The 57,671-nt window shown below is 45.7% G+C and carries 42 protein-coding genes (2 of these 42 cut by a window edge); 17 read left to right on the forward strand and 25 right to left on the reverse strand.

Annotated elements, in window-relative coordinates; all coding sequences use genetic code 11:
• Positions 1-1,373 carry the 5' portion of a UvrD-helicase domain-containing protein gene (locus CLV25_RS07660; RefSeq protein ID WP_131839053.1) on the reverse strand. It extends 1,870 nt beyond the left edge of the window, so only the first 1,373 of its 3,243 coding nucleotides appear in the window; the start codon lies at positions 1,371-1,373; the stop codon falls past the left edge of the window.
• A gap of 257 nt (positions 1,374-1,630) precedes the next feature.
• Between CLV25_RS07660 and CLV25_RS07665 the strand changes: the two genes are divergently transcribed.
• Positions 1,631-2,365 carry an energy transducer TonB gene (locus tag CLV25_RS07665; RefSeq protein ID WP_131839054.1) on the forward strand — a complete coding sequence of 245 codons (735 nt, stop codon included), beginning with the start codon at positions 1,631-1,633 and terminating at the stop codon, positions 2,363-2,365.
• 146 nt (positions 2,366-2,511) lie between these two features.
• On the opposite strand, the gene CLV25_RS07670 is transcribed toward CLV25_RS07665, so the two are convergent.
• Positions 2,512-3,654, reverse strand: a complete 1,143-nt coding sequence (locus CLV25_RS07670; protein WP_131839055.1) for a DEAD/DEAH box helicase — start codon at positions 3,652-3,654, stop codon at positions 2,512-2,514.
• Positions 3,655-4,149: 495 nt separating this feature from the next.
• Here CLV25_RS07670 and CLV25_RS07675 point away from each other — a divergent pair, with 495 nt between their 5' ends.
• A complete protein-coding gene (locus CLV25_RS07675; protein WP_131839056.1) occupies positions 4,150-6,789 on the forward strand; it encodes a transglutaminase domain-containing protein in 2,640 nt (879 codons plus the stop codon).
• A gap of 159 nt (positions 6,790-6,948) precedes the next feature.
• Positions 6,949-7,680, forward strand: a complete 732-nt coding sequence (locus CLV25_RS07680) for a copper homeostasis protein CutC (RefSeq protein WP_131839057.1) — start codon at positions 6,949-6,951, stop codon at positions 7,678-7,680.
• Between the two features lie 461 nt (positions 7,681-8,141).
• On the opposite strand, the gene CLV25_RS07685 is transcribed toward CLV25_RS07680, so the two are convergent.
• On the reverse strand, positions 8,142-9,731 hold the full coding sequence (locus CLV25_RS07685; RefSeq protein WP_131839058.1) for a S41 family peptidase: 1,590 nt from the start codon (positions 9,729-9,731) through the stop codon (positions 8,142-8,144).
• A gap of 410 nt (positions 9,732-10,141) precedes the next feature.
• Between CLV25_RS07685 and CLV25_RS07690 the strand changes: the two genes are divergently transcribed.
• From CLV25_RS07690 to CLV25_RS07700, 3 genes are all read left to right on the forward strand, one after another.
• On the forward strand, positions 10,142-10,645 hold the full coding sequence (locus CLV25_RS07690) for an RNA polymerase sigma factor (RefSeq protein ID WP_131839059.1): 504 nt from the start codon (positions 10,142-10,144) through the stop codon (positions 10,643-10,645).
• Positions 10,635-11,249, forward strand: a complete 615-nt coding sequence (locus CLV25_RS07695) for a hypothetical protein (RefSeq protein WP_131839060.1) — start codon at positions 10,635-10,637, stop codon at positions 11,247-11,249. The genes CLV25_RS07690 and CLV25_RS07695 overlap by 11 nt, the downstream gene beginning before the upstream one ends.
• A 101-nt stretch (positions 11,250-11,350) precedes the next feature.
• The gene (locus tag CLV25_RS07700) at positions 11,351-12,079 is read left to right on the forward strand and encodes a head GIN domain-containing protein (protein WP_165877029.1); all 729 of its coding nucleotides are present in this window, start codon (positions 11,351-11,353) and stop codon (positions 12,077-12,079) included.
• A 111-nt stretch (positions 12,080-12,190) separates the two neighbouring features.
• On the opposite strand, the gene CLV25_RS07705 is transcribed toward CLV25_RS07700, so the two are convergent.
• From CLV25_RS07705 to CLV25_RS07760, 12 genes are all read right to left on the reverse strand, one after another.
• Positions 12,191-14,863, reverse strand: coding sequence for a hypothetical protein (locus CLV25_RS07705; protein ID WP_131839062.1), 2,673 nt, complete (start codon positions 14,861-14,863; stop codon positions 12,191-12,193).
• A 404-nt stretch (positions 14,864-15,267) separates the two neighbouring features.
• Positions 15,268-15,786 carry a hypothetical protein gene (locus CLV25_RS07710; protein WP_131839063.1) on the reverse strand — a complete coding sequence of 173 codons (519 nt, stop codon included), beginning with the start codon at positions 15,784-15,786 and terminating at the stop codon, positions 15,268-15,270.
• A gap of 7 nt (positions 15,787-15,793) precedes the next feature.
• Positions 15,794-16,513, reverse strand: a complete 720-nt coding sequence (locus CLV25_RS07715; protein ID WP_207895605.1) for a hypothetical protein — start codon at positions 16,511-16,513, stop codon at positions 15,794-15,796.
• A 68-nt stretch (positions 16,514-16,581) separates the two neighbouring features.
• Positions 16,582-17,157, reverse strand: a complete 576-nt coding sequence (locus CLV25_RS07720) for a Crp/Fnr family transcriptional regulator (protein ID WP_131839064.1) — start codon at positions 17,155-17,157, stop codon at positions 16,582-16,584.
• 287 nt (positions 17,158-17,444) lie between these two features.
• Complete coding sequence (locus CLV25_RS07725) at positions 17,445-18,023, reverse strand: NAD(P)H-dependent oxidoreductase (protein WP_131839065.1); 579 nt, start codon at positions 18,021-18,023, stop codon at positions 17,445-17,447.
• A gap of 78 nt (positions 18,024-18,101) precedes the next feature.
• The gene (locus CLV25_RS07730) at positions 18,102-19,100 is read right to left on the reverse strand and encodes a hypothetical protein (RefSeq protein WP_131839066.1); all 999 of its coding nucleotides are present in this window, start codon (positions 19,098-19,100) and stop codon (positions 18,102-18,104) included.
• A gap of 87 nt (positions 19,101-19,187) precedes the next feature.
• The gene (locus CLV25_RS07735; RefSeq protein ID WP_131839067.1) at positions 19,188-20,543 is read right to left on the reverse strand and encodes a hypothetical protein; all 1,356 of its coding nucleotides are present in this window, start codon (positions 20,541-20,543) and stop codon (positions 19,188-19,190) included.
• Between the two features lie 1,061 nt (positions 20,544-21,604).
• The gene (locus tag CLV25_RS07740) at positions 21,605-22,168 is read right to left on the reverse strand and encodes an REP-associated tyrosine transposase (RefSeq protein ID WP_131839068.1); all 564 of its coding nucleotides are present in this window, start codon (positions 22,166-22,168) and stop codon (positions 21,605-21,607) included.
• A 364-nt stretch (positions 22,169-22,532) separates the two neighbouring features.
• Positions 22,533-23,216: a cold shock domain-containing protein gene (locus CLV25_RS07745; protein WP_131839069.1), complete on the reverse strand. Its 684-nt coding sequence runs from the start codon at positions 23,214-23,216 to the stop codon at positions 22,533-22,535.
• Between the two features lie 711 nt (positions 23,217-23,927).
• Positions 23,928-25,520, reverse strand: a complete 1,593-nt coding sequence (locus CLV25_RS07750; protein ID WP_394345238.1) for an ABC-F family ATP-binding cassette domain-containing protein — start codon at positions 25,518-25,520, stop codon at positions 23,928-23,930.
• Positions 25,521-25,812: 292 nt separating this feature from the next.
• On the reverse strand, positions 25,813-26,583 hold the full coding sequence (locus CLV25_RS07755) for an aminoglycoside 6-adenylyltransferase (RefSeq protein WP_088655699.1): 771 nt from the start codon (positions 26,581-26,583) through the stop codon (positions 25,813-25,815).
• Positions 26,584-27,346: 763 nt separating this feature from the next.
• Positions 27,347-28,123, reverse strand: a complete 777-nt coding sequence (locus CLV25_RS07760) for a response regulator transcription factor (protein WP_131839071.1) — start codon at positions 28,121-28,123, stop codon at positions 27,347-27,349.
• 444 nt (positions 28,124-28,567) lie between these two features.
• Here CLV25_RS07760 and CLV25_RS07765 point away from each other — a divergent pair, with 444 nt between their 5' ends.
• Positions 28,568-29,275: a hypothetical protein gene (locus tag CLV25_RS07765; protein ID WP_131839072.1), complete on the forward strand. Its 708-nt coding sequence runs from the start codon at positions 28,568-28,570 to the stop codon at positions 29,273-29,275.
• Between the two features lie 906 nt (positions 29,276-30,181).
• Here CLV25_RS07765 and CLV25_RS07770 read toward each other — a convergent pair.
• The gene (locus CLV25_RS07770) at positions 30,182-30,679 is read right to left on the reverse strand and encodes a GtrA family protein (RefSeq protein WP_131839073.1); all 498 of its coding nucleotides are present in this window, start codon (positions 30,677-30,679) and stop codon (positions 30,182-30,184) included.
• A 1,477-nt stretch (positions 30,680-32,156) separates the two neighbouring features.
• Here CLV25_RS07770 and CLV25_RS07775 point away from each other — a divergent pair.
• Entirely contained in the window at positions 32,157-32,789 is a 633-nt protein-coding gene (locus tag CLV25_RS07775) for an NAD(P)H-dependent oxidoreductase (protein ID WP_131839074.1), read from the forward strand.
• A 139-nt stretch (positions 32,790-32,928) separates the two neighbouring features.
• Here CLV25_RS07775 and CLV25_RS07780 read toward each other — a convergent pair whose 3' ends face one another.
• Positions 32,929-33,792, reverse strand: coding sequence for a patatin-like phospholipase family protein (locus CLV25_RS07780; protein WP_131839075.1), 864 nt, complete (start codon positions 33,790-33,792; stop codon positions 32,929-32,931).
• Positions 33,793-34,182: 390 nt separating this feature from the next.
• Here CLV25_RS07780 and CLV25_RS07785 point away from each other — a divergent pair, with 390 nt between their 5' ends.
• From CLV25_RS07785 to CLV25_RS07815, 7 genes are all read left to right on the forward strand, one after another.
• On the forward strand, positions 34,183-34,626 hold the full coding sequence (locus CLV25_RS07785; protein WP_131839076.1) for an Hsp20/alpha crystallin family protein: 444 nt from the start codon (positions 34,183-34,185) through the stop codon (positions 34,624-34,626).
• Positions 34,627-35,506: 880 nt separating this feature from the next.
• Positions 35,507-37,147 (forward strand): AMP-binding protein, encoded by a 1,641-nt coding sequence (locus tag CLV25_RS07790; protein ID WP_131839077.1) that lies wholly within the window; start codon positions 35,507-35,509, stop codon positions 37,145-37,147.
• 250 nt (positions 37,148-37,397) lie between these two features.
• On the forward strand, positions 37,398-37,796 hold the full coding sequence (locus CLV25_RS07795; RefSeq protein ID WP_131839078.1) for a hypothetical protein: 399 nt from the start codon (positions 37,398-37,400) through the stop codon (positions 37,794-37,796).
• 79 nt (positions 37,797-37,875) lie between these two features.
• Complete coding sequence (locus CLV25_RS07800) at positions 37,876-40,683, forward strand: outer membrane beta-barrel protein (RefSeq protein ID WP_131839079.1); 2,808 nt, start codon at positions 37,876-37,878, stop codon at positions 40,681-40,683.
• Positions 40,684-40,810: 127 nt separating this feature from the next.
• Positions 40,811-41,491 carry a uracil-DNA glycosylase family protein gene (locus CLV25_RS07805; RefSeq protein ID WP_131839080.1) on the forward strand — a complete coding sequence of 227 codons (681 nt, stop codon included), beginning with the start codon at positions 40,811-40,813 and terminating at the stop codon, positions 41,489-41,491.
• 18 nt (positions 41,492-41,509) lie between these two features.
• Complete coding sequence (locus CLV25_RS07810) at positions 41,510-42,556, forward strand: sensor histidine kinase (RefSeq protein WP_131839081.1); 1,047 nt, start codon at positions 41,510-41,512, stop codon at positions 42,554-42,556.
• Positions 42,557-42,572: 16 nt separating this feature from the next.
• Positions 42,573-43,331 (forward strand): LytR/AlgR family response regulator transcription factor, encoded by a 759-nt coding sequence (locus CLV25_RS07815; protein ID WP_131839082.1) that lies wholly within the window; start codon positions 42,573-42,575, stop codon positions 43,329-43,331.
• 314 nt (positions 43,332-43,645) lie between these two features.
• Here the strand turns inward: CLV25_RS07815 and CLV25_RS07820 are convergent, their stop codons facing one another.
• The 8 genes from CLV25_RS07820 to CLV25_RS07855 all read right to left on the reverse strand — a co-directional run bounded on the left by CLV25_RS07820 (position 43,646) and on the right by CLV25_RS07855 (position 49,914).
• A complete protein-coding gene (locus CLV25_RS07820) occupies positions 43,646-44,485 on the reverse strand; it encodes a DUF5694 domain-containing protein (protein ID WP_131839083.1) in 840 nt (279 codons plus the stop codon).
• 175 nt (positions 44,486-44,660) lie between these two features.
• Positions 44,661-44,999 (reverse strand): carboxymuconolactone decarboxylase family protein, encoded by a 339-nt coding sequence (locus CLV25_RS07825; RefSeq protein WP_131839084.1) that lies wholly within the window; start codon positions 44,997-44,999, stop codon positions 44,661-44,663.
• A 73-nt stretch (positions 45,000-45,072) separates the two neighbouring features.
• On the reverse strand, positions 45,073-45,990 hold the full coding sequence (locus tag CLV25_RS07830) for a hypothetical protein (protein ID WP_131839085.1): 918 nt from the start codon (positions 45,988-45,990) through the stop codon (positions 45,073-45,075).
• A 307-nt stretch (positions 45,991-46,297) separates the two neighbouring features.
• The gene (locus CLV25_RS07835) at positions 46,298-46,555 is read right to left on the reverse strand and encodes a hypothetical protein (protein WP_131839086.1); all 258 of its coding nucleotides are present in this window, start codon (positions 46,553-46,555) and stop codon (positions 46,298-46,300) included.
• 214 nt (positions 46,556-46,769) lie between these two features.
• Complete coding sequence (locus CLV25_RS07840; RefSeq protein WP_131839087.1) at positions 46,770-47,876, reverse strand: LPO_1073/Vpar_1526 family protein; 1,107 nt, start codon at positions 47,874-47,876, stop codon at positions 46,770-46,772.
• Positions 47,866-48,045: a hypothetical protein gene (locus tag CLV25_RS07845; protein WP_131839088.1), complete on the reverse strand. Its 180-nt coding sequence runs from the start codon at positions 48,043-48,045 to the stop codon at positions 47,866-47,868. The genes CLV25_RS07840 and CLV25_RS07845 overlap by 11 nt, the downstream gene beginning before the upstream one ends.
• Before the next feature lie 398 nt (positions 48,046-48,443).
• Positions 48,444-49,178 (reverse strand): hypothetical protein, encoded by a 735-nt coding sequence (locus tag CLV25_RS07850; protein WP_131839089.1) that lies wholly within the window; start codon positions 49,176-49,178, stop codon positions 48,444-48,446.
• A 244-nt stretch (positions 49,179-49,422) separates the two neighbouring features.
• On the reverse strand, positions 49,423-49,914 hold the full coding sequence (locus CLV25_RS07855) for a hypothetical protein (RefSeq protein ID WP_131839090.1): 492 nt from the start codon (positions 49,912-49,914) through the stop codon (positions 49,423-49,425).
• Between the two features lie 1,473 nt (positions 49,915-51,387).
• Between CLV25_RS07855 and CLV25_RS07860 the strand changes: the two genes are divergently transcribed.
• Both CLV25_RS07860 and CLV25_RS07865 read left to right on the forward strand, forming a co-directional pair.
• Positions 51,388-55,419, forward strand: a complete 4,032-nt coding sequence (locus CLV25_RS07860) for a glycoside hydrolase family 2 TIM barrel-domain containing protein (RefSeq protein WP_131839091.1) — start codon at positions 51,388-51,390, stop codon at positions 55,417-55,419.
• A gap of 243 nt (positions 55,420-55,662) precedes the next feature.
• Positions 55,663-57,671, forward strand: the 5' portion of a protein-coding gene (locus CLV25_RS07865; RefSeq protein ID WP_131839092.1) for a TonB-dependent receptor. 751 nt of this gene lie beyond the right edge of the window; only the first 2,009 of its 2,760 coding nucleotides appear in the window; the start codon lies at positions 55,663-55,665; the stop codon falls past the right edge of the window.

Here is a 57,671-nt window from a genome sequence, read left to right on the forward strand (position 1 = left end):
TCAATCACGCTAATGCCCAACGTACGCCAATCGCCGTTACGCCAGCGGTAGATGTTCTGCTTCACGTCGCCCACCACCATGGCGTACCCTCCCTCGCCAATGCTGTTCTCCAACAATGGTTTGAAGTTGGCGTACTGCTGCTTGGAGGTGTCCTGGAATTCATCAATAAGGTACGAGCCGAAACGGTTGCCCATTTTCTCGTAGATAAAGGGCGCATCGCTCCCCTCAATCAGCTTGTTGATGATATGGTTGGTGTCCGATATCAGCAATAGGTTATCCTCCGATGCCAGCTCGCGCACCTGACGATCGATGTCGGCAAGCACGCCCAGCGTTCGGAAGTTTTTGATGGCGACAGCGTAGGTGTTACGCTCGCGCTCTATATAGTCTAGTATTTTTCCTAAAAGAGGATTTAGCTGGCTGTAAACCGCGTCGGTCATCTTAGGCTTCGATTTGCCCATCCACTTGTCGGGGTTGTTAAGGGCATCGGTAGCCGATTTATAGGACGATGGCACAACACCCTCCATCGCCTTAAAGAAGATGGTGGCAAAGCTGCGGCTGCCACCGGGGATATCCTCCAGCTTTATGCCGTTGTTTTCGAGGTAGCGAACGGCACTAGCGCCTGTCTCCTTGTACTCCTGCTCGGCTTCCTTGCTCTTGGCAACCAGCTTGCGGTAGTAGCCATCGAGAAACTCCTTGTTCCCAATCTTCTCGAAGAACGATTCGGGCTGCTGGCGGAAGTCCTCGCGCATCAGCTGCTGACCGAGGTCGGTAAGGATGCCCGAAAGCTCCCAGCTATCGCCCTCGTTAAGACGTTCCTCCACCAAATCGAAAAGCCAGCGCTGCAGCTGCTCGTCCTCGTGCAGGTTCTCCAAAACCTTATCAACGGCCAACGAGAGCACCCTGTCGCTATCCAGCTCCAGCGCATAGCCCGGCTGGATGTTGAGCTCGCGAACAAAGTTGCGCACTACCTTCTGGAAGAACTTGTCGATGGTAGAGATGGCGAAGTTGGAGTAGTCGTGCAGAATGCTGGTGAGCACCAGCTGCGCCCGCCGGCTCACCTCCTTTTCGTACTCTATGCGAGCGCTATCATCATCCCAAAGCGTTTGCTGCTGCCCCTGCTCACCTTTTAGCATATCAACAAGTACGGAAAGGTAGTTGGGCTCACGGCCTTCGCCACGGCGGTACTTCGCAAGGGCGTGCAACTCCTCGATGATGCGCGTCTTCATCTCCTCGGTTGCCTTGTTGGTAAATGTTACCGCCAGTATGGCTCGGTACTCCATCGGGCGACGAATAATTTGGAGGATATACTCGCGGGCTAGGGTGTAGGTTTTTCCCGATCCTGCTGAGGCGTTGTAGACTATGAGCTTCGACATACTTGTTGGCTATAGGTTTTCGAATAGGATTTAAAGATAGCAAAATAGACTTTAGATAATCGATGTTAGATTTTAGACTCTCTAATTACAAAAGGCATAAAATATTCCTTTGCACCCTTTGTGATAACCATTAAGAGCCTAATGAAAATAATTATTTCGAGAAAAAGGTTGAAGGAGTCAACACTTTTTTCGTCCATCTATTGCACAAACCGGTAAACATCCTATATTTGCTTAAATTCTTTAAACAAATATCAATAATGAAAAACCTACTGACCTTAACCTTTGCACTTTTGTCCTTTGTATCGTATGGACAAGACACCACCTACTACGATTTGAAAAACAGAAAAGTTAAATCGCTCAATGAAGCGCATTACTATTCCGTTTCACTGAAATCAGATAATAATAGGCAACAAAACAAAAAGACTTACTTTAAATCTAGCAAAATTCGTTCAGAAAAAAGATCAGACAAAAAGGCCTCTTACTATGCCGAATGGTATGAAAATGGGCAACTTCGCAGAGCAGACACCACCAATAGCAAAGGAGATTTCAACGGACAAGTATTATCCTATTGGGAGAATGGCGTATTGAAACGTAATGATTTTTTCAAAAAAGGAAAGCTTATAAAGGGCTCTTGCTACGATAAAGAAGGCAAAGAGATAGAACACTACGACTACGAAGTTATGCCTTGTTTTCCAGGGGGGAAAGATATGTTGATGAAGTATCTGGCATCTGAGACAAAATATCCTAACATCTGTGTAGAACGAGGAATCCAAGGAACAGTATACGTTACTTTTACTATAAATACAGAAGGATATGTTTCCGATATAAAAATAGACAAATGCGTTGACCCCTCACTTGATGCTGAAGCCCTAAGGGTTGCCTACAAAATGCCGAAATGGAATCCAGGTCTATTTGAAGGCGAACCAGTAAACGTTCAATACACTATGCCAATAAAATTTTCTTTACAGAACTCTACAACCTATATGAGATAGAACTTAAAGATAGCTATTTAGATTTTAGACACCCTTAAACACAATGGGTTAAAGTATTTTCCTTACACCCTTTGTGATAACCTTTGAGAATTTTGTGATACCCCCCCTGTGATCTCTGTGCCTCGGAGTCTCTGTGTTGAAAGAGACTAAAACCCATGCAAATTAATATCGTCGGTATAGGTGAAGTTTACCCACCTGCCCATCTTCTTTTGGATTACCTTGAAGTGGTGCCTATCCTCCTCGCACACCAAGGAGATGGCGGTTCCGGGGGCTTCGGCACGTCCGGTACGCCCAATACGGTGGATGTAGTCCTTTGGCGAGCGGGGCAGCTCGTAGTTAATCACGTAGGGAAGGAATTCGATGTCGATACCGCGCGAGGCAAGGTCGGTAGCCACCAATGCGGTAATGCGTCCCGCCTTGAAGTCGGCTAAAGCCTGCGTTCGGGCGCCCTGGCTCTTCTTGCCATGCAGCGCAGCCGCCTTAATACCGTTCTGCCGTAGCTTTACAACTACCGCGTCGGCACGAATGGTTTCGGAGACGAAGATGAGCACCTGCTCCATGTTCTCTTGATCAATAAGGTAACGGAGCAGCGGTCCTTTTCGCTCGGGTGTTACGTAGTAGGCCAGCTGGGTGATGTTGTCGAGGTTTTGCTCCTCAGCCTCCACCTTTACCACAACAGGATCGTGCAGCAGAATATCGTTGAGCATGGTAACATCCTTGCTTAGCGTTGCCGAGAAGAGCAGGTTCTGACGCTTAACAGGCAACAGCTTAAAGATGTCGGCCATCTCATCACGAAAGCCAAGGTTGAGCATCTTATCTGCCTCGTCGAGCACCAACATCTGCACCTCTGATAGGCTTACCGCATTCGAATCTACCAAGTCGAGTAGACGGCCTGGTGTTGCTACCAGTATCTCCACCCCCTGCATCTTTATCATCTGCGGGTTGATGGATACACCACCGTATACAGCCAAACTCTTGATACGCTCGGGGAGTCCATCGCCAAAGAGGCGAAACACCTCCTCCACCTGAATAGCCAACTCGCGAGTAGGCACCAGCACCAGCGTACGAACATGACGGTTCTTTGATGGTGCAGTCCTTCGCATCATCTCCAGAATGGGAAGAACGAAACTGGCCGTTTTCCCTGAACCCGTTTGGGCGATACCCAGCATATCTCGTCCCTGCAGCACAACAGGGATTGCCTGTTTCTGAATGGGGTAAGTTTTTGAGTAGTTCTGCTGAGCTAGCGCTTTGAGCAATGGTTCGGATAGTCCGAGGGAGGTAAAGGGCATATATGAGCTTTTAAATGAGATTGTGCCAAACTAAACGGCTGGCAAATATAGCAATCCCATATAATAAATAAGAAGTTAAACGAAAGAGATGGAGTTAGACGAAGTTAAAGAAATGCATATCAATATCGTTTAGATATGCACATCGCTCAATCAAGGCTGTCATGCCGGGCTTGTCCTTGTCCCGGCATCTAAATTAGAATCCAATAGATTCTAAAAATTTTGGAAGATTTCTCAGATTAACTACGCTTCGCTCGGTTCCGTAACAAGCACAAGATGATACTCCGAGGGGAACTTTCACCTTATGTAAACAACATCGAAATACATATTATCAAAACACATCGTATTTTTTGTGAAGCACTTTGACACCTTTGAAGTTAAGTCATCTCAAACAGTATTTTATTTATATCTTTGGCCACAACCACTCGTAAATGCGCACTTTACTAATGGGTAAGGATACGCAGCTAACTACTAATATTACTCAAACACTTATTTCGAATGAGAAAGAGACTACTTGTTGCCTTTGGAGCACTACTGATGCTGGCAAGCGCTAGCGCAGCACCCAAAGCAAATAACGAGAGCGCCAAGTTGAATCAGCAAATTAACCAGCAGCTGATGGCTCGTCAGAAGCAGTTTAAGGGAAAGGTTCCCGAACTGCTCACCTACGTAAACGGCAAGCTACCCAAGCAGGAAGCTGAAGCAATGAAGTTCCTAGTAGCCTATATGCCGCTTAGCGACATCACCATGCACAGTGGCAAGTACGTTCATGCACAGGTAAAATCCAGCCTCGAGGCACGCAGCTTCTTCAGCTGGGGCAAAACAATTCCAGACAACATCTTCCGCCACTTCGTACTTCCCTACCGCATCAACAATGAATATACAGATACGGCTCGTCAGGTATTTTTCCATGAACTTAAGAATCGAATTAAGGGAATGAACATGCACGATGCTGCCCTCGAGGTAAACCACTGGTGCCACGAGAAGGTTACTTACCGCAGCACCGACGAGCGCACCTCTGGTCCGCTTACCGCTGTTCGCACCGCCTTTGGGCGTTGCGGCGAGGAGAGCACCTTTGCCGTTGCCGCCCTTCGCGCAGTAGGCATTCCTGCACGTCAGGTATACACCCCACGTTGGGCGCACACCGACGACAACCACGCCTGGGTAGAAGTTTGGATTGATGGACAATGGCACTTTATGGGAGCCTGCGAACCTGAGTCTGACCTCGATTTAGGATGGTTTGCTGGTCCAGCCAAACGAGCAATGATGACCCATACCGTTGCTTTTGGAAAGTATAAAGGCCCAGAAGAGGTCCTTGAGGCTGATCCGCTATTTACCCGTATCAACCTACTAAAGAACTACACCAATACCCGCAAGGTGGACGTATTGGTGGTTAACGCTGCCGGGAAACCAGAAAAGGGCGCTAAGGTGGAGTTCATGGTGTACAACTACGCCGAGTTCTACCCCATTGCCACCAAGTACAGCAGCGTACAAGGAACCAGCTCTGCCATCACCGGATATGGCGATCTTATCGTTTGGGCATCCAAGGGTGGCCGCTACGGATTTACTAAGGTTAAGGCCACCAGCAACGGTGTGCAAAAAGTAGTGATTGCTGAACCAAATAAGTCCAACCGTACCGAGCTGCTGGAGTTAACCCCTCCTATTGCGCTATCGGTACCTGCAGCTAATGCCGAGAAGGCAGCCCTCAACAACAAGCGCCTGCACATAGAGGATAGCATCCGCAACAGCTACGTTGCCACCTTTATCGATTCGGCTTCTGTGGCACGCTTGGCAACCAGCAAGGGGCTTGCTCCTGCTGATATCCACACCTTCTTTATTCAAAGCCGTGGCAACTGGCGCGAGCTTAAGCAGTTTGTAGAGGGATTAAACAGCAACAACCTACATGCAGGAATCGCCATCCTAAAATCGCTATCCGAAAAGGATTTTCACGATTTCACAGCAGCTATCCTCAACAACCACCTTGCCAGCCTAAGCAACGTTGCTCCTGCATCGGACATCGTAGAGAAGTTTGTTTGGGGCGTACGCGTAGGTCGCGAGTGGATTACCCCATGGCGCAGTTTCCTAAAGCAGCAGCTACCAGCCAGCCTTCAACAGCAAATCCGTAGCAACCCAATAGCTGCTGCCGAGTGGATTAAGAAGGAGGTAGCGCTCGATACCGTATCGAACTACTACAACGTTCCGCTTAGCCCCGAGGCTGTATTCAACCACCGCGTGGCCGACCGCTACTCGCGCAACCTACTTTTCGTTACCATCTGTAGAACGCTGGATATCCCTGCCCGCTTCGAGCCTGCTACCCGTACTCCACAGTACTACAGCAACGGTGCTTGGGTAGATGTACAGTTCGAGGCATCGCGCCCAGCAACTACTGCCAGAGGAACGCTGACGCTTACCAACCCATCGAAGGATAAGTCGTTTACACCACAATACTACCCTAACTACACCATCGCTAAGCTAGAGAACGGACAGTTTACCACACTTGACTACGAAGGATCGTCAGAGGTGGCCACCTTCCCTGCTACGCTTAGCCTGGAGCCAGGCTTCTACCGCGTGATGACCGGCAACCGCGCCAACGATGGTTCGGTATTCTGCAATATCCGCTACTTCAACATCACCGCAAATAGCAAGGAAGAATGCCCTATCGAAATTCGTCCTATCGTACTTGGCGATCAGGTATTGGGCAAGGCTAACATGGAGGCCACCTTCAGCACGTTAACCAAGCCATCGAGCAACCACAAGCTGGCCGACTTCCAATCGGACAAGGGTGTAGTGGTAGCCGTAATCGATCCCGACAAGGAGCCTACTAAGCACCTTATCGAGGATATGAAGGCTGTTAAGGATCGCCTAGACAAATGGGGAGGAACCATTATCCTTACCGTTCGAAGCGGTCGCCTAATCCCAGGATTCAACCCGGCCAACTACTTAGGTCTACCTAAGAATGTGGTTTGGGGATACGATGCTTCGGGCGATGTTGGCAATGCCATCGACCTTATGTGCGGTAACAACGGTGGTGCACAGGCCCCACAGGTATCGGTAATCAACGCCAAAGGCGAGATCGTTTACTATTCCGAAGGATACAGCATCGCCCTAGGCGAAACTATTCTGAAGAACGTAACACGATAGGCCAAAAGCCATCATGACTAATGTATCACGACACACGTATCAAGTATCACGAAACTTACGCCAACTATTCTTGGTGATAATATCACGAATTATTGTTATTCAGTATTCGTGATACGTGCGTCGTGATTCGTGATACATACTAATAAAAACACAAACAGAATGACATTAGAGATATGCTCGGGCTCGGTGCAGAGCGCCATTAACGCGCAGGCAGCCGGAGCCCAACGTGTAGAGCTATGCGAAGGTCTTGTACTAGGGGGCACTACCCCATCGTACGGAACTATTGCCCTTACTCGTAAGAACCTAAGCATCGACGTAAACGTGCTTATTCGTCCCCGTTCGGGCGACTTCCTTTATACCGATGTGGAGTTTGAAACCATTAAGGAGGACATCCGCATGGTTAAGCAGCTAGGCTGCAACGGCGTGGTGTGCGGCATACTACATGCCGATGGAAGCATCGATGTGGAGCGCACCCGCGAACTGGTGGAGCTGGCACGTCCGCTATCGTTCACCTTCCACCGCGCCTTCGATAGGGCCTCCGATCCTGTTAAGGCATTAGAGGATGTGATTGCCACCGGAGCCGACCGTATTCTAACCTCGGGACAGCAAGCCAAGGCCATCGATGGCGCACCGCTGCTTAAGCAGCTGGTGGAGCAAGCCAACGGTCGCATCATCATCATGCCAGGCAGTGGGGTAAATGCCGGCAACATCGCCGAACTGATGAAGACCGGAGCAACGGAGTTCCACTGCAGCGGTCAGCAGCCCTTTGCCAGCAAGATGGCCTTCGTTCGCGAGGAAGTACCCATGAGCTCTCCCCTACCCGACGAGAACCTCATCTTCGAGTCGAACGTACAGGTAATAAAGGAGGTTGTTCGCAACATGCAATCGTAGATACGGATTTAATATACCGCAAGCCCCATCGCCATTATTGACGATGGGGCTTGCTTGTTTTTAAAAAGATCAGTGGCTATAAAGAAATCACAAAAGGTATTATGGATATGGTTATGCCAGCCTCCAAGGTAAGTTATACCTATCTTCAACATCGGTATAACCTATCACATCTACTAGTTAAACCGACCTTTATGATGGGTTTAACCATCATCCCCTACCACCGGTTAACCTACCTCCTAGATAGGTTTAACCCATCTTCAACGTGGGTATAACCTATCACCTTCAATAGTTTCACCCACCTCAGAGATAGGTTATCCCTCTCTAGGTACTGGTTATACCCACATCTGGGATAGGTTACAGCCATCTATGACATAGGTTCTGTAGCACCAGAATAATTCATATTCCCAATAAAAACATCTGTAACACAAAGAAGAGACGGGTTTAAACCCGTTTCTTCTTTATTATTTTGCCGTTTCCCTCTCCTGCTTTACCTTGGCAATAACCCAATTCAATTCGGGATCATTTCCCTTCAAGGCATCGTCGAGGGTTGGGGTGATGGCGATATCGGGAATAATTCCACGCCCATCTGGCTCTGTTTGGTGCTCGGGGCGCATGCAGAACAGGCCAATGCGCGCCTTTAACTTGGAGTTGGGCAGTTCGAAGAGCGGCATCCTTCCGGCAACCGTTCCGTTGAAGGCTCCTCCGGTCTCCTCGCCAACGAAGGTTGCCCGCTTAGAGCCCTTAAGGTTAGAGGATATGATGCACGAGGCCGAGAAGCTTCCCCCGTTAATCAGCACGTAAACCTGCCCCCTGAAGCGTGGGTCCTTGGCTTTGTTGACCGTCTTTCCTAAGCGGAGGTAGTACTTGCCATCGGCGCCCTTACTTAAATGGGATAGCGCGTAGGTGGCATAAATAGGGTAAAATGGAAGGATGAAAAGGTCGACCAAAATCGGACTGCCCTTAAATATGGAGGTAACAAGGACGCTCTTGGGCGAGGTTACCTCCATCTTCTTGAGGAAGGCGAAGTTGGTATCGGCCAGATACGAGTACAGGTTACGAACCTCCGCCTCGCGGCCTCCTGGGTTATTCCTCAGGTCGATAATCAGGGTCTTCACCTTAAGCGAGTCGAGCGTTTTGAACGATTTACGGTAGAACTTCTCGTACTGCCCACCCGAAAAGTCGTTCAGCTTCATGATGGCGATGCTGCTATCCTTCTCGTAGAAGGAGAGGTTCTTGCTGTAGATCTTTTCGTCGCTGTTGTAGCCGAGCAGCACGCGCCGCCTCTTCTCGCTGCGGGCGCTATCGCGCTGCGCTGCCGTAAGCTTCACCTTAGGAGCCTTTACCTTGGTATTGCTCTTAGCAGTATCCTTAGGCATGGTACGCTTAAGCAGCACCGTGCGTAGGGTATCGTTGTAGCGCAGCTGGCAGGTTAGGCTATCGGTAAAGTCGAAATCGCGGTAGAAGTATCGAGCAAAGCGGTTGCCCAGCATCTTATCCCTGAAGGTGGTTACGTAGCCATCAGCCGTTAGCGTACTTCGGTACTTGTCGAGCAGCTGCTGAGCGGTAATGCCATTAACGGCCACCACTTCGGTTCCAGGTAGAATATCCTTATTCCACGAATCATTCTTGATGATGTAAAGCCGGTTGTCGAATATCCCAAACTTCAGCTTGGCGAATGGCGTAGCGCCAAACTTTTCGACATTTAGGCTATCCCAATCCTTTCTTTTAAAAGCCCTATTAAGCGGGATTAGCTGCGTATGCCCCTCCTTTATGCTCGACACCACCGGCGCCACCTTGTAGTAGAACTCCTGGCTGGTCATTGGTTCGGTGATCGAAGATTTCAGGCTATCGAACTTGTAGTCGAGCTCCTTTTTGCTGATGTACCAGTAGAGCTGGGGATGGTAAGCCTGCAGCTTACGGTATAGGTAGTCGACATCCTCCTGTAGATCCTTGGGGCTCTTTGTTTCGGCAAGCTTACGGTTGTACTGCTTTACGGAGGTGCAGCCGCCAAGAACAAGAAGGCATAGAAAGGCTAGAATTTGTTTGGTCATATCGGATTGATCAATAAGTTAGGGTAATCTGTTGCAAATGTATTTTTTTTAGGAACACCATGTAACAAATCTGGCCATATCGCTACCTACTGTATGAGTTCAACCAATAGGAAGAAGATGAACAGGACTTGCACGGCGACACTCGTAGCCCTTACAGCGATAGTCGCCACAAAGGATTCAGCAGAAGAACGGCATCCCGGTATAGAAGGAGCCAAAAGCCTAACCGAAGAGGTACTCCCTCCGTGGCGAACAGAACAGGAACACCCCCTGCGCTATCCGGCACACGAAGGTGGAAATCATCAAGGCTTACCGCGCAATATCAATAAAAATGCCGAATATTGGCTACCAGAGTTGCTCTATGCAAACCATTAGAAAACACATAAATCAACGAAGCACTAAAAACAAGCATCTTGAAGGCAAAGGAGCAGAAATTCCTAGCGCTAGTAGAACAGCATAAAGGGATAATTTACAAGATTTCCAAGACCTACGTTGCCACTCCCGACGAGCAGAAGGATCTCGTGCAGGAGATCATCATTCAGCTATGGAAATCGTACGACACCTTTAAGCAGCAAAGCCAGTTCTCTACCTGGATGTACCGTGTGGCCCTTAATACGGCCATTACCAACATCCGGCAGAACAAGAAGCGGCCCGACTGCATACGATCGCATCCCGAGATCGATATTGCCGACTGCGATCAGTCAGCCGAAAAGGAAGACCAGCTAGCCCACTTCTACCAGGCGGTGCAGGAGCTCTCGCCCATCGAGAAGGCGCTCATCTTCCTCTTCCTCGAAGGACGATCGCACAAGGAAATAGGGCAAGACCTAGGCATATCGGAGGGAAATGCCCGCGTAAGGCTAAACAGAACAAAGGAGAAGCTACAACTAATTATTAAAAAGAACGGCTATGAATTTTGACGAGATTAAATCGGCATGGGACAACGAATCGGGAAACGAAATGGAAATTCCCCAAAGCGTTAAACTGCTACGAAAGGCTCAGCACCCAATTGAGCAAATACGCCGCAACATGCGAAACGAGTTCTACTCGCAGCTCGCAGCAATGGCCTTTTTCGGCTTCATCCCCCAAATCTTTCAGATGAACGAAAACCTCTACCTTGCCTTCTACCTGCTCTATGCGGTTATGGTTGCCATATCCATTTACTACCTAGCAAAGTTTTACAACTTCTTCCGGCATACAAGTAATATAGAACTGAACACCAAGGACAGCCTCTACGAGCTGTACTACGAGTTAAGGCTTAATATGGAAATGTACAAATCGTTCACCTTTATTATAACCCCATTTGCCATAGCCATAATGCTTATGGCCAGCTACCAGAGCAGCTACGTCGCCCATAACATCAGCAAATTCGGAGTAAGCTCTACGACGATTCTTCCCCTGGCCACCCTCCTAATTCTGATAATGTTCTTTATTGGTTATGGTGCTCACTGGTGGGTAAACCACTTCTACGGCGCCTACGGCAAAGTTCTTAAAGCACTAATCGACGAGATGAAGGAGGAGTAGCCTACCGAGCAAGCAAATGGAGAACTATTTTTTTTAGGGTTTGCTGTAACTTATCCCAAGGCAGTACGTCTTATATGAAAACTTACACAAATATTACCCCTATGAAAATAGTTAAACTTGCAGCAGTTATAGCCCTTACCGCTGCTACACTTTTTGCCAATGCTCAAATCTTCTCGAGAGGAATTGTTGGAAACGGCGAAATGGGCAAGCGAGTTTTTAAGCTCTCCAGCTTCAAGAACGTTTCAGTATCGTCAGGCATCGATCTTTACCTCGATCCATCGGGTAAAAACCAGGCCGAACTGGTAACCGACAAGAATGTTATCAGCGCAGTAGAGGTTATACAGGAGGGCAACACCCTTATCTTCAAGTTAAAAGAAGGCATTCGCAAAACAACCAAGGGCATCAAGATATACCTTTCATACAAGACGCTTGAGGGAATTAAAGCATCTGGTGGTAGCGATGTTTACACGAAAGATAATACCGCCATCAAGGGCCAATCGCTAAGCATTGAGGCTAGCGGTGGAGCAGATATTCGTCTCACCATCGACGTTGAATCGCTTAAGTGCGAAACATCAGGAGGTAGCGATACCTACCTAAAAGGATCGGCAAACTTTGCCACCTTCGACTGCAGCGGTGGTAGCGACGTAAAAGCAAAAGAGCTGGCGACCCAAACATGCAGCATCGAATCGTCGGGTGGTTCGGATGCCATAGTTACTGCAACCAAATCAGTTAAAATAGACGCTTCCGGAGCCTCGGATGTAACCTACTACGGAAACCCTAAAAGCATTTCGGTTTCGAAATCGGGAGCCTCTGACGTGTACAGGAAATAAAAGAATTAGCCAACCCTCATAATCAGCAGAAAAAAGGCCACCAACCTGATAGAACAGGAAGGTGGCCTTTTTGTATTGCCATTTCAAAGACTCCAAACGATGCTAAATACTCTACACCATTTCCTCTTCGGGAATTGGGACACCCTCCTTTTCGCATATTGCCTTTAACCTATTCACCGACCAATCCTGGCGGTAATCGTAGAAGCAACCAAAGGAGCGCTTAAGCAACCCCACAAGGTAAAGCGTATCGGCATCGTAGTCTTCTTTAGCAAGCGCCTCAACCCTATCCCAATCCTTAAACACCAGCTTAAGGGTTACAAATACCGATGGGTCGATGTGGCCAAGAGCCACGCTGCTAATCCCATCGTTAAGGATAATCTTTCGGGCGCGGTTGATATGGCGCTCTCCCACATCGTTCAAAACCTGCAGATACTTCTCGAAGAGGATGTATTCGTCGAGCAGAAAGACAACCTCTTCGGCACTCATCTCGCGCCAAAAGCTGGTAGGATGCTGTAACCGTATAAACCGACCAAGCATAAACGATCCGGCCAAGTACCCGCTTAGCTGCCGATCCTGGCATACCCTAATAACCTTTTTAAAGAAGCGCACCTTTCTATCGGTGGTATACAAGTCGTAAATCATGTACTGATCCTGATGGGTTCCCAGCTCGCTTTTCAGAATCTGCTCAACATAAAGATCCTCGTTCGCATCGAACCAGCAGCAAACCAGCGGAGAGGCCTTCTCGTGGTTCTTCTGCAAGTCGATGCGGATAATCTTTGTCAGATCGCTTAACGTGGTGATCTCGTTATGGTCGAGCGAACGAACTATCGATTGGTACTTACGGTAGGCCACCTCCATATTAACAAAAACGCGCTCCTCCTTTGCTTGCATATCCAAATGATTCCCCTCCAAAAACTTCTGAAAACGCGCCGGAGCATAGCTTGCCTTGCCAATAAGAATCATCTGGTGCTTGCTCGAAAGGGTTATCCAGTCGCCCTCGTTTAGGGCTACCCCGTCCTTATTTACTAGCGACTGGCTTAGCAGCGTTACGTTGTACTTGTTGAGGTTGATAAAGGCCGGAACGCCGTATCCCAGGCACGAAGTTACCACATGTACCGCTGCCGGGGTAAGGCTTATTATGGCATCGAGCTCGCAAAGTATAATGGTATCCGAAGGAACGTAGGTCTCCTTGCACAGGCAAACCCTTTCGCCGTTCCGCTTTGCCTCCAGCGCCTTTGCCGTAGAGAAGAATATGCGAGCGGTAACGGCCGATCGAGGGAGAACGGAGATACCGCCACAAAAGAAGGTAAGCTCGTTTATCGATTTATCATCAATGCGCTCCGAGAAGATCTGCTTCAGATGGTAGGGCTGCACCAGCTTAATTGCCCGTTCGCCCGATATCACCCGCTTCTCGTACATATCGATGGCCGAAAGCAGCGTCGAACGCCCCGTAAGCTCCGAAGCATTCAGCTGTAGTATGGCAAAAAGGTGCGCATTCTTACGCGTCTCGGCAGCAAACTCGATGGTAACGGGCGACTCCAGCAGCTTCTCAAGGTTAGGAAGGCAAGGCTCAAAGTGGTAGATTGCCGGAAAGGTATCCTTAACCTCCGCCCTATCGAAGAACTCGGTGTCGTTACGGTCGATGGTGCCGGTCATGATATCATCGCCAAACATGTTACGAACGCTCTCGATCTGCCGTCCGAGACCAGTACGCGAGTGGCGGCTGTAGAGCACCCCTGGGTACGAATCGTCGTTACGGATGGTCCACACCATCTTTTGCATGATGATGGAAGGATAGGAAATATCGCCCTTCTTAAGCGTGTACACCAGGTCCTGATTCTTGATAAAGAAGTCGTACATGCTATCAACAAAGAAGCAGATCTGGGCAAAGGCATCGGTAAGAATTTCCTGGTTAACCCTCCCTATCTCATCAACCAGAATGGCGATTCGCTCCTCGATATCGGCAACCGAAACAAACGTTGTAATAGGCTGACAGATCTCACTACCAGCATCCTCAGGAAACAGAATGCGGTAAATAGTTTGCAGGTTGTTGATGTATATTTTCCCAGCAACCTTTGCCCCATACTTCACCTTAAGGGCTCCATAAGCCGTAGCATTTATTCCGGCATTCAGGTAGGTGGGCAAAAAGCCCGGTATGTAGAACGATGTTGCCGAGCGCATGGCAAAAACCAGCGGGTTGTTGCTGTCGCCAAGGCGCGTTTGCGTCATCTTCTCTAGATTATCGATGGCGCTCCTTATGTGGACTTTCTTTTCGTCTTCGTTTAAGAAGAAAGCGCTCGACGTAAGCACACAGAAGTCGGGAACCGGATAAAGCTGCTGTATTAGGTCGAGAAGAATTGCCCCCTTTTGGCTGATATGATTGTCGGTATACCTATTTGCGGTAGACGATGGAACCACGTAGCCGTTTTCGACAAATGTAATCCGGCTAATCTGCTCCTGCTTTTCGCGCAGATACCGCAAGCGCGATGCGTAAACAATTACCCTAGATTCCTCGTTGCCTTCGTTAGAACGAAGGAGATGCCACAGGTGCTCGCGTCCCTTGTCCTTATCCTTTTGGCAAAGAAAGGTAAGATCGAAAAAGTGGGCCGCAATTGTTTTAGGCTTCGAGTCGGCCTCTTCGATGTACTCTATTTCGGGTTGCAGGTAGCCGCTATTCGATATTGTATTCCCCGTACAATCGCCATCCTGAACGAAATGTCGAATGGTGTTAAAGTTGGAGTAGCTCGATCGTACAATGTAGTCGTGTATACAGCTAAAGCTCATGACAGCAGGTTTAGTTATGGTTTAACATCGTCTGCTGCTCTCTTCTTGTAATAAAATGGTTATATCCTGAAGATAATACTTACCGAACAAATCAGAGCCTTCGACACCTAACGCTCTGAACTTCGACCCAAAGATCACACTTTTCGCCCAATTGCCGATCAAGCGCTACGTTAAAAGGAATGGGAACAAACAGATTCTGCTACATATCCTACTTTCTACCTTTAGACGTTATGCTAGAAAAACCAGCGTTAAGGTGCATAACGAATACCAGCCCAAGGCGTTGCCTTGGGCTGGTATTCGAACAAATGATCTGCGCCATGTAAGGGCAATAAGCATGCACGAACGCTATTGCGTGGTTTTGACATGCTGCCACCTCGTGGCGAAAGGAAAAGGTTAGTCCTTAACTAAAAGTTAAACCCATACCCTACCGAAAAGTATAGTGGTGCCACTTTAAAAACGCCTATAGTTTCAACCTGTAGTGCCTCAGAGTGGTACTCCTGCTTGTACTCGCGTTTGCCGTACTGGTAACCTGCGCTTATAAGTACGCTATGCCTATTTTGCCTACCAATAAATCGAACATACCTGATGCCTCCCCCAAGTAAAGGTGCGGCAGCATTGTAGTAGCTATTATTTGGAATGTAAACACCAGCTACTGCATTAAGGGCTACGACGTTTTTCTCGGTTGAAAAAGCGGACACCCCCACCCTTACGCCTGCCAAAAAATCATCAAAACGGCTGTTGATGTCCTGATTTCCTATGCCTACAAACGCCTCGCCCCACATGTTATGGAATAGCAGATTACGCTGATAGCCCAGCTCTAGCTGGTTATATGAGAATTGAAGCGAGAGCTGATTCATCTTTTGGGCCTTTGCCCCAAATGCTAATAGTAGCATAAATACTAGTCCGAATACCCTTCTTTTCATCTAATTCTTAGTTTATAGTTAGCGTGATTCTTTTGACAATAGATTTTGCGGAGGTTAGCTTCTCCATATCTTCATAAATCTTACCATCTGTACCATCCGGACTACTATGCCCTACAAGCGTTAGCTCCACTTGTTTTGTTTCGGGGTAAACGGTAGCAGCGTAAACCACTGCAGGTTGTCCGCTTCCCATCTTACCCCCCGAATAGCCATCCGTCCCATTCTTTGCATTTTCGGGAAAGAAGCTATTAAAATCAACCGAGTGGTTGAACTCGGCTTTTACAACAAATGGTTTTTCGAGATTTAAAGGATGTACCCTAATTGTTTTACTAGCCTTAGGAGTTGCCCCGGTTATTCCATCTACTAGAGGATTCTCCTTTGTAGGCAACAGCAACCCATCTTCATAAACGCATCCTCGTTGGTAACACCAGTAAGGAAGAGCCTCTTTTCGTCGGTTGCCATTATTCGACAGCCAGCCTTCGGTAGCAATCTTATAGGTTACAAATACAGTAGAGAGGTAGCGACCTTCCGTATCTTCGATCCATACGGCAAACTGTGGCGGATTCTTTTTGGTTAAGCCAAGGAATAGAGGAAAGTCGTGCAACCAGCCATCTCCGGCTTCAATATCAATTTTAACATCCCCCTGTGTAAAGGAGAGCTCCTCTTTTTGGCACGAGCTAAGCAGTAAAACGCAAGCAAAAGCCCAAAAATTCAGTGAAATCATTCTCATTTCGCATTTACTTTTGTTGCAAAGTACCGCAGAACAAAAACGATTTCTTTTGACAAATATCAAAAAAGCTACTTTATGGCCTTCCGCATTCGGCTTAGGGTTTCCTTGGTGATTCCGAGATACGAAGCGATATACTGTAAGGGTATTGTATTCACATAGTCGGGATTCCTCTCCATAAGCCGCTTATACCGCATCTCGGCCGATTGATTTAGCAGCAGGAACAGGTGCTCTTCGGATGCTATTGCAACGGCTTCGGCCACCATGCGACCTAACCGCTCGATGGAGGGATAGCTAAGGTAGAGACCGTAAAGGTCGTCCCTAGAAAATTCCAAAACTTCCATATCAACCATTGCCTGCACATTCACAAACGATGGTTTTGCAGTAATGAAGCTGGTGTACGAGGTTATAAAGCATGGGCCAAAGTAGAAATCGCTGGTAATCTCATTCCCATTTAGGTCGAGGTGGTAAAAGCGGAAATAGCCACGATTAACGAATAGCGCCTTTGTACATACCTTCCCGACTTCGGCAAAGCACTCCTTTTTGGAGAGCACTCTAACGGACGAGATGCCCTCCAATGCTCTTGCCTCTTCATCAGTAAGCTCAATAAATTGGCCTACGTATTCGGTTAACGCCTTTCTTAACATACTTCCTTACTCTTTACGGCTCCCATATAACTTTTTGACTTATTAGCCCCCACTTATCGGGTTTTATCCAGGGTTTCGCTTTTAAAATAGATGAAGTTAGACGAAGCTACAGGACGTTACATGGAATTAAAAGAATGGCTTGCACCAACCTTAGAACCCAGTATTTCGATTATAATATGGCAAAAATTGAGCGTAAGCCCTTCTTTTAACTTCGTCCATCTTCATCTAACTTCGTTTAGCTTCTACTCGAGGCAACCTCGAAAGTTAAAGGCGAAATCTCTGAGGTTTTATCTTTGTTTTTGTCCCAACTTCTCAACTTTGTTTATCCAGGCTTGTCGCTTTTCGTCATTCGACATTTTTATTGGACCTAATGCCGTAATCTTAACGGGTTTGATTCCGCAGAACTCCAATATCCCCTTTTTCATTGAATTGTGACCAGGGCTTTTATACATCAGCCAATAGTACCATTTGGGCGTATCCATTGTTACAATTAGCCGTGCAGATTTACCCTTCAGTAACTTATCCCAAAGCAGGGAGTTCTCGCGATATTTAAAGGCAAACTTTGGTAGAAATACTCTATCAATAAATCCCTTTAATAGCGCAGGATAGGTTCCCCACCATGTAGGATAAACAAATACCAAATGATCGGAATCTAAAATATCCTGTTGAACTTTTAGTAAATCAGGCTCTAGCTCGGTACGCTTTCTGTACCCGTAATGCAGATTCAAATCAAAATCTAAATCGATCAAGTTGACCAGCTTACAATCGGCATTAGTAAGCTCGGCTCCCCTTTTGTAGCTAGCTGCTAAATCGGCACAAAAGCTCTCACTATCGGGATGGCCGTTTACTATTAAAATCTTTTTCATCCGAACAATGCTGTTTTAATGGTTGATAGCAAACTACTTCGACAATTAGAGTATGAACGTGTAGCTTTTGCAAAGCTATTACTTAAAAATCTCCTTATACATTTTTTCGAGTGCAGCGCCATTGGCTTTATTTATCTTTTGCAGCTCCACTTTCATTTTAGCATCACTCTCCTTACGGAGAGCCATCTCTTTTTGCCAAGTACGCCCCGGTTCTATATCACGTAAAAAACGAGAGTTTACGCTATAGCTGAAATATACGTTTTGCCCTGCTTTTACTGCATTCATCTCATAATCGAATGCGGTTAGCAGATCGTTGTAACCAACAGCTCCATTGGCATCAAAGTCTGGTTTTTGAAGATTCTCCGCAACAACCTTTTCGTAGCTATGCCATACGTAGGTTGGCTTTCCACCCTCAAAAGAGAGCCTGTAGAAGCCTTTCTTCGGATTTAGCACATCGCCAATGGCAAAGTTATTGGGGTTTTGATCGGTTGGTGCAGATGGCTTTGTCTTAAAGTTGGATTGGTTAACGCTGGCATAATCGGAAAATTTTACGCCATCGTTCCAGAAACGATATAGCCGATCGAGCACAACCTCGGTTTGCTGGGGAACTCTTTCGATGAACGAAACTCCAAGAACATACTCTTCATGCGACCCCCATGCTATTGGCCCACAATTCTGCAGCTCTTGGATATAGAACCATATCCAGGATGTTTCGGTTAGCTTATACATCAAGCCTCCATTGGGTAGGCGTGTATTCTTGAACATCTTCTTGATGGCTTTTTCATCCATCTGTACCAAGCCTTTTTTGGCAGCAAGCTCCTTAACCACATCAGGTCGGTAGCCCACCCAATCGCGTATCTCGGTAAGGATGCACCTATAGCTGGTTTTGGGAACATTGCCCGGCGCATAGCAATAGTAGGTACCCGGGCCATAGTTCTTGCTCTTAAGGGTATATCCCGGAACATCGGGTGCAAAGCCGCAAACAGGAGTAGGCGCCAGATCGGGTAGCGGCTTATACAACGTAAACGTGCTCTTGCCATAGGTAACCTTCTTTTGAGCCTGTACACCTACTAGCATTAAAATACAGATTGCGGAAAATGTAATCCTTAGATAGCTTGTCATCTTTTTCTACTCCTTTTGCGGTCTTTATTATGCTCTCGACACCTACTTTACTTTACTGAAGATGAACTTGCAGTTATTCGCGTCGGCGCCTGTTCCATGTTTCCAATACCAGGAAATGATGGGTGTGCCGTCATTCGTTTTAAAACCCGAAACATTGATTACCTGATGGAAGTTATTCGGGTCTTCGATAAAACTGGTGGCCTGGCCATCTTCGGACGACCCGGTTTCAATCCACCACAGAAACTCGTTCTTTTGGGCAATAAGGCGGCTTCCGTTCATCGGGGTACCGGATATACCAAGGTATTTGCCATCGGTCGTCTGGATGGTATATAGCTGCATAACCTGTCTATCCTTGTTAAGCAAACTTTTTTTGTAGGTAATTTTAAATTGCTGCTTTTTCCTGCTGTTCAGCTCAACCTTGCCCTCTGCATTGACAAAAAGATGCGGCTGATTTGGCTTTTTCCCAAGCATCGTTTTAATGGTGTAGGCACCATTGTAAACATACGTAGTACCATCGTAATTTCCGTCTTCAAACTTTGCACCGGTAATAAATGCCATCTCATTACGCCAACAAAGGACTTTGTCGCAAAGGATTTTCGCCTGTTCCTTGGTACATTTCGCGGTTGCCGCTTTGTTGCCACCAATAGCGAACTTCGTAATATCTGCTTTGGTAAATTCGCTGCCACCTCCTTCTCGGATATATCTTTTGTCGTAAGCCATTAGCTTAACAAGGAGCTTCGTAAATTCATCGTAGGTAATGCTGCCAGCAGGGTTAAACTTCCCTGTAGGAACAATCCCCCAATAGGCCAGACGCCCCTCTTGAAAATCTTTGGAATCGGTAAAATAATTCCCACCATTAGATTTTATGGCACCCGGCAATGTCGCTTTTAAAGCCCAACTACCATACATACTCCCCATTATATCATTAACAAGCATATCAGCCATTTCCGCACGGGTGATTGGTTTTGACCAGTCGTCTGCCACGCCTTTCCACTCTCCTGTAGTGCCCCGGTATATTCCGTCGTACGACAGCCATTCTTTTGCCCAGGCCGAACATACCATATCCGGTGCCTCTACCTTCATTAGCAGCTCCTTCTTTATATAGTATTCGCCGCCTTTGTACTTAACCTTTGCCCAGTCCCCTTCGATGGCCACAACCTCGTAAACCGCCATTTTGGGCATTTCGCCAATCACCTCGCCATTTGTTGTTGCACGGTAAGGCGTATCGAAATAACCGTTTGTTACTTTCACCACCTTATACAGGGTTGGTTTCGATGCTTTTTGTGCTGCAACAGGGGTAATCCCATACGCCATGCATAACATTAAGAGCATGCTAAAGTATCGGTTCGCTGTGTACCATTTACTGCCGCTTAGCGGCATTTCCTTTTGTTTCTTCATTAGGTATACTATCATTTTAAAGGTTATTCCAACGGACATTTCAAAAAATTGAGCACTCCCCATTCGGCTAAAGCATCTGCACATAGCCGTTAAGCTAAGCGGCAGGCTGCATAATGCCTCTTTACTTCTATGGCATTTGGCCAACAAGCAGCAAAAACAAGCCTAAAAGCAAAATCCGTGTAAAACTAACTATGATTTGTTGGTTTGGGAAATAAGGCAGAAGACAAAAAGTGGACAATAGGAAAAAAATACCAGCTTAGGCTGCCTCGTGTGCTTATTCTATGCCGAGCTAGGTTCACGCCCAATATCCCTGTTAGGCGAAGGCTCCATCCCATAGCCGTCAAGCTAAGGCTTCAAACGACTACAGGGGTGGCATTAACGCGCTACAACGTAGCGCCCCATTAGTAACCGTGGGTGCTAAACCCGCGGACATTTGGCCGAAAGCAATCGGCCCCGAAGGGGTCGCCCCAAATGCTGCTCGTACGCATAAAAGGGTCAGCCCCGTTCGGGGCTGCTAAAGAGGGGTGGCGTTCAGCGTCCACGGATTTCATCCGCGGTTATTGAGGGTTTGCTACTTCGTAGCATTTTATCGCTTAGCTTGACGGCTATGGAGCTATAGCCTCAGCTCAACAAGCGCTACAACACACCTGTCAAATCATACAGTTTAACCAACACGAAAGCACCATCACTGCTCAATTCGGCTATTTTTGAAAACAACTTAACTACATAATCATACAGCTTACGAAAAAAGGTTAACACAACATATGAGCATGTTTGATGATTAAAAAGCAATACTATGACTTTTGGTATTTTTAACGTTGCACTATTTTCAGGTTGCCTTATATTCTTTCTGTTCGACCATCTCAAGATTAGAAAGAAGAGGTATGAGAGCGATCAAATAAGAAGGCTCACGGTTGAAAACAGCCGGATGAAAATCTTGCTGGCTCTTTTTCTTCTTATAATCTCGCTAGAGCATTTGTTTGCTAGCCTATAAAGTTACTGCCCTGTTTGGCTGAAGCTCCTGCCTCAGTCGAATCTATCCAAGCAGGCACCTGCCTGTCTTACCGATAGGTCTTCCATGTAAAATCCAGCGGAATAACTTCTAGGAGGCCGCTCATTCCAGCATAGCACCTTGCGCTAGAATACAGGTAATCCTCCGCGTTAGCAACTAAGCCATTGCGAACAGGGTTCTGATGAATGTAATTCACTTTTTGCTCGATAAACTTTTGGCTAAACACGTGCTCGGCATGCGATTCGTGCGTCCATATTTGGTAGGTCTGCTTGTTTTTAAGCTTACCGTGATAGGCAAAAACAACCTTCATCCACTCCCTTCGGCTCTCTTTATCTCCCAGAACGACTTCTAGAAACTTTTTGCTGGTGTAGTTCTTGAAATCACGCACAAAGCCGCTAAGGTCGTCCTGCTCGCTTTGCGCTAAGAGGTGTACATGGTTCGACATGATGACGTAGGCAAACAGGTTTAACCCCTTATTCGCCTGGCAGAACTTTATGCTTTCGACTACAATATCGCGGTATACTTGACGCGTAAACAGATCGACCCAACCAACAACCTGAAACGTTAGGTAGTAGGCGCTATCGTCTTTGCCTATTTTGTAGCCTGTTGACATAGGCTCGTTTTTATGCCTTAAAATTAGCCGTTTTTTGGCTCGGCTGGTTCTTTAACATCCGTTATGTAGGCAAAGCCTACAAGGATAGATTCGACTGAGGCGATAGCCTCAGCCGAACAAGGTATCGCTAAATCAGTATTGTCATGCAGGACTTGTTCCGGCATCTAAAACAGAATCCCTGTTAGGCGAAGGCACCTGCCTTCGTCAATTCTATCATTGCAGGCTATAGCCTGCAGAATAGATTCGGCTGAGGCTATCGCCTCAGTCGAACAAGGCTTTTGCAACAAAGCCGAAAAGCATAAAGGCAACAACAACTAACATTAACTATTTCATTTTATGCAACTTTAAAAATGATTTCATCTTTTTATAAGAGCTTGACATTAATAGCTGTTAACCCTTTCTTGCCCTCTACAAGATCAAAACTTACGTCGTCGTTTTCTCTTACATCATTAATTAAACCTGAAGCGTGAACAAAATATTCTTTTCCTGTGCTGGCATCTTTAATAAATCCAAAGCCTTTCGAAACATTAAAGAATTTTACCTTACCTACATGTAAAAGAACTTTATCGATTCCTGTGTTCCAAATATATGCTTTTTGGTCCCAAATACTTAAACTGCCCTGATCGCTCAACCGAAGACTTTTTCCACCCTTACTATTTGAGTTAGATGCCCAAAAAACAACGTTATTTGCTCCATATAAAACTAAATTACCATCTGCCTGGAACACTAATCTATTGGGTGTTTTACCATTTGTTTTAGTATTCCAGATTGGTTTGTTGCTTTTATCGTACACAACCAAATTACCATCGCTCTGATACGAAAGTTTGTATTGCTGATTAGCCGATACGAGTACTGTTGTATTAGGTTTCCATTCTGTAGGCTTATCTACTTTTGATGGTTGTGCTTTTGCAATAAAGCCGAAAAGCATTACGGCTACCAAAATCATCACTCCTTTTTTTAACATGAATAATAAAATAAAATAACACCCTACTCGGTATCGCCCTTTCAGTTTCGCGGTGGCTTTTAAGTTGAAAGCTGTAGCAGCCACTAACAGCTAATTTGACCCTTCTTATTAAAAAGCTATTCGCACGGATTTGTAGAATTGCCTATCGCCTGTGTGCGTTAGCAAGCATTAGCCATCGTTACCTTTAATGTTGACATGTTGTAGTATCAAGTCTGATTCTAAAACTGATGCCCTGTAGATTAAAAAGCCTTCTACCTCCGATGGATTTTCTCCATCAAGCCGCACTTTTAAGCCTAAAAGCAAAATCTAGGTAAAGCTAAGAATTATTTGACGGTTTGGGCAAAAGTTAGTAAGACAAAAAGTGGACAATAGGAAAAAGATACCAGCTTAGGCTGCCTCGTGCGCTTATTCTATACGCCGAGCTAGGGGGTATCGCTAAATCAGTATTGTCATGCAGGACTTGTTCCGGCATCTAAAACAGAATCCCTGTTAGGCGAAAGCTCCTGCCTTCGTCAATTCTATCATTGCAGGCTATAGCCTCAGCTCAACAAGGAATTTTTTCTGCAAGAACTTGTTTGTTTTTGTCGTCAAGTCCAATTTCAGAAAACATTTTTTCAATTGTCTCAATGGTATCCATAGGTGTCTTTTTTTAATGCTTTACAACGGTTGGCGGTATGGACAGTAAGGGATTGCGGGCGATGTCCTATCAAGTTACACGAAAATTGAAGCGGGCAACAAACCTTCGCATACCACTGAAACCCTTATTGGCTATACCGCGTGTTAGCTGCTGTATTTTTATAAATTAATTGTTCTTTCTATGTTTATTTGCTCTAAAAAAGTTTCATCGTGCGAAATGACAATCAATGTACCCTGATAATCATTGATGGCATTTGTTAGTATTTCTATGTTATAAATATCCAAATTATTGGTCGGTTCGTCCAAGATTATGATGTCTGGCGATTGATTGTAAATGCTTAAACAACATAACATCAAACGCATTCTTTCCCCACCACTTAAAGCATTGCAAGGCTTGTCCCAATCTTCTTTTGGGAACAAAAACCTATTTAGTCTTATTTTTATTTCGTGTTCCTGCAATGCAAAAGTATTAAATTGCTGTGACTGCTCATAAACTTTTCGGTTGTTATCTATTAACGAATAATCTTGGTCAATATAAACCGATTTGTTTTCTGCAATAAAGACTGTGCCGATTTGCGGTACAAGATATCCCAAAATCATTTTTATTAAAGTCGTTTTACCAGAACCGTTTGCTCCTTTTACAGATATTCGTTCCCCACTAACAATTTGAAAATTCAAATTTTCTCTCCATAAATAGTTTTCGGTTGTGTACCCGAAATTAATACTATTTGCAATAAAAAGATTTTTGCCTCTATGAAGTTTTGAATTGTCAAATCCAAACTTCATTTGGTTAATTTCAGAAAGGGAAGAACGCAACTTTTGTAATTCAGTTCTGACAATTCCTATTTTTTCTGTGTGAACACCCGCTATTTTAGCAGTACTTAACTCTGCACTGTTTTTCATAGCATTGGAAACTATTTTAGGAAGCCCCGCTTTACCACTACTTTTTTTTGCTCGTGTGTCCAGTTTTCTTTGACGTTCCAAAGTTTCACGTTGTTTCTCTTTGGCTTTTTTCAAGTCCTTTTCCTTGCTTTGAATATCTTGGTTAAGCGCATTTATTTCAATTTGTTTTTGTTCCTTATAAAAGTCGTAATCACCACCATAGACTTTAATTCCATTTGAGTTTAATTCGCAAACGGTATCTAAGAGGTTCAGTAATTTTCTGTCGTGGCTTACGATAACCAAAGTACTTTCTGTAGATTGAATATAATCATACAACAGTTGCCTGCCAAAAATATCCAAATGATTGCTTGGTTCGTCCAGCAAAACCAACTCATATTGATGGATAGAAATGCCTGCGAGAAAAACTTTTGTCTTCTGTCCTCCACTAAGGGTGTCCATTTTTTGAAACAAGTCTAAATTGGATAAATGCCAATAGTTCAGAGCATCTTTACAACGGTCTTCTAGTGTCCAGTCATCATTAAGCAGGTTGAAATTTTCTTCACTTATGTTTCCGTTCAAAATTTCATTTAAGGCATTTAACTTATTTTCAATCCTTAATGCCTGAGCAATGCTCAAATGGTTAAACTGTCCGCAAATTTGTGGGATATAATACGGTTCCGCATCAACATTTATTTTACCGCCTGACGGTTCTAATTCTTTAGCAATAATTTTCAACAACGTTGATTTTCCAACTCCGTTGCTACCAATCAAAGCTATTTTGTCGTGGTTGTTTATCGTTAGGTTGATGTCAGTAAACAGCAAATCTTTATTAGGGTGTGTATATGATACACTATGTAAAGTCAACATAATTTCTTTCTTTATAAAAAATGAAACACTCACAGCAAAATATTCTACTGTACTTTTTTATCTATATGTGAAAGAAATTATTTTTTCATCCCTACTGACTGTTTAGTTTTAGATTTTGCAAATATATAAAATTATGTGGCAGCTTCCTAATATTGCAGCTAACGGTTACGCATATGGCCAGTGGCGGTTTGCGGGCTGCATACCTGTCCGCCAGCACAGAAGCTGATGCGGGCTACAAAGCTTCAAATACCCACTTCCCCCGCCATTGGCTATATGCGATGTTAGCGGTAGTTTTTTATTCAATTCTTTTTAATATTTCTTTGAGTTTTAGTCCAACATTTAGTTTGTCAAACAGCTTTTCAGATATTTTCAATGAATTTTGAAAGGCTGTATTTATGTTTTTAGGGTTTAAATCAGATGTTGTAAGTATAAATTCTGAATACCAATCTTGGTCAATATCTTTTTCCAAACTTTTCGTCGGGCTTTCCCAATGTTGAGTTTTATTTGTTACTGTTCTGATGAGCCAAAGTAAGTATTTTTGAACAGTCGTCAAGCTTTGGTGGGCGTGGGCAAATTCTTCTCTTTTGATTAAATTGTTCGTTGTCAGCAAAACATTCAGTAATGATTGGCTTAGCCACAAAATATTTTCGTCTGTGGTTCTATCAGGGAATTTTACTTTGATTTGATTTAGCGTTTCCGTTAAAAGTCCGTCTTTGTCAATTAAATTCATTTGGTCAAAATCACTGAACGCAACAATTCCTTCCCACGATTTAATGATTTTTATTTCGTCTGTTTTTAAAAAATGAAATTCGCCTCTAATCATATTCTCAAAAATAGCGACTTCACTTCCGTATTCATTAATGAAATATAAAGCGACAGGATAAACTTGGTTTACCCATTCTTCAGCCGAAAAGTTTTCTTTGGTTTTTAGAAAGATGTAAAATTCGATGTCAGAATATTTGTCGCCTTCATTTTTAGTAAATGAACCGTACATAAAAACTGCGGAAACATTTTCGTCTTGTTGAGCTATTGATTTGGTTTTGTTAATCATTTGTAACTGTGTCATTGTTGTAAATTTTAAATTGTTGATAAATACAAATCATCATAACTTTTGAGAGTAATGATTTATTTCTGTTTTTATTTTTAAACAGTTACTTATAGCTTCATCGGATTGTTTTTTAGTATTTATGTCGTTTTCGTAAAATTACCGCTAACTTACTTATATATGCACCTCAATCCTCCAAAAGGTGCATATATACACCCAAATCGGTAGGTATTGTACACCTTTTCCGCAAAAGAGGTGCATCTATCCATACCGTAAACCCCAGCAACCCCGAAAGGGGCGCACACGAAGCGTTGTTCTACTACAATACTTATCCTAGGTTTACGATTTAAAAATAGATGGGCGAAATGTAGCTAAAATATCCTACGGTTGTTCGGTAAAGGTTAAAAAGTTGTAGCGTTCTATCGGCAGCTGTAGCCGTAGGATGGGCGGGTAGTACCGTTGTTTGGTTCAGCTTCATCGTTGGTCTAGCAGGTGGGCAGGGTAGTGCTTTGGGCTATATTTTTACGGCTACGGGTAGGCCTGATACTGCTACGGGCTAGCCCGTAGCTTCTTGGGGCTAGCCTGTAGCTCCTTCGGGCTAGCCCGTAGCTTCTTGGGGCTAGCCTGTAGCTCCTTCGGGCTGGCCCGTAGCTCCTTCGGGCCGACCCGTAGCTCCTTCGGGCTGGCCCGTAGCTCCTTGGGGCTGACCCGTAGCTCCTTGGGGCTGACCCGTAGACGTAAAAAAAACAGAGCGAAAAACACCCAACAACTTGATAGACAACAATTAAATTACTCCAATAAATTCGAGGTATCGTATGGCAAGGTCGGTGCTAACCGTATGCGTTTTGCGGAGAACGCTGCGACGGTGGTTGTTTACGGTGTTGGAGCTAATGCACAGCATTTCGCCAATACGGGTGCTGCTAAGGCCTTTTTTAACCAGCCGCATTACCTCTATCTCGCGCTCGGTTAGCTGGTCAGTATCGTTCGAGAGCACTACCCGTCGGGTGTTGATGCTTACAATGCAGGCGCTCTCCGAGGGTTCTTTGCTCAGCTCTTCTTTCAATTCGTTGCCCCTATCCTCCTCGCTCAGCACTTCGCTTACGGGGAGCAGCTCTAGCATCAGCAGTTGGCTCTGAGTTTCGGTTCCGTTGATGCAGATGCGGTACTTTAGCTGGGTTCGGTGGTATTTACGGTCGGTGTACCTTATGCGGCATTCGAAAGCGAACGTGTAGCTTTTAATTTCGTCGGGCTTTAGGCCGAGGGCAAACTTGTAGGCAAGCTTGCGCGCCGCTACGGTATTCTTTACATCGAGGTCGTGTATCAGCTGCTCGAAGCTGTCGAATGTCATGGAGGACGAAAGCATGGGCAACAGCTCGTGTTTGGGTGCGTGAATAAGCTCGTAGGTGCTGTTCTGGCTGCAGCAAACGGCAACCATTTGGTCGTCGGTGGTGGCGTTGTGCCGCATCGCCTCTATGTGGTTAAGGTAGTGCGGCGAGTCGGGCGCGATAAAGGTGCCGTTGTTGGAGGCAAGCTCCTTGCGGTACTGTACTAGCTCTTTCATCTATACTATATTTAGGTTTTTATGTTTTTCTATTTTGCCTACGCGTAGGGCTACCTATCGGCCTACCGTGCTCCACTGCAGCGTAGCTATACTTTCCTTTGGCAAGGCGAGTAATAGGCGCTTCGCTTGCGCTGTCGTTCTTGACCAACGTCTGCTAATTGAAACCGCTCGCTGCAAGGTTTTCTTCTTTCCCAAACCTTGCAGGATATTCCCGATGGCTGGCGTGGTGCTGTGACGCTATTGTATTCGTATGCGGACCAACAGGGCGTCGATCCTTTTCGTACTACTATATTTTTTACGGCCGAATATTAGGCAATAAATATTTCTTTAAAAATAGCGAAATATCGCTATTGGAAGCAGCCTTTTTGCCGGATAATTTAGCCGTAGATAGATGATTTTCTATCGTAAAATGTGTCTTTAATCTCTAACCTTAACATTAACCGTATGGGTAACAGTACAAGAATTCCGCGAGGAATAGATGAATATCACGACTACATGGGTGTTACATCGTCGTACCTTACTGCTGGTACACCAACCAGCAATGGTGCACGTTTAGGGTTGCTTCCCGAAGAGATAACCCAATGGGGTGAGTTTGGCTCTCAGACGGCAGCTCTTTATCTTAAGTACATCGACAAGAAGAACAGCCGTACTACAGCTATAAAGGACGAGCTGCTAAGCGTTATCAACGAAACGGTGGCCTTCGACAAGAAGTTTCACATCCTCGATCGTATTGCATCATCGCTAAACGCCACCATTTCGGATTTGGCTACGTTTAACATTAAGTCGGGCGTAACGGCAAAAGCAATTCGATCAGTACCCCAATCGCCCATCAACGAGCTGGTAACTACAACTATTACACCTGTTGGTGGTGGTTCGGTTAGCATTAAGTGCTACAGTTCTTCGGGTCAGCGTGCCGGTATTCTCGAACCTGCCGATTCCGTGCAGTACCTTTACATGGTGGGTAGTACGCCTCCCTCTTCGGCTGAAGACGATGGCCTAAAGCTGGGTATCTCAACTAAAGGGATTTTTACGCTACAAACCGGGCCCGGAAGCTCGGGAAAGAACCTGTACATCTACTTCCGCTGGTACAACAGCAAGCATCCCGACATTGCCGGTCCTTGGTGCTCGCTCCAAACCATGCTGATTCTCTAGCACGATCATCCATTATTCCTATGCGCAGCTGCTCTCGGTAGAGGGTGGCTGCTTTTTTATTCCATAGATAGAGCCGTGCGACCGTGCGGCTGTACGAGAGGTAAGCAGTAGCACCTTGTTGTGCACGTTACCCTCCGCTTAGGCGGGAGGTAGGGGTGGGTAATGTACGTTGATGGTAAAAATGCAGAGCTTTACGATAACCGTATGCTACCGAAAACCCCATTACCGTCAGGTCTACTTGTTGAAGAATAAAACTATAGAGCTAAATGGTCCTGTAACGAATAGGGTGGGTTTTAATGATGAGCTTGCCCGTTTCTCAGAGAATCTATTCAACCCCTTTGGGGTTGTTTCCACCTTCCGACCTAATTCCCCGAGTTTCACTCGGGGCTATTAAAATTAAAGCCCTTACGGGCTTCATGTCGTAGTGATAATAGCTAGATTCTATACTAATACGGACTATTATCGCATATTGGTTGCTAATCTACAATCCGAAAAGATTGAATTCGAATAGCCCCCCATGCAATGCGGAGAAACAACGTCCCGCGTAATCACAACCGCAGAGCGGTTGAATAGCGAACTGAAAGAAGGGCATCACCCACCTAAAACGTTATAGAGCCAGTTAAATTGCCGGATACCGAACAGACGGAATGGGTTGGAGAAAAGAGCCGCAAGGTTATTACGTAAACAACATGGCGAAGCTGGAGGCGTATCGCCGTCAAGCTAAGCATAAATTAAAAAGGGTAAACGCCCAATAGCAGCACGTTATCCCCTCCTGATCGCTGAGCGGAGTCGAAGCGGGAGGTTTTGAATTCAACCTTAGCTTTACGGTAAACCCTACATAGAAAAAGCAAACAGGCGGAGTGCTGGTTAGCATCCGCCGTTTTTGCTTATATCGGTACTTTAGGGCTACTCCCTTGCCACCGTTTTAAAGGTGAAGTGCTTTTGCGAAAGGTAGCTGTACACGGCAACAATAACGGTAGTTACAATCTTCGATATGGTTGGATACCAACGGAAAAACTCAACAAAGAGCTTCAGGAATACGTAGTTAAATACGATGCACATGGCAACGGTAACTCCGTAGCGAAACAGCTGCACGTGCCCACGAAGATCGGATTGCGTAAAGGTGATGTACTTGGCCAGCAGAAACCCTAACGGAAAGGTAATGCAGAACGACATGATAAAGGCTGCAATATGCGGGCTAATGGTTATAAACCACAAGTCGACCATCTGCTTGTCGAGCACAAAGTTGTAGAATACGAAGTACAGGAAAATGTCCAGCAGGGTATTCCCGCCGCCACAAACCAGGTAAACAAAGGTTTCGCGAGGCATAAATCGCGAAAAAAGAGGGTAGAAAAGGTCGATAATGTTAAGAATAATGCTTCTTGCTTTAGCTGCTGGCCCCATTCGAATTTATTTACAGTAAGTATTGGTAGAGTCGCACCTTGCAAAATAAGCAAAATGTTGGAAAAAAACCGAAAGAGGCTTTGCTATAAGGCCCTAGAAATAGCAAATATTTTGATCTATTCCGATTATATAGGCTAGAAACGCTGCAAAAGGGGTACGTAATCCTTTCGTTTATGTGGAGATTAAATGGCAATGCTATGCGTTTAGCTTCTTTGGAAACTATTCTCACCTAAGGGCTGATGAAACAGGCCTCATCGCCGCCAAGTAAGCAGTATTGCTAGAATCATATTTTGAAAGCAAAACATTGAAGTAAAGCATAAACATATAGTAGAACTGGTTAATCCCCTCCTTGGGAGGGGCAAGGGGTGGGTTAAGGACGCTAAGTGGAGTAAAAAATGTTGCTATATGCGTTTAGCGTTTTTGGAAACTGCCCTCACCTAAAGGCTGATGGAATAGGCCTCATCGCCGCTAAGTAAACAGTATTGCTAGAATCATATTTTGAAAGCAAAACATTAAAGTAAAGCATAAGCATATAGTAGAACTGGTTAATCCCCTCCTTGGGAGGGGCAAGGGGTGGGTTAAGGACGCTAAGTGGAGTAAAAAATGTTGCTATATGCGTTTAGCGTTTTTTGAAATTATCCTTACCTAAAGGCTGATGGAACAGGCCTCATCGCCGCTAAGTAAGCAGTATTGCTAGAATCATATTTTGAAAGCAAAACATTGAAGTAAAGCATAAGCATATAGTAGAACTGGTTAATCCCCTCCTTGGGAGGGGCAAGGGGTGGGTTAAGGACGCTAAGTATAGTAAAAAATGTTGCTATATGCGTTTAGCGTTTTTTGAAATTATCCTTACCTAAAGGCTGATGGAACAGGCCTCATCACCGCCAAGTAAACAGTATTGCTAGATTCACATTTTGAAAGCAAAACATTGAAGTAAAGCATAAACATATAGTAGAACTGGTTAATCCCCTCCTTGGGAGGGGCAAGGGGTGGGTTGATCTTTAAACAACAATTTTCTTACAATAGAAAGTTCTTAAACCCACCCCTACCCCTCCAACGGAGGGGATTAACTGCTATGATTAAGCATTGGGGTTCTGAGAATAATCCTTAGCTTGACGGCTATGCCCGAATGTGACTGCACTGTTTTTTTAACTTACACGGTTTCCTTTTTTCATTGGAATCCCCCCTTCGGGGCTAATTATTCTCCACCAAATGACCGTGGGTTTAGCACTAACGGTTACTCAAATGGCGCTACTTTGTAGCGCTATAACTTTTTGCTTTACGGCTATGAGGCAGCACCTTAGAAAAGATCTATACCCCTTGGCATAAAGCTATTTTTCTTCAATCGAGAAAAAATAGCTGAACATCTTTCACATCCTTTTGTTTCTCCGCTGCAAATAGGCTCCAATGGTAACAAAAGCAAGATCGCTGGAGCCACCGCAAATACACAATTTCAAACTTAAAAGAAAAGCATTATATGAAGCTACTAGACGCGTTAAGCTGGCGTTATGCAACAAAAAGGATGAACGGACAGAAGGTTCCATCCGAGAAGTTAGATACCATTCTAGAGGCCATTCGCCTGTCGGCATCATCGTTCGGCCTTCAGCCCTACAGGGTAATTGTAGTAGACGATCCGGCGCTTAAGGCAAAGATCCACGAGAGCGCCTGTCAGCAGCCGCAGATCGTCGAAGGATCGCACGTGCTGGTATTTGCATCGTGGAAGAACATCACCAACGATCATGTAGATAGCTATATGTCGCTGATATCTAAGGAGCGCAACATGCCCATAGAGCAGCTGGCCCAATTCGACGAGATGCTGAAAGGTTTCATTGCCTCGAAGCCACAGGAGCTGCTGGCTAACTGGGCTGCACGACAGGCATACATTGGACTAGGCTTCGGGCTAACCGCCGCTGCCCTAGAGCAGATTGATGCAACGCCAATGGAAGGCTTTAACCCTGCCGAAATGGACAAGGTGCTGGGGCTCGAAGAAAAGAACCTGCAAAGCGTGGCGCTGCTCACCTTAGGCTATCGCGATACGGCTAACGACTACCTGGCAAACCAGAAAAAGGTAAGGCTAAGCAAAGATGAGTTTTTCGTACACAATAGGTAATATTTCAGTTGACAGTAAAAAGGACGACGTCCGCTAGGTTTACCTAGCGGACGTTTTTATCTTATATGTGAAATAAAGCCCTGAGGAGGAATAGGCTTTACTCACTACTCACTACTCACTACTCACTACTCACTACTCACTACTCCCCATCCAACCAGCACTTAAGCTTTGGGAGTATCTGCTCGGTTTCCCTAATGGCTACCTCGTAGGCCTTAGCCAGGTTTTCAGGATTATTCTCCAACCGCGAAACGGCAATAGGCTGCTCTGGTCGAATAACGAACACCTTTCCTTCGGCCTCCAGGCGCTCTAGCTCGTCGAGAGCCTTATTGTACTTATACGAACGATCGATCATAGCCTTAACCACATTAGGATACTTGCGGTAGGCCACCTTCAGCAGCAGCTTACCCTTGATAGGCTCCTTGCGGTAACCGGCATGACGGGTAAGTATTACGATTGCCCGCTTTTTACCATCGGCAAAAGCCTTCTTAAAGGGAATAGAGTCGGCAATGCCACCATCCAGGTAGTGCTGGTTGTCAATCCGCTGCATCTTCGAGATAAAGGGAAGCGACGAGGTTGCCGCCAACAGGTCTCGGAAGTGCTCGGGCGAAGCCCCATTGAACTCCTTGTATTCGGCAGCACCGGTGTGGCAGTTGGTAACCACCACCTTCATGCGCGTTGTAGAGTTTGCAAAGGATTCGTAGTCGAAAAGCACCTCCTTAGTAGGTACGTAATGGTAAACAAAGTCCCAATCGAAGTAGTTGCCCTTACGGATTAGGTTGTTTAGGCTACAGTAGCGCTTATCGGCCACATAGGGGTTAACATCGAGGTTTCGTCGGTACTGCCGCGACACGTACGATACGCCATAGGCAGCGCCAGCCGATACTGCAACTGCATAGTTAAAGAAAAGCTTCTCCCTATAGAATACATCGAGTACTGCTGCGGTATAGATTCCTCTAAATCCTCCACCCTCTAAAACAAGCCCAACATCCGCATACCTTTCCATCGCAATACCATTTAGAAATTTCAGGCCAAAGATAGCGCATCACTTCTCTATCAGACCAAAGAATTTGTCCTATTAACACCAGCTGAATACACCTTTTTACTTAAATAGTGTCTACCCTTAAGGCTTTAGGAGTTAAACGAAGCTATTTCATAAATCAAATCAAAAGGAGTTTGAGGTAGAGATTTCATTTTTACCATTTGCCAACAGGATATTCTATTTGACGTTTAAATACTAATTCCTTTTACACATGAAAAAATGTCATTACACAATAGCAATATTGTCATATAACGCACTAGTAATCTGCTATATTGTCATTATTTTCTACATGGCACTCTATTTGAAAAGTTAGGGATAAAACCCAATAGATTAACTTTAAAAAAGGAGGTTACTATGTTAGCTAGAAGAAGCGAATCGGTACCAGCATTCGCAAGACTATTCGGAGATTTATTTGACAGAGAAATGTTCGATTGGAACAACTTTAACTACTCCGACACCAACACAACACTGCCCGCTGTAAATATAAAGGATACTCCCGAGCACTTCGTTGTAGAGGTGGCTGTTCCTGGAATGGATAAGAAAGATTTTAAGATTAACCTAAAGGAGAACGTGCTCACCATCTCATCGGAGAGAAAGAAGGAGGAGGAAAAAACAGAAGGCAGCTACACCCGTAGGGAGTACAGCTACCAATCGTTCTGCCGCTCATTTACGCTACCCAACAACATCGTAGATAGCGATAAGATCTCTGCCAAATACGAGAATGGCGAACTACTAATCACCATTCCCAAAAGAGAAGAGGCAAAGCCTAAAGAACCACGCATGATCGAAATCAAGTAAGATCAGCTTGTGACGTTAGTAGAGGAAGCCGTATTTTACGGCTTCCTCTTTCTGTTTTGAGGGAGCCAGTATGCATAACCATTTACGAAAGAAAATCATACTTGGTTTCGAATCCCCACAATTTACCTCTTGTTTACTAGCAATTTCGCTTTTACAATTTGAATAAACGATTATTGGAAGAATGACAAACTAACGGCGGACAGACATACTAGAGCAGGAAAACTTTCCCCCGTAAACACCATGGCGCAGCTGGAGGCGTAAGCCGACATCCCGACATCCCTAACAACGGGACATACCAGACTGGCACGAATCAGGTACGGGAACGCGGTTGGCGTAGAGACGCCCAATTTGGGCGTCTCCACCGAAATAGAAACATTCCACCGCGACCGAGCGAGTTAATTTGTGCCAAGGGTTTTTCGTTCTTTTTGCCCTACAAAAAGAACAGACAAGAAGATGAAATTCTCTTTATAAATGTACTAGCCTCTGCTAAATGCTGAGCCTATACTTATACGAAATCCCTGTTTTGGTTACCAATTCGTGTAATTTTTCAGTCGCGCCACAGGCTTTACTCCGTTAATAACTGTTTATGAAGTTATAGTTCGAAACCAATCCTTTACTTTTATCTATAAATTGTAAGATAGCATATTTTCTTATAAAGAAATAAATTCCAATATATTAAACCCATTTTATCCCCACAAAAAGCCCTCCAATATCACCAATCCCATTTTTAGTTAGTTTCGTCCGACTAATTACAGCAGTTGAAGCAAAGCAACGAACACGCACAATGGCACCACAAGAGCTCTTCTTCCCATAAATAACGGCAGGAGCAAATAAGCATTGTAGCGTAGTTCAATCACATGCAAACTTAATTTTTTTTAATATGGCTTTATTCTCGTATGCGCATGGTGCCTCGGAAACTCCGTTAATTGGAGTTCCATTTGGCGAGTATTTTAGGAGAATTGTAAAAAAGCATGGCGACAACGAAGCGCTCGTTGTGGTAAGCCAAAACTACAGGGCAACCTACAAGCAGCTCTGGGATGAAGTAGACGCAGTTGCCAAATCGTTAATCGCCTACGGTATCGAACGTGGCGATCGTGTGGGTATATGGGCACCTAACCGTTACGAATGGGTGCTGGTGCAAATTGCGACGGCACGTGTTGGTGCAATTATGGTAAACATTAACCCCGGATACCGTTACGCAGATATGAAGTACGCGGTAGAGCAATCGGGCATTAAGCTGCTTATCGCTTCGTCAGGATTTCGCAAAACCAGCTATATAGAAATGATTGACCAGCTACGCGCGGATGGCTCCTGCCCCGAAAGCGTAGTGGTAATGGAGAACGACTGGCGTACATTTATAGGTAAGGGATGTGCCATAACCGATCAAGCAATAGAGGAAAGAGAGAATACGCTTCAGTTCGACGATCCAATCAACATTCAGTATACATCGGGAACTACGGGTCACCCTAAAGGAGCAACCCTGTCGCACCACAATGTGCTAAACAACGGCTTCTTTATTGGCGAAAGGCTGGAATATACCCCAAAGGATAGAATATGCATTCCGGTACCTTTCTACCACTGCTTCGGGATGGTACTAGCCAACATGGCTGCAATCACCCACGGCGCTACCATGGTTGTACCGGGCGAATTTTTCGATCCTGACACGGTAATGCAAACCGTACAGAACGAAAAGTGCACCTCGCTTTACGGCGTTCCAACCATGTTCATCGCCGAACTGGAGCATCCTAACTTTTCGAAGTACGACTTCTCTTCGCTTAGAACCGGAATTATGGCAGGCTCTCCCTGCCCCATCGACACCATGCAGAAGGTGCTAACGCTAATGAACATGCGCGATGTACAGGTTTGCTACGGCATGACCGAGACTTCACCAGTTTCTACCCAAACCAACGCCGGCGATCCTACCGACAAGCGTGTGGGAAGCGTAGGAACAGTCCATCCCCACGTGGAGATAAAGATCATCAATCCGGCTACCAACGAAATCGTCCGTCGCGGCGAAGAGGGCGAAATATGCACCCGTGGCTACTCGGTAATGCTGGGCTACTGGAACAGCCCGGAAGATACAGCCAAGGTAATCGACCAAAACCGCTGGATGCACACCGGCGACGTAGGTGTTATGGACGACAACGGATACGTTAAGATTGTAGGACGCATTAAGGATATCATTATCCGTGGTGGCGAGAACATCTCCCCACGCGAGGTGGAAGAGTTCCTTATAGTTCACCCTAACGTTATCGACGCGCAGGTTATTGGCGTACCAAGTGAGCGCTACGGCGAAGAGGTATGCGCCTGGATCATTCCCCGCGAAGGATCAAACATCACTCCCGAGGAGCTGGTAGCCTACTGTAAGGGCAACATGGCCACCTACAAAATCCCAAAGTACTGGAAGTTTGTATCAGAATTCCCAATGACCGTAACCGGCAAAATCCGAAAGGTTGACATGCGTAAGATCTCGACCCAAGAGCTGGGATTACAAAAGGTATCGGAAATAAAAACAGCGTAATAGTAAAATGCAACCTAAAGATTCGAGCAACCTTTTTGCAACAGTATAATGCCCGAATCCACCACCTAATATCTCGACAACTAAAGCTCCGGTAGGCTTCTATCGGAGCTTTTTTGCATTCCAATCAGCCCACAGCCATTCGCCCTCACCCCCTTCTTTTTCCTTTTCATCGAAATATTCAAAATTATAGCGCAGTTCCTGCGTCATATTGCTGTAAACACCACCATTTACAACCTAAAAATGCAAGGAAATGAAAACAGCAACTAAAGCATTTGCTATTGCAATTTGTCTGGTAATAGGCCTATCTGCTGCTGCACAAAATGTAGAAGAGAGAGCCGCACGAATGTCGAAAAGGCAAGCAGAAATGCTTACCAAAAGGCTTACGCTTTCCGATGATCAGGCTAAAAAAGTAGAAACAATTCTGCTCGATTTCAACAAGAAAGCTATTGCAGACATGAAGGCCGACAGCACAAGGAAAGCCCCAAATTCTGCTCTAGTTGAGAAAAGGAATGCCGAAATAAAAGAGGTTTTAACTGCAGAGCAGTATGAGGCATTCGCTAAAACAGAGCTTGCCAAGGGTACTTTTGGTCCAATGCAGCACCGACGCGGCGGCCACCCCGGAGGCCATCCTGAACATCAACCCCAATAGTTTCGTACACTACCAGCCGGGCAGAAAAGCATTCTGCTCGGCAATACCATTACAGCAATTAATCTAGCTTATAAAAACGATGAGAAAAGCAACAACCAACATATTTCTTCTTTTACTCCTTATTGCATCGGGCTCCTTAGCGGCCAGTGCCCAAACAGTAAAAGTTACGGGAACAATCATAGAATCAAGTTCAAAGCAGCCGCTTATCAGCGCCAATGTCATACTTGTAAACCTACGAGATTCTACCCTTAAGCATCTGGCCACAACGGATGCCAAAGGAGCATTTGTTTTCCCAAGCATTGCACCACAACGCTACCGTTTGGAGATAAGGTATATAGGATATACCGACTATACTAAGATGATTATGGTAGGTAGCAGCAGCCTCTCGTTGGGTACCATTAGCCTAAAAGAGAAAACAGAAATGATTGGCGAGGCTACCGTTATTGGACATGCCGTAAGAGCTAGCGTAAAAGGCGACACTACCAGCTACAATGCCTCAGCCTTTAAGGTTACCAAAGATGCCGATGCCGAAGCGCTTATATCTAAAATGCCTGGTATAACAACCGACAACAATACCATTAAAGCACAAGGCGAACAGGTTAAGAAGGTTCTGGTTGATGGTAAGCCTTTCTTTGGCGATGATCCTACCGTTGCTATGAAGAGCGTTCCGGCAGAAATTGTCGAAAGAATTGAGGTTTTCGATAAGCTAAGCGACCAAGCCGCGTTTACCGGATTTGACGATGGAAACTCAACCAAAACCATCAACATTGTTACAAAATCGAACAGACGAGCAGGCCAGTTCGGTAAAATTTATGCTGGATACGGAACCGACGACCGCTACAATGCGGGTGGTAATGTAAACATCTTTAAGGGCGATTCGCGTATCTCGCTTATTGGTATGACCAACAACGTTAACCAGCAAAACTTCTCGAGCGAGGATATTCTTGGAGTGCTTGGTAGCAGCGGCGGTAGAGGCGGCATGCATGGAGGCCCTGGGGGACCTGGTGGCGGACGTGGAGGCTTTGGAGGAGGCTCTTCCAACTTTATGGTAGGTCAACAAAATGGCATTACCAACACCTCGGCTTTTGGTATAAACTTTTCCAACCAATGGGGAACGAAGGTAAACTTTACAGGAAGCTACTTCTTTAACTACAGCAATACCACCAACAGCCAAAAAACAAACAGGCAGTACTTTGGCGCAATAGATACAGCGCAGCACTACACCCAAGAAGGCTTTAGCCGCAACAACAACTACAACAATCGCCTCAACTTTAGGGTAGAGTACACCATAGACCAAAAGAACTCGTTCATCTTCACACCAAACATCAGCTTCCAGAGCAGCCGTTCGAGCTCTTACTCCAACGCTCAAACAACGGAAGGTCCGGTGAACCTGCTAAACAAAACGGAGAACAAAAACTCCTCGTTTAGCTACGGCTATAACATCAACAACGAAATTCTTTTCCGACACAAATTCGACAAGGAGGGACGAACGCTCTCAATCTCGCTCCGCAACTCGCTATCGGATAAAGATGCAAGTTCGAGCATGCTTGCCCAAAACGCATTCTACGGAAATAAAACAATTCTCGACACTATCGATCAAAAGTCGAAGCTCAACAACAAGAGCTACAGCATTAGCAGCTCGATTATGTACACCGAACCGCTAGGCAAAAAGACCCAGCTGATGACAAGCTACGATATTGGATACACCTACTCGGATATCGATAAGCGCACCAACGCCTACCAAAAGGCCACGCAGCAGTATACCCTGCTCGATACCTCGCTATCTAACGTTTACGAGAGCGACTATCTTACCCAACGCCTTGGCTTAGGGCTTCGCCTAAAGGGAGAAAAGTACAACGGTATGCTAAACCTAATGTACCAGAATTCTACCCTAAAGGGAGATGAAACCTTCCCTGTAAGCTTCAACCTAAGGAAGTCGTACAACAACGTACTGCCAATGATGATGCTTAACTTTAAGTTTAACCAGGCAAATAGCCTAAGGCTTATGGCAGGGACACGAACTCAGGCTCCGTCTATTAGCCAGCTCCAAAGCGTGGTAGACAACAGCGATCCGCTAAACCTGTATGTGGGCAACCCTAACCTAAACCAGTCGTTCTCCAACAATATCAACCTGCGCTACAGCTACACCTCTATGACAAAAGGGAAAACCTTCTTCATCTTCTTCAACGCACAAAATACGCTGGATTACATAGGAACATCTACCCTTTTGGCAGGAAAAGACATCACCTTAGACGATGGTACAATACTTAAAAAAGGAGCCCAGCTCTCGAAGCCAGTAAACCTTGATGGCTACTGGAACCTCAGCACAATGATCAACTACGGATTCCCAGCGGCTTTTATTAAGAGCAACATAAACGTTTCGGTAGGAACTGGCTACAGCCGATTACCAGCAATCCTAAACAGCAAAGAGGTTACAACAAAAACCTACTCTCCTAACGGGGGAGTTGTTATCGGTAGCAACTTTAGCCCAAACTTCGATTTTACCGTATCGTACAACACGGCATACAACGTTGTTGAAACAAACAACACTAGCGGGAATAGCAACAACTACTGGTCGCAAACCGGCCGATTTAAGCTCAACTGGACCATTGCAAACCGAATTACCATACTGCCAGAGGCTACATACCAGCAGTACAACGGCAACAACTTCTACTACGACAACCTAACGATTAACTTTAATCTTGGCGTTAAGTTCCTAAAGAGCAGGCAAACTGAAGTTAAGTTTGGCGTTTTCGACCTACTCGACCAAAACAAGAGCTTCAGCCGTTCGGTTAACAGCCTTTACATCGAGGATAGCTACAACAGCGTGCTAAGCCGCTACTTCCTTGTGACGTTTGTATACAACCTCAAAAATTTCAAGTTGTAAGCTTCATACAGAATACATGTTTTGATTAGATCAACGCGATTAGCCAACGATGAGAATCATGGGCGAAATCATTTTTATCAAAAAAGATGGCTACTTTTCGAAGGAAATAACATAACAACTAAGGGAAATGACATTTGGCGAACAAGTCATAGCGTTTTTTGAAACACTCCAATTCAACATACCTCTTCCCAACGGGATTGAGGCCATGAACCCCTACCGGCAACCCGAAACCATGGATGCCGTTAGGAAGTACTACACCAAGTACTACTCCGATAGCAACCCTCGAACCTTTATTGTAGGCATCAACCCAGGGCGCCACGGAGCAGGAAAAACTGGAATAGCATTTACCGACACGGTTCGCCTCGAGGAGCGCTGCCAAATTGAGCATAACCTACAGCCAACAACCGAACTTTCGTCGGAGTACATATACAGCGTTGTTGATGCAATGGGCGGCCCCGAAGCCTTCTTCTCCCGGTTCTACCTAACGTCGGTATCGCCAATTGGCTTCACCAGAAACGGGAAGAACTACAACTACTACGACTCTACGGCCATGCTTCAGGCAACCTCGAGCTTCATGATGGCCAACTTTAAGCAGCAAATCGACTTTGGAGCCAACCGCAAAATGGCCATCTGCCTAGGTTCGGGGAAAAACTACAAGTACCTAACCGAGATAAACGAGCTAATGGGAAAACCATTCGAGCAAATTGTTCCGATAAACCATCCGCGGTTTGTGATGCAGTACCGGAGGAAATTCCTGCAGCAGGAGGTCGAAATATTTTCCAAGGCGCTATCGAATGCAACCCTTTAAATAAAAAGCTACGCCACCATGCCCAACAATACGCTTACAAAGAAGGTTCTAATATTTTTGCTGCTGGCCCTGCTAATTTGCCTGTTTGCCAACATCAACCAGCTTGTAGGCCTTTTTACCCGCGATTATCCCACCGATCCGCAGCGCCTACACCGAATGCTGATGTTTCGGAATCGGTTGATATGGGAGATGATCCTATCCTTTATTATCTCCTTTGCTATTGTATCGTACAACGCCGGTCTATTTAAGCTAGGAAAGGAAAACAAGAAAACCAGCCAGGCCACCATTGTAGCCATTAGCATAACGGCAGGGCTGCTGTTCTTCTTCTTCCTTATCATCACCTTTCTTCCCGAAAGGAGAATCCCTTCGCGCTTCTTCTTTATGCTGCTAAGCAAAGCGCTCTTCGTGATAATGGCCGCTATTGCGGCAGGGCAGCTCTACCGCCTCATCTGGCAGAAGCAGCAGGTGGAAATCGAGAACGAGAAGCTGAAAACCGATAGCCTGCAAAGTCGCTACCAAGGCCTGATGAACCAGCTAAACCCCCACTTCTTGTTCAACTCGCTAAACTCGCTAGCCTACCTCATACGCGAGAACGAGCAGGACAAGGCGCTTACCTTTATCGACGAGCTTTCGTCGATATTCCGCTACGTGCTCCAGAAGCGAAGCAACGAGCTGGTAACGCTCGAAGAGGAGATCCAGTTTACCGAAGCCTACCGCTTCCTGCTAAGCATCCGATTCGAGAATAAGCTCTTCTTCGAAATAAAGATTGACGAGAAGGACATGCAGCGGCTTCTCCCCTTCTTAACCCTGCAACCATTAATCGAAAACGCCGTAAAGCATAATGTAATTAGCTCCAAGCAACCGCTTGCCATATTCATTTACACCGAAGAGGGCGAGCTGGTGGTAAGCAACCCCGTATCGGCCAAGCGCCCCGACGGCGAGAGTACCGGTATCGGCCTCTCTAATCTGGCCAGCCGATTTAAGCTGCTAACCGGAAAGCAGATTTCGGTTGTTCACACCGAGAGCACGTTCTTGGTAAAGATTCCTCTTATCGCTAAAAAATGAAGTAAGCAAACCCCGAATGAAAGCGCTAATAGTTGAAGACGAAATTGCCGCTCAGCGCAACCTTATGTCGGTTCTTGCCGAGGTGGCTCCGCATATTACCGTAGCCGGAACAACGGACACAATTACCGATACCATAGAATGGCTAAAGAGCAACCCCAAGCCCGATATCATTTTTATGGACATCCACCTTGCCGATGGACACTCGTTTCACATTTTCGATTCCATAGAGATAACAACCCCGGTAATCTTTACCACCGCCTACGATCAGTACGCCCTCGAAGCGTTTAAGCTTAACAGCATCGAGTACCTGCTTAAGCCTATTAACGCCAACGACCTTAGGCACGCCCTCAACAAGCTGGCTACGCTAACCAACCTCGAGCTGATAGAGCAGCTAAAAAAGCTATCCTACTCGGCCGCCAATCCCTCCGACAGCACTAAGCTATTCCTAATACCGTACAAGAGCAAGCTAATTCCCGTTTCGGTAGACGACATCTGCTACTTTTACACCTCCAACGAGCACGTCCATGTTACCACCCTCGATGGGCAAAGCTACCCTATGGACAAATCGCTCGACGCTATTATGGCGATGCTCTCCAATGCCGACTTCTACCGCGCCAACCGCCAGTTTATTATCGCCCGAAAGGCAATACACGACATCGACGTTTGGTTTGGCAACCGGCTGTCGGTAAACCTCGTCCAAAAGACTCCGGAGAGGGTGATCATAAGCAAAAATCGCGTAGCCGAATTTAAGATGTGGCTAGGCGTAATTCGATAGCAGCGCACCTCTGCATAAGCGTTCCCGAATAGCCTACGTTCGTGCCTCCTAATGCCGATTTGCACAGATGAGGACTTTGTTTAGGACATTCAGATGTACTAAATGTATTCGTACAAGAGTACTTCCGGGCACCCAAATGCACCGTTGTAATCGTACAAGAGTACTTTCGGACACCCAAACGCACTGTTGTATTCGTACAAGAGTACTTTCGACCACCCAAATGCACCGTTGTAATCGTACAAGAGTACTTCCAGCCATCCAAACGCACCGTTGTAATCGTACAAGAGCACTTTCGGGCACCCGGATGCACCGTTTTATTTCTTAACGGCTTTCTTCGCCTTTTCGAGGTAGGGTAATGGCGATACGAATTCGAACTCCTTCGAAACCTCGAAGAAGTAGTTGAGCAGGTTTAGATGCCCTGCCCCAAATATCAGCAGAATTCGATCGTTGCCCGAATGGGGTATTCGTTGAATGTTACGGAAGATTCTTAGATTACGGTTAAACCACCTCCCCGTTTGAAAGTCGACCCCGGTAAAGTCGTAGGGCTGCTCCTCGTACTTAAATGTTCCCATCAGATACCCCGATAAATCATCTCTAATGGAGTTGGGGTTGTTCAATTCGAGCAGCTCGTCGATAATGCTCGACACCTTTTTCGAAGATTGATCCTGCACAAAAGCAGAGTCGGTATAGCTAAACATCTTCTCACACCGCTCGTCGTCTTTGAATATTGCCGATATGCTATCGTAATGCCGTCCCATGTTGTCTACGCAGTAAATTTTGGGGAGGTCTAAATCCTTTCCTATCCTAAAGGCAAGCTGCTGATGCTCGTCCTTAGCCAGCACCAGCTTGTTCGTCTTGTACAATTGGAATAGGGAATCTATCCGTTGCTGCTTGCTGGGGTTTCGCTCTACGGCAATAATGGTAGGACGAAACTCTTTGATGGCCCTAACAATGGCAAGAATTTCGGACTGATAGGGCTCTTCGAGCACCGATATCTGATCTTTCTTTTCGGTTTTAACCGCATCGAGGTTGGGATACTCAAAATGGAAAACTCCCAACGTCATCACCTTTGCTTGACGGGGACTTTTGGCGGCTTGCCCGAATACGCTACCTGCCACAAGGAGGCATCCTACGATAAGTATAAATGACCTCATGCCTACTCTATTTTTCATCCGAATAAATACGTTTTAAGGTTGGATGCAACCCGCATGGCTAGGCTTTAGTCACAACCGCTAGCCGTGCGGGTTTCAAGTAGCCATAAGACGTAGCACGTCCCATTAAGTTACAATGCCAACCGAAAAGGTAGGCGTATGCGTGCCCATCGCTCTTTTACCCTACAATGTTCATCTCCTTTAGCGCCTTAAAGGCAAACCTTGCCGATGGGTAGGTTATGGACCCTCCACCAACCACGCCTATCTTTATGGCCTCTACAATTTCCTGTTTTGTGGCATTTTCGGCCAAGCAGCCCTGGATATGGTAAAGGATGCACTCCTCGCATCGGGTAAGGATGGATATTGATAGCCCCATCAGCTCCTTGTACTTTTTGGGTATTGCGCCTTGGGCGTAAACGGCATCATCTAGCGCACCGAACTGGCTAAAGAAGTCGTCATTATCCGCCATAAGCTTATTTAAAGCTCTTCGTGTTTGGTTAAAATTTTCTAGTTCCATAATCGATAGCTGTACCTAATTTAGAAGTAGACTCCCAGCAACATAAAAACCCTATCTATACTACACCGCAGCGCTACTTTATCTCAATTACCCGTTCTTTGATGCTGATGTTAGTTCCATCGGTAACCGTTTTTGTTTGCACGCTATATATTGGCCAACCAGAGCCGTGGATTCGCGATGCCGTTTGAACATCATTTTTCAAATCCTTAAGCTCATCCCTTGCAGGCGGTTTTATGCCCATCTTTTGGGATGTCTCTACCACAAACTTGTAGGTGGCCTCGGTTAGCTGCTCCTTGTTTACCTCGTGCGACGAGCGAAGTATGTAGTTGTTATCGGCTTCGTTTACTTCATCAAGATAGGCGGTGATGCTGCAGTCGAAAGGCTCGCCACCCAATATGTTCGGGGCCTTTGTCTGCGCAGTAAGCTCCTCTCCCAGCTTATACTGGGCTCCATGAAAGTTGTAGAACTGCTGAATATCGTTTATAGAAGTTGTCTCAATAGCCTCCTTCGAAGAATACGCTAACCCCATCTGGGCAATCAGCTCGCCAAAACCTGGTAGTTGAGGAAACTCCTTGCCCAGCTTTTCCATGGCCGACTTAATGTAATTCTGCACCTCTACCCAGTTAACAACCTCCTCGAAGGTTCCGAGTTCGTCGGTTTTAATAATAACCTTCATATCCTGAGCAATGGACATAACCTTCTTCACAAACTCGTTTTTAGTATCCATGCTAAAGTTTCGGTAGTACCATTCGATGGTGTAGGATTTTTCGGTCGAATCGACAATAGTAATATCGACATCGTACTTAATCTTCTCGTGCAAAACCGTGTCTACACCTTTTACCTTATAGGAATCCTCTACAACAGCGTAGCTTTGCTTCTCGTTCTTATCCCAGTAGCCAATAACTTTTACCGTAGAATCGGCCATGTTGATTTGAGCAAACGAGGACAGGGTAAACAGCAACAGGATTACAATAAAAGAGCCTCTTTTCATTCGTTTAAGTTGTTTTTAAAGATTAGAAGTAACACCCAAGAAACCCTTTTTTGCGCTCGTTTTGCGGTAGAGAAACAGGGATGCTTTATGGTTTTGTTTTAATGGTGTTTCTAGATTGTCTCAAGCTAAGCATAAGCAGCTCTCCGTTTGGCGAAGGCTCCTTTCTTCCTCAATCCTATCTCTAAAGGCTCTAGCCTGATAAAAAGTAGCTACCTTCTTTAGCCTTTGCCTAACCGTTATACGCTTGTAGGATTATAGCCTACTTGGATAGATTCGTCTGAGGCAGGAGCCCATAGTCGAACAGAGCTTACTTAGTATTTACAAATTGCGAACGGGCTTTACCATCATTTTTAATACCTCGCAGTTTACAGTATTCGATTAGTTCATCAATATCTATTTCAACATCGCGTACCATATACCCTTCCCTAATCAATTCACCTTTTGCCTTTAGATATGCCGCATGCCACTCACTCCATGTATCGTGCATGCGCTCTCTATCGTCAATCGAGGCAACGAACCGCATCCAGTCCTCTTTTCGGTAGTATGCCAATTTTAGTTCTATCATATTCTTGTCGTGTTTATCAGTGATGCTAAGGCTCCTAAAGCTATCACTTTTATTAAAGCAAGCGATAACCTGCAGAAAATAATCTGCTGGTTTTCCCGTTTAATGGCGGTCAAAGACCGCTACTTAAGTTCAACGGCATTACAAATGCCGCCGAACCTCGTGCGTTTATTCTACGTCGAGCGAGAGCTTTATCTAATATACCCTTTTCTACTTCTTAGTTTAAAGGTGGTAAGTCTTTATCACACCTTTGAGCATTTGAATGTGCCAATACTTTTCCAACAGATGTTAATTGAATGCTTGTACCAATACTATCCCACCACACTCTAAGTGTTTTCAAATTTGGTCTTTTATCCCATTCTTGCATAAACACATTAATGTTTTCTTGTTTAACAGATTCATCTTGCTTATAAAGGTCATAAACTGCTCTAATTACATTTTTTTGTTCCTCTGATAGTTGAACTGGAACACTAACTAAATTTCCATTAATTGGAAGTTGAAAGTGCATAGTGAGAGAGTCAATTTGATTTTTAGTGGAAATGTTTAACCTTAAAAAATTATTATTTAAAGCATGTTCTACTAAAATATTTTCTGACAATCCATTAGAAGTAAGTAATTCAATTGCTTTTTGGTAGTTTTCTGATTCTTTTTCAATCCCAATCTCAATATAGCCAACTAATATTTCCGGATAGTATTGTTGGATTTTTTTTAACCCGCCCAAAGAATTAATTCGTATAGTATCTAAAATGTCTAAATGGTCAAGCCATTCATTACCTGTAGGAAGCCTATTATAAAATAATTTACCAAACAATTCATTTAAAACATTCAGACCTTGGTGAATGTCTCCACTTGCAGGAAAGAAATGTGAAACTGAATGGAAAACAGTCAAACCTAGTAAAGCTTCATCTGAAATTTTGTCAACTATTTCTACTGCACGACTAATCCCTGCTCTAGTAATTCTATTTTCTCCTTTTTGAAATCTATGAATAAGCAATTCTGACAAAAGGTCATAATCAGCAGGTCGTTCAGTGGAAGCTGCTGTTTTTTGAGCTTCAACGAGTAGTAATTGAAAACTTGGGTCTGCAAATGCTTCCAAAGCTCCATCAACAGCTTCCATTTTGGGCAATAGTTTGTTTTCAAATTCTGCAACTCTCAAATTTGCTATTTCTAAAGCTTCTTGAGTATAATCTCTTCTTACTTGCAAGTTCATTTCATGATAAATTTCACGAGCCCGTTTCTCATCAATACCAATATTGACAATCATTTGGTTGGCTTGCAATTGCTGTGAGTTGTCTCCAGCTTTCTGACTTTGCTTATTTGTCATTGTAATTTCTCCCAACTTGAATTTGTGAAGCGTAATTTCCAGCTTTTTGCTTTTGATTTACTTTAGTTGTCTTTTTTATACCAATCCGATATCCTATTGCACCGCCAGTAATAAGACCTAGAATTAAAGTTATTATAGCTGTGCCAATACCTTCAAAAATCCATTCCATAATTATTTTCTTTAAGTTTAACTTTCATGTTTGTAGTGTTTCATAGCCTTACATATGCACCATCATCCTCCCAAAGGTGCATATATACCAATCCAAATTTGTAGTGGTATGTACACCTTTTCCGCAAAAGAGGTGCATCTATCTATGTCGTAAACCCCAGCAACCCCGAAAGGGGCGCACACGAAGTGTAGATTACCGCTATACTTACCTTAGATTTACGATTCGAAATAGATGGGCGTAATGTAGCTAAAATATGCTACGGATGTTCGGTAAAGGTTAAAATTCTGCCTGTAAAATGTATCTACCACACCTAAAAAGTGGCAAACCCAACACCAAGCGCTCATGGTATTGGGTTTTACCTCGTTTGATAGAATATTTACGTAATCCAGCTATGCCCTTTAAGCCTGCTCGCTCTCCTGTGCCGGAAGAGATGCATTTTTTAAGGCGGAGCGGCTACCTTTTTTAGCCGCTGGCCTTTCGTACATAAAGTACTGCTGCTGCTTGGCGTGGCTGCCGCGGAAGGCAACCTTAGCAATATCGCATATGTTACGGGCAAAGCTCCATACCGCATTGTACTTGGCAATACGAATCTCGGTATTGGCAGGTCGATTGGTCTTTGCCAACGATTGAGCCGCAATGGCATCGGTTAGCCGTGTATGTAAGCTTTCCAGCTTGTTCATATACCCCTTAGTAAGCCGTGCATCCAGCTTATCCTCATATTCGGGATCGCTGTAGTTGGCAATAATTTGGTTTAGCAGGCTTGCCATCTTCACAGGGTTGCTTCTTGCCTTCTCTACCCCCTTTCGTCCAAACCTAGTAGAGGCAGCAGCCTTATCGGATAGCGCTCTTTCGCAATGGAAGAAGAAAAACTGTACCTCTTCTCGGCACTCCTGCATAGTACGCTGAAGTTCCTCAGTGGCAATGGTTATGATGCCATTGCTCTCTAAGCTGGAGTAGTCGTTAAGACATTCTTCAACCTCAACGATCTTGGCTTCAATTTCGGCTAAGGTGAGGCTAGGTTCTACGGACTGCAGCAGGTTAATGTCCTGCTTGGCAAATTCGAGCTTGGTCTTCGTTTCGGTTAGCATATCGCTATCAGACATCGTATAAGACCTTAAAAGTAGTTTACTCATTAGCTGTTAGCTTATTTCGAGCGGTTAGTAGTTATCCAATACTATTGAGCATTGCAGTAGGCTTACAGATGCGCTTACGTTGCTGCCAGCACCTTAGCTGTAAGCTTGCCATAAAGTTACGCCAAAGCCTACCAACTTGTCAATAACCATAATTGATTAATTTTAGCATACATAAAGATAAACAAAATCAATAAATGGTGCCGTATGCTGTAGCCGCTGCTTTTAGTGAAGCAGAGCCGTTGCTTTAGCGGTAGCTACCTACCGTTAAAGCGAAATAGAGGAACATACAGCTCCCCCAATTGTCCTCTATAAGCGGCTGCTGATACCCTAAAAGGAGTAGAAAAGCAATTTGAAGAACCCTTCCCCTTTCTCGAATATGGCTTAAACTATTTCGACAATGCTCTACGGAGCTTCGAGAGTAGTCAACGTAGCTTCGAGAGTAGCTTACGTGCTTTCGAAAGATGTTTACGCCATTTCGAGAGTAGCTTACGACGTTTCGAAAGACGTTTACGCCGTTTCGAGAGTAGTTTACGAGCTCGTAAACTATATTTTGAACGGCGTAAACCATTGTCGAAGCTCTGTAAACCATATTTTGAACGGCGTAAGCTTCCGTCGAAACGCCGTAAACCATATTTTGAATGGCGTAAGCTACTATCGAAGCTCCGTAAACCATATTTTGAATGGCGTAAGCTACTATCGAAACTCCGTAAACCTTCATCGAAAGTGTGTAAAGCATCGAAAAAGCTCCGTAAGCTGCTCTCGAATCAAGCTTAACGTGCTTTGAAGCGGATTATGCGAATTAAGAGTTGAAGGTAATCAAAAACGTTATAAGGCTTATGGGGATGTAATCCTCCCCTTTTTGAAAGGGGAGGTGCCCGAAGGTTGTAGCAACGCGGAAATCCCGAGAAGCGGGGGCGGAGGGGTTAATAATATCATGCATAAGCATATAAAAGAAACAGCAAACCACCCCGGCTTTCAGCCACCCCTCCTTTTAAAAAGGAGGGGAATACGCTTTGTGATAGGTTTAGCAGTAGCATAACCCCAACTCTTAATTCGCATTGATTAGGTAGTGGTAGAGAGAAGGATATCCAGGGAATACGCTTTTAGCCCAAATTCTTCAATACAACGAGACGCATGCAATGCGTCTCTACCCCCTGCGACGCTGATTCTGGCTGGTAGAGATGCGATGCTCGCGTCTCGAAACAAATTTAAGAATAGCTTTAACGCCCAAGTTTGCCAACAAACCAACAATCAATGCTTGAAGAATTCTTAAAAGCGAAATCCCCGGAAGTCTATCCGCCTTTGACAACAGGCCAAGGATTTTTCTTAACGTCTCCCAGATAACAAAAATGGAAGTGGAGCGTAGCGACATACCTCCTTAGCGGGATTATATGAATGGAGAAGTCAAAGAAGTCAAAGAATTGGTAATACGCCGAATAGCACTATCTCCCGCTTAATCGCTGAGCGAAGCCGAAGTGGCGGGGGCCAATGTCGTTAAAATAAGGAATACTCTTTTCTTCTTGTCATCCCGGTGAAGGCCGGGATCCACAGCCGTCAAGCTAAGCAGATGCATAGAATTACATTTAGTAAAATAACAGGATAAATATTAATAACCAGCATATAATTGAAACTGTTTATCCCCTCCTTTGGAGGGGTAGGGGTGGGTTAAGACGTTATTACCCACCCCCTGCCCCCTCCCATGGAGGGGATAACGTACTGCTATTGGGCGTTTGTCCCTTTAAATTCAGCCTTGGCTTGACGGCTATGGGCCGGGATCTCCTCCTAAAAAGTTCTTTTACCTTTTATGTGGAGATCCCGTGACAAGCACGGGATGACACTCCGAGGAAAGATTATTCCTTAACTTAACGACATTGCCAGCGGGGGCAGGGGGTGGACAGTGCGTGCTATCCTTTTATGGGAGCCATTCTCTAATGGTTCGCGCCTAACGCATAGTCTATTGCATGTAATCCTACGTCTTTCGCCTTAAACGTTGATCGGATTACGGTACGGAATACCCTTATCCGAATGCAACATATTGCACAGAAACAAGCCGAATAACCATAAAATAACGATACTTCTTCTATTTCACTACGATAACTTCGGCAAGATGATACATTTGTAAGAAGGCGAAAAGTATTCCAAAAGATGCTTCATTCGATCCTAAGAAAAACTCTTAATACATCAAGCAGTTAACCTCAAATCACGGACGATGAAAAAGTTAACCCTAGCACTTACCCTCTTTAGCCTTGTCACGCAAGGCTTCGCCGTAAAGCCGGTACTGGAGGGTTTTAAGTATGCCGATATGAAAACACCGGTAGGTAACGAGTGGGAATCGCCGGAACAGCTGGCCCTAAACAAGGAGCAGCCTCGCGCATGGTTCTTCCCCTTTGCCGATGTCGAAAGCGCCCGCAAAGTGCTGCCCGAGAACTCCGCCTACTGGCAATCGCTGAACGGACAATGGAAGTTCAGCTGGGTAAAATCGCCAGAGCTACGACCAAAGGGCTTCTACGAGCCAACCTTCGATGTCTCGTCGTGGGATAACATCACCGTTCCATCCAACTGGAATGTGGTGGGCATCCAAAAGGATGGCAGCCTGAAGTACGGTGTGCCCATCTACGTAAACCAAAAGGTGATCTTCCAGCACAGCGTAAAAGTTGGCGACTGGCGCGGAGGCGTTATGCGCACCCCACCTACCAGCTGGACAACCTACGAGTACCGTAACGAGGTAGGCTCGTACCGCCGCGACTTCGAGATTCCGCAGGACTGGGATGGCCGCGAGGTGTTCATCAACTTCGATGGCGTAGACTCGTTCTTCTACCTTTGGATCAACGGCCAGTACGTAGGATTCTCCAAAAACTCGCGCAACGCCGCTGCCTTCAACATCACCAAGTACCTAAAAAAGGGGAAAAACGTGGTTGCAGCCGAGGTCTACCGCAACTCCGACGGCTCGTTCCTCGAGGCACAGGATATGTACCGCCTTCCGGGCATTTTCCGCACCGTATCGCTATACTCTACCCCTAAAGTGCAGGTTCGCGACCTTAGGGTAAACCCCGATTTGGACCAAACATACACCAACGGTTCGCTCACCATCAACGCCGACATCCGCAACCTGGGTAAAGGCAAGGTTAAAGGCTACAAGATGGTGTACACCCTTTACGCAAACAAGCTCTACTCCGACGAGAACAGCCTCGTAAACGGCGCTACCGCCACCGCTACGGTTGATTTGGTTGATGCAGGCCAGCAGGTAGAGGCCCAGCCAGCAGTAATTAGGGTACAATCGCCCAACAAGTGGTCGGCCGAGCTGCCCTTCCGCTACACCCTCGTAGCCGAGCTTAAGGATGCCAAGAATAGGACCATCGAAACCGTATCGACCATTGTTGGATTCCGTAAGGTGGAAATCAAGGATACTAAAGCATCTGATGATGAATTCGGATTGGCCGGACGCTACTACTACGTGAACGGCAAGACCGTGAAGCTGAAGGGCGTGAACCGCCACGAGATGAGCCCGGAGACGGGCCATGCCATCAGCCGCGAGAGAATGGAGCAGGAGATTATGGTAATGAAGCGCGCCAACATCAACCACGTCCGCAACTCGCACTATACCGACGATCCTTACTGGTACTACCTCTGCAACAAGTACGGTATTTACCTAGAAGATGAGGCCAACATCGAATCGCACGAGTACTACTACGGCGAAGCCTCGCTTTCGCACCCTGTGGAGTGGAAGGCGGCACACGTGGCCCGCGTAATGGAGATGGCACATAGCAACATCAACAATCCATCTATCGTAATATGGTCGTTGGGCAACGAAGCTGGCCCTGGCAACAACTTTGTGGTGGCCTACAACGAGCTGAAGGCGTTCGACGCATCGCGCCCGGTTCAGTACGAGCGCAACAACGACATTGTAGACATGGGCTCCAACCAGTATCCATCCATCGGCTGGATGCAGGGTGCCGTAAAGGGCAAGTATAACATCAAATATCCTTTCCATATATCGGAGTACGCCCACGCAATGGGTAACGCCTGCGGCAACCTTGTAGACTACTGGAAGGCGATAGAATCGACCAACTTCTTCTGTGGCGCCGCCATCTGGGAATGGATAGACCAAAGCCTATGGTACTACGACAAGAAAACCGGCGACCGCTTCCTTACCTACGGAGGTGACTTCGGCGATATGCCAAACGACGGACAGTTTATCTTTAAGGGCGTTGTTGATGCCAACCTCGCTCCTAAGCCCCACTACTACGAGGTGAAGAAGGTATACCAGCATATTGCTGTTGATAGCCTAAGCATTAGGGATGGCGCCTTCGAGGTGTTCAACAAGTACTACTTTAAAGATCTTTCGGACTACTCGCTTCGCTGGTCGCTCTACGAAAACGGCAAGGAAGTTCAGGCAGGATATGTTGATATGGGCGCAGTTGCTCCACGTACCAAGAAAAAGATCGCCATACCTTACCAGCTCGATAAGCTGAATGCCACATCGGAGTACTTTGTAAAGTTCCAGTTCGAGCTAAAGAACGATATGCCTTGGAATAGGAAGGGATACGTTCAGGCCGATGAGCAGTTTCCTGTTAAGAAGGCAACCAACCTTCCATCCGTAGCCGACGATGCCAAAGCAACCTCAACCGACAAGGTTGAAATTGTAGAATCGGCAACCAGCATCAAAACCGTGAAGGGCAAAGGCTTTGTAGCCGAGTTCGACACCAACACCGGAACCATCCACAGCCTTACCTACGGCAACGAAACCATCATCGAGCCCGGCAATGGTCCTAAGCTAGATGCATTCCGCGCCTACGTAAATAATGACAACTGGTTTATGCCAAGATGGTTCGAGAATGGCCTTCACAACCTCAAGCACAAGGCTACTAGCAGCAACTTCATGAGGAAGGCTGATGGTACAGTGGTTGTAGCCTTCACCGTAGAATCGCAAGCCCCAAATGCGGCCCGCCTAGAAGGTGGTACAACGGCAACCCGTAATTCGCTAGTGGAGCTAACCGACAAGAGGTTTGGCGAGAACGACTTCAAGTTCACCACAAACCAAATTTTCACCATCTATCCCGATGGTTCGATAGAGCTACAGGCCAGCATCAGCTCCAATCAGGAGACGATGGTTCTGCCTCGCTTGGGATATATGATAAAGGTGCCTCAAAGGTTTGCCGACTTTACCTACTACGGACGTGGCCCTATCGACAACTACAACGACCGCAAGTCGAGCCAGTTTGTAGAGCTGCACAAGAGCACCGTTAAGGACGAGTACTTTAGCATTGCAAAGCCTCAGAACGTGGGTAACCACGAGGATGTACGCTGGTGCGCCTTAACCGACAAAGAAGGAAACGGCGCCCTATTTGTGGCAAGCGACCGCCTTTCGGTATCGGCGCTTCAGTACTCTGCCCTCGATATGACGCTTGCCGCACACTCGTATCTGCTTCCTAAAGCTGGAGATACCTACCTTAACCTCGACCTTGGAGTAACAGGCTTGGGCGGCAACAGCTGCGGACAGGGAGGTCCACTAGAGCACGACCGCATTAAAGCCGGACAAAACTCAATGGGCTTCATCATTCGCCCTGCGGCAGGTAAGGATCTTGTTAGAGCAGCTAGCGTAAAGGCTGCCGGAGAAGTACCTATTACCATCACCCGAAATCGTATCGGAGAGGTAAAAATCAATTCGACAAAAAAGGATGCCGTAATCTGCTACACCATAGGAAAGGATAAGGCAAAAGTCTACACCGATGCAATTCCTATGCGCAACGGAGGCTCGGTTACCGCATGGTACAAGGAGAATCCTCAGATGAAATTTTCGGCAGCCTTCCCTAAGATCGAGAGCATCCAAACCTCGGTAATCTTTACCAGCAGCGAAGAGGCCGGCGAAGGCGAAGCCGCTAACCTTACCGATGGCGACCCAAACACCATATGGCACACCATGTACTCGGTAACCGTTGCCAAGCACCCTCACTGGGTTGATATGGATGCCGGCGAGGTTAAAACCATAAAAGGCTTTACATGGCTGCCACGTCAGGATGGCAACAATGGAGATGTAAAGGATTACACCATTCATGTAAGTCTTGATGGTAAGAATTGGGGAGAGCCAATTGTGAAGGCCACCTTTGCAAGAAGCAAGGAAGAAAAGAAGGTGATGTTCGACAAGCCCGTAAAGGCTCGCTACATCCGCTTCACGGCCCTCAGCGAGCAAAGAGGACAGGACTATGCAACGGGTGCCGAAATCACAATCCTTGCAGAGTAGTCAGCAGACATTATAGAATTTAATAGCATAAAACCGCAGTTAGGGATTCCTAGCTGCGGTTTTTGCTTATAGATACTTATACCCATCCAAATAAAACGCTTCTATTCTCGGGTTGATATCAGCTTCCGGCTAAAAATTTCTTCTTCACCTCCCAATATTTCCCTTTCACCCTACAGGTGGCAATAAACATTAGCTTAAACACGATTCATTACTAGTTCTTACTTTAAATCACACGCAGTAGCTATGGTAAACAAGGGAATGCTGCTTCTGCTACTTCTGCTATCACTTGCAGGTAGCGTAAGCGGGCAAAAATCGCTCGACTACAAGCTGTCGGACTGGTATTTGGGGACGCTCGATAACGTCCTCGACAATATTTCGAAGCAATCGAAGGTCCAATTTGAGTTCGACAGGCAACGGCTTAACGCCATCCATATCGACCACCACCCCATTAGCCAACCGCTAAAGGAATTCCTCGATGTAGTGGTATGCAAGAATAATAAGCTAAAGTACTACATCAGCGATGGAGGTAAAGTGGTAATTGTAGACCGATGGGTAGTAACCAACGAAGTGAAAATTGAAGAAGAATCGCACTACAAAGGAAAGCCTACCCGCTACCGATTCGCGCTTACTGGTCGAATAATCGATAACGCCTCGGTAGAACCTCTACCCTTTGTAAATATCTCGATAAAGGGAACCAGCATCGGAACTAACTCCAATGCCGATGGCTACTTTACCTTGCCACGAGTTCCGAGCGATACGGTTTCGCTGGTGCTAAGCGCTATTGGCTACAAGCCAAAAACGGTTTACCTAACGCCACAAACCCCACAAAGCAACCTGCTGGTAAAGCTCGAAAGCGAAAGCGTAGCCATAAAAGAGGTTGTTATTAATGGAGAAAAGCAGGAGGTACTGCAAACCAACAGCAAAGTGGGCATGATAAAGATGTCGCCCATTAAGCTAGTATCGCTGCCCAGTTTGGGCGAAAAGGATATCTTTCGCTCCTTTCAGCTGATGCCGGGCATCAGCGCAGCCAACGAGAACTCGTCGGGGTTATACGTTCGAGGAGGAACGCCAGATCAGTCGTTGGTAGTATACGATGGATTCACGGTGTACAACGTAGAGCACCTCTTCGGCTTTTTCAGCTCGTTCAACAGCAACGCCATAAAGGACATCCAGCTTTATAAGGGTGGATTCGATGCTAAATACGGAGGACGCATATCCAGCGTTGTCGAAATCACCGGAAAGGAAGGCAATAAAACCAATTGGGGAGGATTTGCCGACATCAGCCTAATGTCGGCCAACGGTTTTCTGGAGGCTCCGCTTGGCGAAAAGTTTACCATTATTGCCGCAGGTCGCCGTAGCTGGCAAAGCCCGCTTTACGACAAGATCTTTAACAAGTATTCCAATACAAGCAGCACGTCAGGGCCAAGTATGCCCGAAGGAAGAAATCCATTTGGGAAGAACGACCTCAAATCGTACTTCTACGATTTCAACACCAAGCTAACCTACCGCCCCACCGATAAGGACATTATTTGGTTAAGCTACTACTCCGGCAACGACGATCTCACCAACGATATCTCGTCAGGCTTCAAGGGAGGTGGTCCTGGAGGTATGGGCGGCGGTGGCGAAGTTCCCCGCATCAGCAACTTCAGCATGAGCAACAACGACAACTCTAACTGGGGAAATCACGGAGTATCGCTCAAGTGGTCGCGTAAGTGGAACGAGAAATTTTACGGCAACTTCCTTATTGGCTACTCCAACTACTATAGCAACCGCGATCGTACCTCCTCAGGATCGTACGAAGACTCATCGGGCACATCGCACAGCATTAAGCGAGGTGTAATGGAGTACAACCACCTCGACGACTACTCTGCAAAGGCCGACATCGAACAAAAATTAAACGCCAATAACGTGCTCGAATATGGCATTAACGCTACATACAACAAGATTACCTACAGCTACGCCCAAAGCGACACCGTAAAGCTTATAGATCGCAGAAATGAGGGGCTCCTACTTTCAGGATACCTTCAGGATAAGATCTCGCTATACGATAATATGCTTAAGATAACTCCAGGACTACGCTCCAACTACTACAGCGTAACCGGGAAAATGTACTTCGAACCTCGTCTTACCTCCTCGTATCAGCTAACCGATACTTGGAAGATTAAAGGATCGATAGGACGCTACTACCAGTTTGCCAAGCGAGTTGTTCGCGAGGATATCATGGCCGGAAATAAGGACTTCTGGACGCTAAG

The sequence above is a fragment of the Acetobacteroides hydrogenigenes genome (assembly GCF_004340205.1).
GTDB classification, from domain to species: Bacteria; Bacteroidota; Bacteroidia; order Bacteroidales; family ZOR0009; genus Acetobacteroides; species Acetobacteroides hydrogenigenes.

Bases quoted from the DNA above. Each gene is read 5' to 3' on its own strand.
- CLV25_RS07850 (WP_131839089.1), bottom strand. From the start codon at position 49,178: ATGAGTAAACTACTTTTAAGGTCTTATACGATGTCTGATAGCGATATG.
- CLV25_RS07785 (WP_131839076.1), top strand. From the start codon at position 34,183: ATGTTAGCTAGAAGAAGCGAATCGGTACCAGCATTCGCAAGACTATTC.
- CLV25_RS07840 (WP_131839087.1), bottom strand. From the start codon at position 47,876: ATGACAAATAAGCAAAGTCAGAAAGCTGGAGACAACTCACAGCAATTG.
- CLV25_RS07810 (WP_131839081.1), top strand. From the start codon at position 41,510: ATGCCCAACAATACGCTTACAAAGAAGGTTCTAATATTTTTGCTGCTG.
- CLV25_RS07825 (WP_131839084.1), bottom strand. From the start codon at position 44,999: ATGGAACTAGAAAATTTTAACCAAACACGAAGAGCTTTAAATAAGCTT.
- CLV25_RS07680 (WP_131839057.1), top strand. From the start codon at position 6,949: ATGACATTAGAGATATGCTCGGGCTCGGTGCAGAGCGCCATTAACGCG.
- CLV25_RS07855 (WP_131839090.1), bottom strand. From the start codon at position 49,914: ATGCTTTACACACTTTCGATGAAGGTTTACGGAGTTTCGATAGTAGCT.
- CLV25_RS07665 (WP_131839054.1), top strand. From the start codon at position 1,631: ATGAAAAACCTACTGACCTTAACCTTTGCACTTTTGTCCTTTGTATCG.
- CLV25_RS07775 (WP_131839074.1), top strand. From the start codon at position 32,157: ATGAAGCTACTAGACGCGTTAAGCTGGCGTTATGCAACAAAAAGGATG.
- CLV25_RS07820 (WP_131839083.1), bottom strand. From the start codon at position 44,485: ATGAGGTCATTTATACTTATCGTAGGATGCCTCCTTGTGGCAGGTAGC.
- CLV25_RS07780 (WP_131839075.1), bottom strand. From the start codon at position 33,792: ATGGAAAGGTATGCGGATGTTGGGCTTGTTTTAGAGGGTGGAGGATTT.
- CLV25_RS07830 (WP_131839085.1), bottom strand. From the start codon at position 45,990: ATGAAAAGAGGCTCTTTTATTGTAATCCTGTTGCTGTTTACCCTGTCC.
- CLV25_RS07755 (WP_088655699.1), bottom strand. From the start codon at position 26,583: ATGACACAGTTACAAATGATTAACAAAACCAAATCAATAGCTCAACAA.
- CLV25_RS07730 (WP_131839066.1), bottom strand. From the start codon at position 19,100: ATGCTAGTAGGTGTACAGGCTCAAAAGAAGGTTACCTATGGCAAGAGC.
- CLV25_RS07685 (WP_131839058.1), bottom strand. From the start codon at position 9,731: ATGACCAAACAAATTCTAGCCTTTCTATGCCTTCTTGTTCTTGGCGGC.
- CLV25_RS07720 (WP_131839064.1), bottom strand. From the start codon at position 17,157: ATGTTAAGAAAGGCGTTAACCGAATACGTAGGCCAATTTATTGAGCTT.
- CLV25_RS07790 (WP_131839077.1), top strand. From the start codon at position 35,507: ATGGCTTTATTCTCGTATGCGCATGGTGCCTCGGAAACTCCGTTAATT.
- CLV25_RS07710 (WP_131839063.1), bottom strand. From the start codon at position 15,786: ATGAAAAGAAGGGTATTCGGACTAGTATTTATGCTACTATTAGCATTT.
- CLV25_RS07715 (WP_207895605.1), bottom strand. From the start codon at position 16,513: ATGAGAATGATTTCACTGAATTTTTGGGCTTTTGCTTGCGTTTTACTG.
- CLV25_RS07740 (WP_131839068.1), bottom strand. From the start codon at position 22,168: ATGTCAACAGGCTACAAAATAGGCAAAGACGATAGCGCCTACTACCTA.
- CLV25_RS07700 (WP_165877029.1), top strand. From the start codon at position 11,351: ATGAAAATAGTTAAACTTGCAGCAGTTATAGCCCTTACCGCTGCTACA.
- CLV25_RS07805 (WP_131839080.1), top strand. From the start codon at position 40,811: ATGACATTTGGCGAACAAGTCATAGCGTTTTTTGAAACACTCCAATTC.
- CLV25_RS07760 (WP_131839071.1), bottom strand. From the start codon at position 28,123: ATGAAAGAGCTAGTACAGTACCGCAAGGAGCTTGCCTCCAACAACGGC.
- CLV25_RS07670 (WP_131839055.1), bottom strand. From the start codon at position 3,654: ATGCCCTTTACCTCCCTCGGACTATCCGAACCATTGCTCAAAGCGCTA.
- CLV25_RS07795 (WP_131839078.1), top strand. From the start codon at position 37,398: ATGAAAACAGCAACTAAAGCATTTGCTATTGCAATTTGTCTGGTAATA.
- CLV25_RS07675 (WP_131839056.1), top strand. From the start codon at position 4,150: ATGAGAAAGAGACTACTTGTTGCCTTTGGAGCACTACTGATGCTGGCA.
- CLV25_RS07765 (WP_131839072.1), top strand. From the start codon at position 28,568: ATGGGTAACAGTACAAGAATTCCGCGAGGAATAGATGAATATCACGAC.
- CLV25_RS07695 (WP_131839060.1), top strand. From the start codon at position 10,635: ATGAATTTTGACGAGATTAAATCGGCATGGGACAACGAATCGGGAAAC.
- CLV25_RS07835 (WP_131839086.1), bottom strand. From the start codon at position 46,555: ATGATAGAACTAAAATTGGCATACTACCGAAAAGAGGACTGGATGCGG.
- CLV25_RS07735 (WP_131839067.1), bottom strand. From the start codon at position 20,543: ATGAAGAAACAAAAGGAAATGCCGCTAAGCGGCAGTAAATGGTACACA.
- CLV25_RS07800 (WP_131839079.1), top strand. From the start codon at position 37,876: ATGAGAAAAGCAACAACCAACATATTTCTTCTTTTACTCCTTATTGCA.
- CLV25_RS07815 (WP_131839082.1), top strand. From the start codon at position 42,573: ATGAAAGCGCTAATAGTTGAAGACGAAATTGCCGCTCAGCGCAACCTT.
- CLV25_RS07845 (WP_131839088.1), bottom strand. From the start codon at position 48,045: ATGGAATGGATTTTTGAAGGTATTGGCACAGCTATAATAACTTTAATT.
- CLV25_RS07770 (WP_131839073.1), bottom strand. From the start codon at position 30,679: ATGGGGCCAGCAGCTAAAGCAAGAAGCATTATTCTTAACATTATCGAC.
- CLV25_RS07860 (WP_131839091.1), top strand. From the start codon at position 51,388: ATGAAAAAGTTAACCCTAGCACTTACCCTCTTTAGCCTTGTCACGCAA.
- CLV25_RS07725 (WP_131839065.1), bottom strand. From the start codon at position 18,023: ATGAAAAAGATTTTAATAGTAAACGGCCATCCCGATAGTGAGAGCTTT.
- CLV25_RS07705 (WP_131839062.1), bottom strand. From the start codon at position 14,863: ATGAGCTTTAGCTGTATACACGACTACATTGTACGATCGAGCTACTCC.